Origin of the sequence: Pseudomonas sp. TREG-RG-20F-10-E-6-01 (assembly GCF_022662455.1) — a bacterium.
In the GTDB taxonomy this organism is placed as follows: Bacteria; Pseudomonadota; Gammaproteobacteria; order Pseudomonadales; family Pseudomonadaceae; genus Aquipseudomonas.
Genome location: NZ_JAKNQP010000002.1, coordinates 735,085 through 789,586, shown reverse-complemented (window position 1 = coordinate 789,586; position 54,502 = coordinate 735,085). Strand labels below are relative to the sequence as shown.

Annotated in this window: 59 protein-coding genes (2 of these 59 running past the window's edge); 22 read left to right on the top strand and 37 right to left on the bottom strand. The window is 60.8% G+C overall.

Translation table 11 applies throughout. The features are described from left to right. On the bottom strand, positions 1-600 hold the 5' portion of the coding sequence (gene gstA, locus L8K08_RS10125) for a glutathione transferase GstA (protein ID WP_242196303.1). Its footprint begins 3 nt before the window's first position; only the first 600 of its 603 coding nucleotides appear in the window; its start codon is at positions 598-600; its stop codon lies beyond the left edge, outside the window. A 96-nt stretch (positions 601-696) separates the two neighbouring features. Between gstA and L8K08_RS10120 the strand changes: the two genes are divergently transcribed. Next, positions 697-1,566 carry a LysR family transcriptional regulator gene (locus tag L8K08_RS10120; protein WP_242196301.1) on the top strand — a complete coding sequence of 290 codons (870 nt, stop codon included), beginning with the start codon at positions 697-699 and terminating at the stop codon, positions 1,564-1,566. A gap of 168 nt (positions 1,567-1,734) precedes the next feature. Then, positions 1,735-3,054 (top strand): PAS domain-containing methyl-accepting chemotaxis protein, encoded by a 1,320-nt coding sequence (locus tag L8K08_RS10115; protein ID WP_242196298.1) that lies wholly within the window; start codon positions 1,735-1,737, stop codon positions 3,052-3,054. Positions 3,055-3,170: 116 nt separating this feature from the next. On the opposite strand, the gene L8K08_RS10110 is transcribed toward L8K08_RS10115, so the two are convergent. The 5 genes from L8K08_RS10110 to L8K08_RS10090 all read right to left on the bottom strand — a co-directional run bounded on the left by L8K08_RS10110 (position 3,171) and on the right by L8K08_RS10090 (position 7,275). Continuing rightward, the gene (locus L8K08_RS10110) at positions 3,171-3,707 is read right to left on the bottom strand and encodes a hypothetical protein (RefSeq protein WP_242196296.1); all 537 of its coding nucleotides are present in this window, start codon (positions 3,705-3,707) and stop codon (positions 3,171-3,173) included. A 133-nt stretch (positions 3,708-3,840) separates the two neighbouring features. After that, positions 3,841-5,256: an MFS transporter gene (locus L8K08_RS10105; RefSeq protein ID WP_119741516.1), complete on the bottom strand. Its 1,416-nt coding sequence runs from the start codon at positions 5,254-5,256 to the stop codon at positions 3,841-3,843. A 139-nt stretch (positions 5,257-5,395) separates the two neighbouring features. Further along, the gene (locus L8K08_RS10100) at positions 5,396-6,133 is read right to left on the bottom strand and encodes an NAD(P)-dependent oxidoreductase (RefSeq protein WP_242196295.1); all 738 of its coding nucleotides are present in this window, start codon (positions 6,131-6,133) and stop codon (positions 5,396-5,398) included. Between the two features lie 15 nt (positions 6,134-6,148). After that, positions 6,149-6,781 carry a glutathione S-transferase gene (locus tag L8K08_RS10095; RefSeq protein WP_242196292.1) on the bottom strand — a complete coding sequence of 211 codons (633 nt, stop codon included), beginning with the start codon at positions 6,779-6,781 and terminating at the stop codon, positions 6,149-6,151. A gap of 59 nt (positions 6,782-6,840) precedes the next feature. Continuing rightward, positions 6,841-7,275, bottom strand: a complete 435-nt coding sequence (locus tag L8K08_RS10090; RefSeq protein WP_242196289.1) for a PACE efflux transporter — start codon at positions 7,273-7,275, stop codon at positions 6,841-6,843. A 109-nt stretch (positions 7,276-7,384) separates the two neighbouring features. Here L8K08_RS10090 and L8K08_RS10085 point away from each other — a divergent pair, with 109 nt between their 5' ends. Further along, positions 7,385-8,260: a LysR family transcriptional regulator gene (locus L8K08_RS10085; RefSeq protein ID WP_242196286.1), complete on the top strand. Its 876-nt coding sequence runs from the start codon at positions 7,385-7,387 to the stop codon at positions 8,258-8,260. A 135-nt stretch (positions 8,261-8,395) separates the two neighbouring features. On the opposite strand, the gene L8K08_RS10080 is transcribed toward L8K08_RS10085, so the two are convergent. Both L8K08_RS10080 and L8K08_RS10075 read right to left on the bottom strand, forming a co-directional pair. Continuing rightward, positions 8,396-8,629 (bottom strand): DUF6124 family protein, encoded by a 234-nt coding sequence (locus tag L8K08_RS10080; RefSeq protein WP_242196283.1) that lies wholly within the window; start codon positions 8,627-8,629, stop codon positions 8,396-8,398. Between the two features lie 456 nt (positions 8,630-9,085). Further along, positions 9,086-10,117 carry a LacI family DNA-binding transcriptional regulator gene (locus tag L8K08_RS10075; RefSeq protein ID WP_242196409.1) on the bottom strand — a complete coding sequence of 344 codons (1,032 nt, stop codon included), beginning with the start codon at positions 10,115-10,117 and terminating at the stop codon, positions 9,086-9,088. Positions 10,118-10,329: 212 nt separating this feature from the next. Here L8K08_RS10075 and L8K08_RS10070 point away from each other — a divergent pair, with 212 nt between their 5' ends. Then, complete coding sequence (locus tag L8K08_RS10070) at positions 10,330-10,863, top strand: gluconokinase (protein WP_017139216.1); 534 nt, start codon at positions 10,330-10,332, stop codon at positions 10,861-10,863. 84 nt (positions 10,864-10,947) lie between these two features. Continuing rightward, positions 10,948-12,300, top strand: coding sequence for a GntP family permease (locus L8K08_RS10065; RefSeq protein WP_106578477.1), 1,353 nt, complete (start codon positions 10,948-10,950; stop codon positions 12,298-12,300). Between the two features lie 122 nt (positions 12,301-12,422). Here the strand turns inward: L8K08_RS10065 and alaC are convergent, their stop codons facing one another. Beyond that, positions 12,423-13,640, bottom strand: coding sequence for an alanine transaminase (gene alaC, locus L8K08_RS10060; protein WP_242196280.1), 1,218 nt, complete (start codon positions 13,638-13,640; stop codon positions 12,423-12,425). 197 nt (positions 13,641-13,837) lie between these two features. Here alaC and L8K08_RS10055 point away from each other — a divergent pair, with 197 nt between their 5' ends. Beyond that, positions 13,838-14,320 (top strand): GyrI-like domain-containing protein, encoded by a 483-nt coding sequence (locus L8K08_RS10055; protein ID WP_242196277.1) that lies wholly within the window; start codon positions 13,838-13,840, stop codon positions 14,318-14,320. Between the two features lie 38 nt (positions 14,321-14,358). On the opposite strand, the gene L8K08_RS10050 is transcribed toward L8K08_RS10055, so the two are convergent. Continuing rightward, positions 14,359-14,964 carry a pyridoxamine 5'-phosphate oxidase family protein gene (locus L8K08_RS10050; protein WP_242196275.1) on the bottom strand — a complete coding sequence of 202 codons (606 nt, stop codon included), beginning with the start codon at positions 14,962-14,964 and terminating at the stop codon, positions 14,359-14,361. 21 nt (positions 14,965-14,985) lie between these two features. After that, positions 14,986-15,474: a GNAT family N-acetyltransferase gene (locus L8K08_RS10045; protein WP_242196272.1), complete on the bottom strand. Its 489-nt coding sequence runs from the start codon at positions 15,472-15,474 to the stop codon at positions 14,986-14,988. 147 nt (positions 15,475-15,621) lie between these two features. On the opposite strand from L8K08_RS10045, the gene L8K08_RS10040 reads away from it, so the two are divergent. The 4 genes from L8K08_RS10040 to L8K08_RS10025 are packed head-to-tail and all read left to right on the top strand — an operon-like array spanning position 15,622 to position 18,152. Next, positions 15,622-16,041, top strand: a complete 420-nt coding sequence (locus tag L8K08_RS10040) for a nuclear transport factor 2 family protein (protein ID WP_242196269.1) — start codon at positions 15,622-15,624, stop codon at positions 16,039-16,041. Between the two features lie 42 nt (positions 16,042-16,083). Continuing rightward, positions 16,084-16,428: a YciI family protein gene (locus tag L8K08_RS10035; protein WP_242196266.1), complete on the top strand. Its 345-nt coding sequence runs from the start codon at positions 16,084-16,086 to the stop codon at positions 16,426-16,428. Positions 16,429-16,455: 27 nt separating this feature from the next. Beyond that, positions 16,456-16,932: an SRPBCC family protein gene (locus tag L8K08_RS10030; protein ID WP_145159452.1), complete on the top strand. Its 477-nt coding sequence runs from the start codon at positions 16,456-16,458 to the stop codon at positions 16,930-16,932. Beyond that, on the top strand, positions 16,929-18,152 hold the full coding sequence (locus L8K08_RS10025) for an RNA polymerase sigma factor (protein WP_242196263.1): 1,224 nt from the start codon (positions 16,929-16,931) through the stop codon (positions 18,150-18,152). The genes L8K08_RS10030 and L8K08_RS10025 overlap by 4 nt, the downstream gene beginning before the upstream one ends. A gap of 62 nt (positions 18,153-18,214) precedes the next feature. Here L8K08_RS10025 and L8K08_RS10020 read toward each other — a convergent pair whose 3' ends face one another. Further along, entirely contained in the window at positions 18,215-19,069 is an 855-nt protein-coding gene (locus L8K08_RS10020; RefSeq protein ID WP_145159448.1) for a LysR family transcriptional regulator, read from the bottom strand. An 88-nt stretch (positions 19,070-19,157) separates the two neighbouring features. Here L8K08_RS10020 and L8K08_RS10015 point away from each other — a divergent pair, with 88 nt between their 5' ends. Continuing rightward, complete coding sequence (locus L8K08_RS10015) at positions 19,158-19,598, top strand: multidrug/biocide efflux PACE transporter (RefSeq protein WP_242196260.1); 441 nt, start codon at positions 19,158-19,160, stop codon at positions 19,596-19,598. Here L8K08_RS10015 and L8K08_RS10010 read toward each other — a convergent pair. Both L8K08_RS10010 and L8K08_RS10005 read right to left on the bottom strand, forming a co-directional pair. Beyond that, complete coding sequence (locus tag L8K08_RS10010; RefSeq protein WP_242196257.1) at positions 19,585-20,490, bottom strand: LysR family transcriptional regulator; 906 nt, start codon at positions 20,488-20,490, stop codon at positions 19,585-19,587. The two genes, L8K08_RS10015 and L8K08_RS10010, sit on opposite strands and share 14 nt — an antisense overlap. A gap of 50 nt (positions 20,491-20,540) precedes the next feature. Further along, the gene (locus L8K08_RS10005) at positions 20,541-21,299 is read right to left on the bottom strand and encodes an SDR family oxidoreductase (RefSeq protein ID WP_242196254.1); all 759 of its coding nucleotides are present in this window, start codon (positions 21,297-21,299) and stop codon (positions 20,541-20,543) included. A 106-nt stretch (positions 21,300-21,405) separates the two neighbouring features. Between L8K08_RS10005 and L8K08_RS10000 the strand changes: the two genes are divergently transcribed. Beyond that, positions 21,406-22,302: a LysR family transcriptional regulator gene (locus tag L8K08_RS10000; RefSeq protein WP_145159441.1), complete on the top strand. Its 897-nt coding sequence runs from the start codon at positions 21,406-21,408 to the stop codon at positions 22,300-22,302. On the opposite strand, the gene L8K08_RS09995 is transcribed toward L8K08_RS10000, so the two are convergent. Continuing rightward, positions 22,299-23,216: a LysR family transcriptional regulator gene (locus L8K08_RS09995; protein WP_145159439.1), complete on the bottom strand. Its 918-nt coding sequence runs from the start codon at positions 23,214-23,216 to the stop codon at positions 22,299-22,301. The genes L8K08_RS10000 and L8K08_RS09995 overlap by 4 nt on opposite strands. 104 nt (positions 23,217-23,320) lie before the next feature. Here L8K08_RS09995 and L8K08_RS09990 point away from each other — a divergent pair, with 104 nt between their 5' ends. The 3 genes from L8K08_RS09990 to L8K08_RS09980 all read left to right on the top strand — a co-directional run bounded on the left by L8K08_RS09990 (position 23,321) and on the right by L8K08_RS09980 (position 26,304). Further along, entirely contained in the window at positions 23,321-24,124 is an 804-nt protein-coding gene (locus L8K08_RS09990) for a 5-oxoprolinase subunit PxpA (protein ID WP_242196252.1), read from the top strand. A gap of 330 nt (positions 24,125-24,454) precedes the next feature. Then, positions 24,455-25,333, top strand: coding sequence for an allophanate hydrolase subunit 1 (locus tag L8K08_RS09985; protein WP_242196249.1), 879 nt, complete (start codon positions 24,455-24,457; stop codon positions 25,331-25,333). After that, complete coding sequence (locus tag L8K08_RS09980) at positions 25,330-26,304, top strand: biotin-dependent carboxyltransferase family protein (RefSeq protein WP_242196247.1); 975 nt, start codon at positions 25,330-25,332, stop codon at positions 26,302-26,304. The genes L8K08_RS09985 and L8K08_RS09980 overlap by 4 nt, the downstream gene beginning before the upstream one ends. Before the next feature lie 61 nt (positions 26,305-26,365). Here L8K08_RS09980 and L8K08_RS09975 read toward each other — a convergent pair whose 3' ends face one another. The 5 genes from L8K08_RS09975 to L8K08_RS09955 form a co-directional block, all read right to left on the bottom strand. Continuing rightward, entirely contained in the window at positions 26,366-27,982 is a 1,617-nt protein-coding gene (locus tag L8K08_RS09975; RefSeq protein ID WP_242196245.1) for an inorganic phosphate transporter, read from the bottom strand. 247 nt (positions 27,983-28,229) lie between these two features. Then, positions 28,230-29,252 (bottom strand): transporter, encoded by a 1,023-nt coding sequence (locus L8K08_RS09970; RefSeq protein WP_145159429.1) that lies wholly within the window; start codon positions 29,250-29,252, stop codon positions 28,230-28,232. Between the two features lie 100 nt (positions 29,253-29,352). Next, positions 29,353-30,525: a GAF domain-containing sensor histidine kinase gene (locus L8K08_RS09965; RefSeq protein ID WP_242196243.1), complete on the bottom strand. Its 1,173-nt coding sequence runs from the start codon at positions 30,523-30,525 to the stop codon at positions 29,353-29,355. A gap of 185 nt (positions 30,526-30,710) precedes the next feature. Then, positions 30,711-31,016, bottom strand: a complete 306-nt coding sequence (locus L8K08_RS09960; RefSeq protein ID WP_145159425.1) for a PepSY domain-containing protein — start codon at positions 31,014-31,016, stop codon at positions 30,711-30,713. A gap of 99 nt (positions 31,017-31,115) precedes the next feature. Then, positions 31,116-32,243 (bottom strand): glycerophosphodiester phosphodiesterase, encoded by a 1,128-nt coding sequence (locus L8K08_RS09955; RefSeq protein ID WP_106576086.1) that lies wholly within the window; start codon positions 32,241-32,243, stop codon positions 31,116-31,118. Positions 32,244-32,475: 232 nt separating this feature from the next. Here L8K08_RS09955 and L8K08_RS09950 point away from each other — a divergent pair, with 232 nt between their 5' ends. Then, positions 32,476-32,799 (top strand): DUF2025 family protein, encoded by a 324-nt coding sequence (locus L8K08_RS09950; RefSeq protein ID WP_242196241.1) that lies wholly within the window; start codon positions 32,476-32,478, stop codon positions 32,797-32,799. A 132-nt stretch (positions 32,800-32,931) separates the two neighbouring features. Here L8K08_RS09950 and L8K08_RS09945 read toward each other — a convergent pair whose 3' ends face one another. Both L8K08_RS09945 and L8K08_RS09940 read right to left on the bottom strand, forming a co-directional pair. Next, positions 32,932-33,252, bottom strand: coding sequence for an antibiotic biosynthesis monooxygenase (locus L8K08_RS09945; RefSeq protein WP_242196239.1), 321 nt, complete (start codon positions 33,250-33,252; stop codon positions 32,932-32,934). Beyond that, positions 33,249-33,956: a CTP synthase gene (locus L8K08_RS09940; RefSeq protein WP_242196238.1), complete on the bottom strand. Its 708-nt coding sequence runs from the start codon at positions 33,954-33,956 to the stop codon at positions 33,249-33,251. The genes L8K08_RS09945 and L8K08_RS09940 overlap by 4 nt, the downstream gene beginning before the upstream one ends. 80 nt (positions 33,957-34,036) lie before the next feature. Here L8K08_RS09940 and L8K08_RS09935 point away from each other — a divergent pair, with 80 nt between their 5' ends. Beyond that, positions 34,037-34,915: a LysR family transcriptional regulator gene (locus L8K08_RS09935; RefSeq protein ID WP_145159415.1), complete on the top strand. Its 879-nt coding sequence runs from the start codon at positions 34,037-34,039 to the stop codon at positions 34,913-34,915. A 239-nt stretch (positions 34,916-35,154) separates the two neighbouring features. Here the strand turns inward: L8K08_RS09935 and L8K08_RS09930 are convergent, their stop codons facing one another. From L8K08_RS09930 to L8K08_RS09915, 4 genes are all read right to left on the bottom strand, one after another. Beyond that, positions 35,155-35,673, bottom strand: coding sequence for a DUF1003 domain-containing protein (locus L8K08_RS09930; protein WP_119741558.1), 519 nt, complete (start codon positions 35,671-35,673; stop codon positions 35,155-35,157). 76 nt (positions 35,674-35,749) lie between these two features. After that, positions 35,750-37,069, bottom strand: coding sequence for a PAS domain-containing methyl-accepting chemotaxis protein (locus L8K08_RS09925; protein ID WP_145159594.1), 1,320 nt, complete (start codon positions 37,067-37,069; stop codon positions 35,750-35,752). A gap of 264 nt (positions 37,070-37,333) precedes the next feature. Further along, the gene (locus tag L8K08_RS09920; RefSeq protein WP_145159413.1) at positions 37,334-38,392 is read right to left on the bottom strand and encodes a diguanylate cyclase; all 1,059 of its coding nucleotides are present in this window, start codon (positions 38,390-38,392) and stop codon (positions 37,334-37,336) included. A gap of 190 nt (positions 38,393-38,582) precedes the next feature. After that, positions 38,583-39,209, bottom strand: a complete 627-nt coding sequence (locus L8K08_RS09915) for a TetR/AcrR family transcriptional regulator (protein WP_242196235.1) — start codon at positions 39,207-39,209, stop codon at positions 38,583-38,585. A gap of 122 nt (positions 39,210-39,331) precedes the next feature. On the opposite strand from L8K08_RS09915, the gene L8K08_RS09910 reads away from it, so the two are divergent. Further along, entirely contained in the window at positions 39,332-40,390 is a 1,059-nt protein-coding gene (locus tag L8K08_RS09910; RefSeq protein WP_242196234.1) for an MBL fold metallo-hydrolase, read from the top strand. A 106-nt stretch (positions 40,391-40,496) separates the two neighbouring features. After that, positions 40,497-41,231, top strand: a complete 735-nt coding sequence (locus L8K08_RS09905) for a hypothetical protein (protein ID WP_242196232.1) — start codon at positions 40,497-40,499, stop codon at positions 41,229-41,231. Between the two features lie 24 nt (positions 41,232-41,255). On the opposite strand, the gene L8K08_RS09900 is transcribed toward L8K08_RS09905, so the two are convergent. After that, positions 41,256-42,047 (bottom strand): SDR family oxidoreductase, encoded by a 792-nt coding sequence (locus L8K08_RS09900; RefSeq protein WP_242196230.1) that lies wholly within the window; start codon positions 42,045-42,047, stop codon positions 41,256-41,258. A gap of 114 nt (positions 42,048-42,161) precedes the next feature. Between L8K08_RS09900 and L8K08_RS09895 the strand changes: the two genes are divergently transcribed. Next, a complete protein-coding gene (locus L8K08_RS09895; RefSeq protein WP_242196228.1) occupies positions 42,162-43,094 on the top strand; it encodes a GlxA family transcriptional regulator in 933 nt (310 codons plus the stop codon). Between the two features lie 38 nt (positions 43,095-43,132). Next, on the top strand, positions 43,133-43,690 hold the full coding sequence (locus L8K08_RS09890) for an AAA family ATPase (protein WP_242196225.1): 558 nt from the start codon (positions 43,133-43,135) through the stop codon (positions 43,688-43,690). On the opposite strand, the gene L8K08_RS09885 is transcribed toward L8K08_RS09890, so the two are convergent. The 7 genes from L8K08_RS09885 to argH all read right to left on the bottom strand — a co-directional run bounded on the left by L8K08_RS09885 (position 43,620) and on the right by argH (position 50,602). Beyond that, positions 43,620-44,000 carry a helix-turn-helix transcriptional regulator gene (locus tag L8K08_RS09885; RefSeq protein WP_106576099.1) on the bottom strand — a complete coding sequence of 127 codons (381 nt, stop codon included), beginning with the start codon at positions 43,998-44,000 and terminating at the stop codon, positions 43,620-43,622. The genes L8K08_RS09890 and L8K08_RS09885 overlap by 71 nt on opposite strands. Positions 44,001-44,107: 107 nt before the next feature. Next, positions 44,108-45,055 (bottom strand): hypothetical protein, encoded by a 948-nt coding sequence (locus tag L8K08_RS09880; protein WP_242196222.1) that lies wholly within the window; start codon positions 45,053-45,055, stop codon positions 44,108-44,110. A 174-nt stretch (positions 45,056-45,229) separates the two neighbouring features. Beyond that, on the bottom strand, positions 45,230-46,405 hold the full coding sequence (locus L8K08_RS09875) for an MFS transporter (protein WP_119741577.1): 1,176 nt from the start codon (positions 46,403-46,405) through the stop codon (positions 45,230-45,232). A 148-nt stretch (positions 46,406-46,553) separates the two neighbouring features. Then, the gene (locus L8K08_RS09870) at positions 46,554-47,375 is read right to left on the bottom strand and encodes an ABC transporter substrate-binding protein (RefSeq protein WP_106576101.1); all 822 of its coding nucleotides are present in this window, start codon (positions 47,373-47,375) and stop codon (positions 46,554-46,556) included. 25 nt (positions 47,376-47,400) lie between these two features. Continuing rightward, positions 47,401-48,165, bottom strand: coding sequence for an amino acid ABC transporter ATP-binding protein (locus L8K08_RS09865; protein WP_119741579.1), 765 nt, complete (start codon positions 48,163-48,165; stop codon positions 47,401-47,403). A gap of 24 nt (positions 48,166-48,189) precedes the next feature. Further along, positions 48,190-49,068 (bottom strand): amino acid ABC transporter permease, encoded by an 879-nt coding sequence (locus L8K08_RS09860; protein WP_017134649.1) that lies wholly within the window; start codon positions 49,066-49,068, stop codon positions 48,190-48,192. Between the two features lie 106 nt (positions 49,069-49,174). After that, complete coding sequence (argH, locus tag L8K08_RS09855; protein ID WP_242196219.1) at positions 49,175-50,602, bottom strand: argininosuccinate lyase; 1,428 nt, start codon at positions 50,600-50,602, stop codon at positions 49,175-49,177. A 228-nt stretch (positions 50,603-50,830) separates the two neighbouring features. On the opposite strand from argH, the gene L8K08_RS09850 reads away from it, so the two are divergent. Then, positions 50,831-51,790: a LysR family transcriptional regulator gene (locus L8K08_RS09850; RefSeq protein WP_242196216.1), complete on the top strand. Its 960-nt coding sequence runs from the start codon at positions 50,831-50,833 to the stop codon at positions 51,788-51,790. Positions 51,791-52,028: 238 nt separating this feature from the next. On the opposite strand, the gene L8K08_RS09845 is transcribed toward L8K08_RS09850, so the two are convergent. The 3 genes from L8K08_RS09845 to L8K08_RS09835 form a co-directional block, all read right to left on the bottom strand. Beyond that, a complete protein-coding gene (locus tag L8K08_RS09845; RefSeq protein WP_242196213.1) occupies positions 52,029-52,673 on the bottom strand; it encodes an HAD-IB family hydrolase in 645 nt (214 codons plus the stop codon). Positions 52,674-52,745: 72 nt separating this feature from the next. Beyond that, the gene (locus tag L8K08_RS09840; protein WP_242196210.1) at positions 52,746-53,459 is read right to left on the bottom strand and encodes an HNH endonuclease; all 714 of its coding nucleotides are present in this window, start codon (positions 53,457-53,459) and stop codon (positions 52,746-52,748) included. Positions 53,460-53,633: 174 nt separating this feature from the next. Further along, positions 53,634-54,502, bottom strand: the 3' portion of a protein-coding gene (locus L8K08_RS09835; protein ID WP_032879817.1) for a ribonucleotide-diphosphate reductase subunit beta. Its footprint extends 382 nt past the window's final position; 869 of the gene's 1,251 nt are visible here — the last part of the coding sequence; its start codon lies beyond the right edge, outside the window; its stop codon occupies positions 53,634-53,636.

Below are 54,502 nucleotides of genomic sequence, written 5' to 3'. Positions count from 1 at the left end.
TGGATTTTCGGCAGCCAAGGCCTCGATCACAGCCTGGCGCTCACCCACTCTGTGTTGAAACGCCGCCAACGTCGGCCACTGTTGCAAATCAATAGCGTGGACACTCGCCCAACGCAGCACCACAAACAAATATGCGTCCGCCACCGAATACTGCTCGCCCAGCAGGTAGTCCTGACGCTCCAGTGTCTGCACCAGAATTGCAAAGCGCTTGAACAGCGTGGCCACAAACATCGCCCGCACTTCGCCTTGAATGGCCGGGTTGAAGAAAATCGCCAACCCGCCATGAATCTCGCTGGCGATAAAGTTCAGCCATTCCTGCAACCGTACGCGTTGCCAACTGCCATTGGCCGGGGCGAGCAGGGCGGCGGGTTTGAGGTCGGCCAGGTATTGCAGGATGGCACTGGCTTCGGTCAGCACATCGCCGTTGTCCAGTTGCAGCGCCGCCACGTAGCCCTTGGGGTTGATCTGCAGGAAGTCTTCGCCGTCGCCGAAGGTTTTAGCCTGGTTGTTCACCTGCACCAGCTCGAACGGCAGCGCCAATTCGCGCAGCACGATATGCGGGGCGAGCGAACAGGCGTTGGGGAAAAAATACAGTTTCATCAAGGGCGACTCCGTTGGGTTTGCGCCAGTCTCGCGGGCGTGGCACCGTGCGTAAAATTAAACCTGCAAACCCCATCCATAAGGACAGCTACTGCCATGATGAACCTGATGCACTGGCGCCTGCTGGTGGCCGTCGCCGACCACGGCAGCATCACGGCGGCTGCCGAACAGGTGGGCATGACGCAGTCCGCCGCCAGCCAGGCCATGGCGTCCATGGAGGCGACGCTGGGCGCGCAACTGTTTACCCGTGAACCGCGCAAGACGTTGCCCACAGCGCTTGGGCTCAATGTGATCGCGCAGGCGCGGGTGATGATGGGCGCGCTGCAGGCCATTCGCACCACGGTGGATGAAGCGCGCCCGCTGCTGCGTGGGAACATTCGCATCGCCAGTTTTCCGAAGGTGCTGGCGACTTTTCTCGCGCCGTTGCTGCAGCGTTTCCGTCAGTTGAACCCGGGTATCGAGGTCACCACCCTGGAAGTGACCGACAGCGAAGTGCACACCTTGCTCGACGCGGGCCTGATCGATTTGGGCGTGGTGCTCAACCCCAAGCCCGAGCGCAACGCCACGGTATTGGGTCGCGACCTGTGGATGGCAGTGCTGCCATCCCATCATGCACTGGCGCAGCGCGCGGAGGATGCCAGCGTGGCGCTCGAAGCCTTGCTCGAACAACCCTTCGTACTGGCCACCGGCGGCTGTACCGCGAATGCCCGCAGCCTGGCGGCCGACGCCGGCCTGCGCCTGCGCGATATCCGCGTGGAAGTACGTGAATGGAGCAGCGCCTACAGCCTGGTGCGCGAGGGCGTCGGTGTCACGCTGGTGCCGGAAATGGCTTTGCCGGCACAGCGCACTGGCCTGCGCGTGATGCCGCTGACGGTGCCGTTGTACCGTGAGTTTGCCTTGGTCGGTTCACCGACCCTTCCACCCTCGGCGGCGGTCGGTGCATTGTTAAAAATGCTGGCTGACTAGTGGCCTTGCATAGCGCCATGCCCTGTCTATGCTCACCCACAACCGTTGATGACGCTTGGCATGTAAAGCGATTCGGATGGTTTTTTCCCCATGACGGTGTGCCAGCAATAGCCAACTGAAGAATGGAATGCGCCGTCTCAGGCGCCGGGAATCTAGGGTGATCTGACCATGTTCAACCGCCATCACAAATCCGACCTGCAAGAAATCGAACGTTTTTCCTGTGCCCTCACCGAAGCCAACACCAAGCTGGCTGCCATCAGCCGTTCCATGGCGATGATCGAGTTCGACCGCAACGGCGTGATCCTCGACGCCAATCTCAACTTCTGCAAAACCATGGGCTACAGCGTGGAGGAGATTCGCGGCAAACATCACCGCATCTTTTGCGAAGAGGCGTACACCCACACCGAGACCTACGCCAAGCTGTGGCGCGACCTGGCGCGGGGTGAAGCGCTCAGCGGCACGTTCATGCGCTTGAACAAGCGCGGTGAGCAAGTGTGGCTCGAAGCCAGCTACATGCCAGTGCTGGACAGCAGCAATCAGGTGCTGAGCGTGATCAAAGTGGCGTCGGACATTTCTGCGCGGGTTCACCATGAACACGAGAACCAGAGCCTGATCGACGCGATCAGCCGGTCCATGGCCGTGATCGAGTTCACCCCACAAGGCCAGATCATCAACGCCAACGACAACTTTTTGCGCACCGTGCAGTATTCCCGCGAAGAAATCATTGGCCAGCACCACAGCATGTTTTGCCATCGCGGCGAAGTGGAAGCCCCGGCGTACAAGGCCTTTTGGGCCTCGCTCAACCGCGGCGAATACCATTCCCACCGCTTTGAACGCAAAAACAAGTACGGCAAAACCCTGTTTCTGGAGGCCTCCTACAACCCGATCTTCGATACCAATGGGCGCCTGTACAAAGTGGTGAAGTTCGCCAGTGACATCACCGATCAGGTCACCACCCTGCGTACCGCCGCCGACTCGGCCCATGCCACCTCAGTACAAAACGATGCCTGCGCACGCAAGGGCTCGGAGGTGGTGCAGCAAACCGTGCAGATCATCGAAGAGATTTCCCACGACCTGAACCAGGCGGCCCAGAGCATCGATGCGGTGAGCAAGCAGTCGGACATCATCGGCTCCATCGTGCAGACCATTCGCAGCATCGCCGAGCAGACCAATATGCTCGCGCTCAACGCGGCCATTGAAGCTGCGCGGGCCGGCGAGCATGGGCGCGGGTTTGCGGTGGTGGCTGATGAAGTGCGCAGCCTTGCGGCGCGTACCAGCCAGGCGACGGTGGAGATTGTGGAGGTGGTGCGCAAGAACCACGACCTGTCGCTGAGCGCGGTTTCGAGCATGCAGTCGAGCCTGAGCCGCACCGGGCTTGGGGTGGAGCTGGCGAATGAAGCGGGGCAGGTGATCCTGGAAATTCAGGAAGGGTCACGGCATGTGGTGGATGCGATCAGTCAGTTCAACTCGACCCTGCAGCTGCAGTAAGCGCGATCCCTGTGGGCGCTGGCTTGCCTGCGATGCAGATACCCCGGTGTATCAAGTACACCCAGGTGAGGCTATCGCATGCAAACCAGCTCCCACAGTTTGATTGGCCGTGTCGGTTAAATCGCAGCCAGGGTCTCTTTCACCGACTGCGCCGGGTCCGTGGCTTTCGCCGCTACTTGCTGTTCTTGCTGCTGCTTCACACGATCAGCCACTTGTTTGGCAATCGCGTCCTGTTTTTCCTGCGGCATGGCTTGCACCTGCTCTTCGGTCAAACCCTGCTCCTTGAGCAGCTGTTCGCGAATGCGTTCGGCCGGGGATTTGTTCATGTAGTCGGTGAAGTCGGCGCGCGCGCTGCTGGTGGTCGAGCCGGCGGCAGGCACATCGGTGCTTGTTGCCGTCGTGGTGGATGCCGTCGTGGCGGTCGTTGCCGCCGTGCTGGCTTGCAACTGCACACGGGTCTTGGCAAAGGCTTCGTCGATACGGTCGTTGGCCTTGTCCAGGTCCTTCTGCGCGGCCGGTGCGGTCACGCTTTGCTGCGCCGCTTGCAGGGCGCCGCTGTACAGCGTGCCGGCGGCGGCATTGGCGGGGTCCATGTCGGGTCGCTTGAGCTGTTGGACGGTCGACACCGCTTGGGCGTTGTTGTTAACCAGCATGATCGGTCACCTGAGGATGTGTTCGGTCTTTCAGGCGGAGCAAATAGCATGCCGAGGGCGATGTGCCCGTTTTTATTGGGGATGACACCGCCGCCGCGGCAATCTTTGTCCCGTCGGCGGCCAAGGCTTGCCGTCAGTGCGCAATATTTTCCAGCGCCAGGTTACGCGTGCGCGGCCCGAACCAGCTGATGGTGATCATCACGATCAACATGCTGCTGGCGATAAACGCCAGCACGCCCGGCGTGCCCAGGTGTTCGAGGATAAAACCGATCAACAAGCTGCTGAACACCGTGGACAAACGGCTGAACGAATAGCAGAAGCCCACCGCCCGCGCGCGGATATTGGTGGGGAACAGTTCGCTTTGGTACGAGTGATAACTGAAGCTCAGCCAGGCGTTGCAAAAGGTGATCATCACCCCGCAGATCACCAGCCCCACCGCCGTGGTTTGCAGGGCGAACAGGCTGCCGAAGATCATCGCGCCCATGGCCGAGCCGACGATCTGCCATTTGTTTTCGAAGCGGTTGGCCACCTTCACAAACAGCAACGGGCCCAGCGGGTAGGCGAGGGTGATGATAAAGGCGTACAGCAAGCTGTGGGTCACGCTCACGCCCTGGCCCGAGAGCAACGCCGGCAACCAATTGCCGAAGCCGAAAAAGCCGATGGCCTGGAACACGTGAAACACGATCAGCATCAACGCGCGGCGGCGGTAAGGCGGTTGCCAGATATCGGCAAAGCGGCCGTTGCCCTGCACGCTGACGGCTTCGGGTTCGGGTTCATCCAGCGCTTTACCGTGGTCTTTCTGGCAGCGTGCTTCCAGGCTGTCCATGATCTGCCCGGCTTGGTCAAAACGGCCTTTCTGCGCCAGCCAGCGCGGTGACTCCGGCAGACGCTTGCGCAGTTGCCAGATAAACAGCGCAAACACTGCACTGCTGAGCACCACCCAGCGCCAGCCGGACACCCCGAACGGCGCCTGGGGCACCAGCCACCATGACATCAACGCCACCGCCGGCACTGACAAAAACTGGATGAAAAACGCAAAGGCAAAGGCCGAGCTGCGCATGCGCTTGGGCACCAGTTCCGAAAGGTAGGCGTCGATGGTCACCAGTTCGATGCCCAGGCCAATGCCCACCAGAAAGCGCATGCAGATGATGCCCAGGGCGGAGGTCTGGATGCCCATCAACACCGTCGCGACGGTGTACCAGATCAACGCGAAGGTGAAGATCGCCCGCCGCCCGAAGCGGTCGGCAATGGGGCTGAGCAGGCTGGCGCCGAGGAACAGGCCGAGGAAGGTTGCCGAGGCGAAAGCGGCCTGGTCGGAGAACCCGAACACGCCCTCGCTGCCGGTGTGGAAAATCCCGTCGCTGATCAGGCCGGGGCTGATATAGGCGGTCTGGAACAAGTCATACAGCTCGAAAAAACCGCCGATCGACAGCAACGCCACCAGGCGCCAGAGCGTGGCGACGGCGGGCAAGCGGTCAATGCGCGCGCTGATGTGGGCGGCACGGATCGGGTCAATGCCGTCCGTGGCTGAGGCGGTGAGTGTCGACATGGGCGGATTCCAGGGGCAGTGACCTGGAATCTTAGCGGGCTAACGTAAACCGGCGCTTGTGAAATTGCGTGCGCCACGGCACGCAATTGCCGATTTATTGCGCCAAGCCTTCAGGTTTGAAGGTTTTATGGCGCAAGGGTCAGTAGGTGATGGGCATCTCGAAGGTCTGGAATGCATCGTCCACCGGCTGATAGCCCAGCACCCGTGTGGTTTCGCTCAGGTCCAGGCGCTTGAAGCGGTTATTGGAAATGCCGTGGGCGATCAGGTGTTTGACCCCTTCGACTTCAACCGAGCGTTGCAGCAATTGCACGGCGTCACGCGGGCTGAGCCAGGCGCTGAGGTCGCGGGCGTTGTTCAGGTCGGGGGTTTGGCGCGATTCGAAGGCGCCGATGCGCAGGGCAATGGTCGACAGCGCGGTTTTTGCCGCGTAGTAGCTGCACAGCGCCTCGCCGTAGCATTTGCTCACGCCGTAGAGGTTGGCGGGCATGACCTGCATGCCGGGCGTGATCTGCCGGTCAACCGGGTAGCCCTCGATGGCTTGCGCGCTGCTGGCGTACACCAGGCGTGTTACGCCCGCGGCCACGGCGGCTTCGAACAGGTAGGTGGTGGCGAGGATGTTGTTGGGCAGCAGCTCCTCGAACGCGGCGCTGGCGTCGGGGATGCCGGACAGGTGCACGATCACGTCGATGCCATTGAGCAGGCCGGCCAGGCTGGCTTTGTCGCTGAGGTCGGCGTTGATGTAACGGTGCTCGCCCAGGTCAAAGTCCGGTGCGGCGCGGTCAGTAAGGGTGAAGCGGTAGCGGTCTTTCGAGGCTTCGAAAAATACCCTGCCGATTCTGCCGCAGGCGCCGGTGAGCAATACGTTGAGTCCTTTCACGGGGGTGTCCTTGTTTCAGTTATGACCGGCGAGGGCGAAGGTCTGAAAGCCCGGGCGTTGGCTGAGGCGCTGGTAGTAGGCGGCCACTGCGGGGTAGGGCGGGCGCTCCATCGGGGCGTTCTGCCAGCGATGCACCGAGAGGCCGATGAGGATATCGGCGAGGGTGAATTCGTCGCCAGCCACGTAGGCGCCGGTCTTGGCCAGCTGTTGCTCCAGCAGGCCCATCTTGTCATTCCATACCTGCACGGCGGCGGCAATCTGCGCCGGGTCGAGACCGTCCGGGTTGTTGCGCACCAGGGCGGTGAACGCATTGCCCCAGGCGCGGTTGAGTTCGGTGGCTTGCCAGTCCATCCACTGCTCGACCCGAGCGCGTGGCGCCGGCTCGGCGGGCAACAGGTCGTGGCGTTGGTAAAGGCCTATCAGGTAGCGGCAGATGGTGTTGGATTCCCACAGCACGCCGTGGTCGTCGATCAGCACCGGCACCTGGGCGTTGGGATTCAGGGCGAGGAACTCGGCCGACTGGGTGGGTTTGAAACCGATGCCCCAGTCTTCGCGCACGTAGTCGATGCCCAGTTCCTGGCAGGTCCAGAGCACTTTGCGCACGTTGATGGAGGACGTGCGGCCCAGGATTTTCAGTGAGTGTCCCATGGTACTTCCCTGACGATGGAGATGACCCATGGGAATCTATCAGGGGTAAACCTTCGACGCTACGCGGTTGTGGCCGGCAGCGCCGACGCGGGCAAACCGAAGGTGCGGTCGAACAGCCAGTTGAAGGCAAACGTGTAGCAGGGAATGAACAGGATCAACGCCAGGTCCAGCATAAACGCCTGCACCAGGCTGACCTTCATCCACCAGGCGATCAGCGGAATCAGGAAGACGATCAGCGTCAGTTGAAACCCGACCGCGTGGGCAATCCGCCGTTTGACGGTGCGCGTGCGGTCGGCCTGGCGGCTTTCCCAGCGCTCGAACACTGAGGTGTAAATGAAGTTCCAGCTGACCGCGATGGTCGTGATGACGACCGCCAGCGGCCCCGTGCTGGAGGGGTGAGTGCCCGACAGCAGCGCCAGCCCGAGCGCCGAGAAGGTCATGCCGATCAGCTCATAGAGCGACACATACACCAGTTTGCGTTTCACGCCTTGCATACCACTTCCTCTTTTCTACGTGACAGGAACCTCAGAGGGCGCAGAAGATAGCGTCAGCTTGGCTGATACTAAAAGTCAGAAGGTTTCAGTTTTATTGATAGGTGACGCGATGAGTTTTACCAGCGACAGTGTCCAATTGTTCTTGGCGGTGGTGGAGCGTGGCTCGTTTTCGGCGGCGGCGCGGGCATTGGGCAAGGTGCCTTCAGCGGTGAGCATGGGCATTGCCAACCTTGAAGCCGAGCTGGGTTACCCGTTGTTCGATCGCAGCCACCGCGAGCCGGTGCCCACCGACTTGGCGCTGGCGTTGATTCCCCATGCACGGCTGATGGCCGAGCAACTCAAACAGTTGCAGGTGCATGCGTTGCAACTGTCTCAGGGTCTGGAGAGCAAGCTGTCGATTGGCGTGGGCGCCGACATCAATACGCGCCGCCTGCTGGCCGCCATTGGCGAACTCAGTGAGCAATTCCCGTTGCTCGACATCGAAGTGCTGACCGCCCCGCAAGATGACGTTTTGCAGCTGCTGCACAGCGGCCGGGTGCAGCTGTGCCTGGCCTATGCGGGGTTGAGCGTGAATGTGCTGGAGCGGTTTCAGTTTGTCGGCAGCGAGCAACTGATGGCCTGTATCAGCCCGCGACACCCCCAGGCGGGCGGCGAACCGTTTTTGGAAGATTTGGTGCGGGTGCGACAGATTCTGGTGGCCGGTCGGGACTTGCCCCTCAGCGATCGTCGGCCACTGGTGGGGCAATCCTATTGGCGGACCGACACCCTGGGCATGGCGCTGGAGATGGTGGAAGCCGGGCTGGGCTGGGGCAACTTCCCGCAGTCGGTGGTGGCGCCGTTGCTGGCGGCGGGGCGCTTGCGGCGCTTGAACTTCAAGAACATCGAGAACGGGCTGGCGATGGTGGTGAATGCGGTGTGGTTGAAAAATCAGCCGTTGCACAGAGGAGCGTCGGCATTGGTAAAAATGCTGGCTTCAGCGGATTAACCCTGCCCTCAAGTGGGCACGGTAAAGGTGGGAGCGGGCTTGCCCGCGAAGGCGCTGGGTCAGTCAGCCCATGTGTAGCTGACCCGCCGCCATCGCAGCCAAGCCAGCTCCCACATTTTTAAACCGAGCGGGGCGTCAGGTTCGCGGTGTTTGCTGGTCCATGGCTTTGCCTACCATGAGCACTGATAGCTCGCTCAATTGATGAATGGCGAGGGCTACGTCGCGGTGCTTGCCAGTGAGGTCATCGGAGAGGTCGAGCAACAAGGCGCTGACGGAACATACGGTTTCGTAGCTGTTGATCAGCAGGGATTCGATGGGTGTATCGGGGATGATGGTGAAGAGCGTATTCGGGGAATTGACGCTTTGCATGGTTGAAGTACCTGGCTTGTGCCAACACCCGCATCGCTACTAAACAAGTTGGGTGGCAACTGTACGCAGGTTAGTAGACCGGTAATCCCACACAAACCCGGCGCGCCCGAAGGCGCCCTACGCACAGCCGCCATAATGGGCTTGTGCATATTGTGTTGGGAGGTTCGGGCTACTAAACCCGGTCACCGAGAAATTCAGCGACCGGTAAACCCTAAAGACCACCACCCAAGCGCACAAGCCGGCGGATTCTGACGTAAGCGTAGGCAGCCGGGCAAGGCGCTCACCGCAATGTCAGCCGCGTCCTACAGGCGTCCTACATCTCAAGCGGGCACGGTAAAAAAGGTAGGAGCTGGCTTGCCTGCGATGGTGGTGAGTCAGTCAACACATCATTGCCTGACACTGCGCCATCGCAGGCAAGCCAGCTCCCACACTGTGGTTGTGTTTGGCCTTCAAAAATCAGGTGCTCTCGCGCACTTGCAACTCAAAGCCCATGTCCACCACCGGCTTGGCGATCTTGTTGCCGGCCATGATCGTCAACAGGTGCTCTGCCGAACGCCGGCCAATCGCTTCACGCGGTGTGCTGATGCTGCTCAAGCGCGGCACCATGAAAGAAGAGGCGGGCAAGTCGTTGAAACCCAACACCGCCACGCGCTCCGGCACGTTGATGCCGTGACGCAGGGCTTCGAGCAGTGCGCCCTGGGCCAGGTCGTCGTTGCCGAAGAAAATCGCATCCACGTCCGGATGCGCCGCCAGCAACTGCAGAAACAGCTCGCCACCCAAACCCACGGAGGAGGGGCGCGGCGTCAGCAATTCCAGCGCCGGGTCATACATACCGGCGTGTTGCAGCGCGCGGCGGAAACCTTCACCGCGCAGCAACGTACGCTGGTCCAACTGCGCGCCGATGTACGCCAGGCGCTTGCGCCCACGCGAGATCAAGTGCGCCGCCGCCGTTTCACCCGCACTCAGTTGCGAAAACCCCACACAGTTCACGCCGGCATTCGGGTCCAGGTCCATCATGTACACACACGGCACATTGCTGGCCTCGACCATCCGGCGCGCGCTTTCGGTGCGGTCAAAGCCGGTCAGCAGCAACCCGCGTGGCTGGTAGGCCATGTAGTTGCGCAACAGGTTTTCTTCTTCGTCGCGTGAATAGTGGGAGTTGCCGATCAGCACTTCAAAGCCCTTGGGCCGCAGCACTTGGTGGATGGCTTCCAGGGTTTCGATAAACAGCAGGTTGGACAGCGACGGCACGATGACCACCACCGAGTGGCTTTGCGCCGAGGCCAGGGCGCGGGCGGCGGGGTTGACCACGTAGTTGAGTTCGGCGGCGGCCCATTGCACTTTTTCCACCAGCTCGGTGGCCACGGTGCTGATGCCACGCAGGGCGCGCGAGGCGGTGATCGGGCTGACGCCGGCCAGGCGGGCGACTTCGTTGAGGGTCGGGCGACCGGTGGTGCGGGTATTTTTATCGTTCTTGGAGGTCATCAGGCGGTTGCCAAACAAAAATCGAGGCACTAAGGTAGCGCTGTCTCCAAAAGGCTGCAAATGCTTGAACTCAGGGTTGCCTGATCCGGTTCAACGGTTTCGGAGAGGATGCACGCGTCACTCCATAAAAATGACAAGTCGGCGCGGGAAAAGCCTGTTTTTGCACTAGCCTTACAGCGTGCGAAGGTAGCGCTATCTGCGTCCTGAGGTGTTTCATGAGTCAACCTGTTACCGCCCTGGTCATCATGGGTGTTTCTGGCTGCGGCAAGTCCAGTGTCAGCGAAGCCCTGTGTCGCCTGAACGGCGCCACCGCCATCGAAGGCGACAGCTTTCACCCCGCCGCGAACATCGAAAAGATGAGCGCCGGCCATCCCCTCAACGACGACGACCGCGCCGGCTGGCTCGACATCCTGTGCGATGAACTGCGTCGCTCGCTCAAAGCCGGCGAGCATCCGGTGCTGACCTGTTCGGCGCTGAAGAAAAAATACCGCGACCACCTGCGCGAAGCCGCGCCGGGCCTGGGCTTTGTGTTCCTGGAGCTGACCCGTGCCGTGGCCGCCGACCGCGTGTCCCATCGCCCCGGCCATTTCATGCCGGCCAGCCTGATCGACAGCCAGTTCGCCACCCTTGAATCGCCCGTGGGCGAGCCGCTGACCCTGGCGCTCAACGCCAGCGAAGACAGCGTCGAGGACCTGGCCGAGCAAACCAATGCCTGGTGGCTGCAACACGGCTTTGAACCAACCCATTAATTTTTTGCCGGAAAAGATAGCGCTATCCCCGGCAGGAAATTCAACACCCGCTTTAATAACAACAACAAACAGGAGAGACCCCCCATGTTTGGCATGTCCCACGAGTCTTACCTGCTGCTAGATGCAGTGGTCACTATCATCGGGCTGATCTTTTTGATCACCAAGTTCAAGGTGCACCCGTTCATTGCACTGATCATCGCGGCCGGCTTCCTCGGCCTGACTTCGGGCATGCCCGTGGACAAGATCATCAAGGCGTTCCAGGACGGCTTTGGCGGCGTGCTCGGCTTTGTCGGCATCATCCTCGCGCTGGGCACGATGCTTGGCAAAATGATGGCCGAATCCGGCGGCGCCGATCAGATCGCGCAGACCTTGATCCGCGCCTTCGGCAAAGAGAAAGTCCAGTGGGCGATGATGTTCGCCGCGTTTCTGGTGGGCATCCCGCTGTTCTTCGAGATCGGTTTTGTGTTGCTGATCCCGCTGGTGTTTATCGTTGCGCGCCGCACCGGCGTGTCGCTGATCAAAATCGGCATCCCGCTGCTCGCCGGGCTTTCGGCGGTGCACGGCCTGGTGCCACCGCACCCGGGCCCGCTGCTGGCCATCGGCGTGTTTGGCGCGGACATCGGCAAGACCATCCTGTACGGCCTGATCGTTGCTCTGCCAACCGCCATTATTGCCGGGCCAATTTTCGGTACGTTTATCGCCAAGTACATTCCGGGCAACCCGTCCCAGGAACTGGTCGATCAACTGGCCCGCGAGCCGGAGTCCAAAGACCTGCCGAGCTTCAGCATTACCCTGATCACCGTGCTGCTGCCGGTGTTCCTGATGCTGCTCAAAACCTTCGCTGACGTCGCGCTGCCGGACGGCCACGCCATTCGTAACTGGATGGACATGATCGGTCACCCGATCACCGCGTTGCTGCTGGCGTTGCTGCTGTCGCTGTACACCTTTGGCCATCGCCAGGGCATTCATTCCAAGCAAATTCTCAAGCTGCTCGACGCCAGCCTGGCGCCGACCGCGGCGATCATTTTGATCATCGGCGCCGGCGGCGGTTTCAAGCAGATGCTGGTGACCAGCGGCGTGGGTGACGTGATCGGCCACATGGCGGTGAACGCGCAGATCAACCCGATTTTGCTGGCGTGGCTGGTGGCGGCAGTGATTCGCGTGGCGACTGGTTCCGCGACCGTGGCGACCATTACCGGCGCAGGCATTGTGGTGCCGGTGGTGGGCATGATCCCAGGCGTGAACCGTGAGTTGCTGGTGTTGGCGACGGGCGCAGGCTCACTGGTGTTGTCTCACGTCAACGATGCGGGTTTCTGGCTGGTGAAGCAGTACTTCAACATGACCGTGGTCGAGACGTTCAAGACCTGGACAGCGATGGAGACCATCCTGTCGGTGGTGGCGCTGATCTTTATCATGTTGCTGTCGATGGTGGTGTAACAGGTTCACCACAAAACAAATGTGGGAGGGGGCTTGCCCCCGATGGCAGTGGACCAGTCACCCGATGCAGTGACTGACACTCTGCTATCGGGGGCAAGCCCCCTCCCACATTGTTGACCGAGTTATGCCCCGGTTTTGGGTACCAACCCATCCGCGCGGAACATCCCGCGAATCCCGCGCACTGCCTGGCGAATGCGGTCCTGGTTTTCGATCAGCGCAAAGCGCACATGATCGTCCCCATACTCACCAAAGCCGATGCCCGGCGACACGCACACCTTGGCTTCCAGCAGCAGTTTCTTGGCAAATTCCAGCGAGCCCATGGCGGCATACGCGTCGGGAATCTTGGCCCAGACGTACATCGACGCCTTCGGGTTCTCCACCATCCAGCCCAGTTCATGCAGGCCCTTGACCAGCACATTGCGGCGCTGGCGGTACTGCTCGGCGATGTCTTTGACGCACTGCTGATCGCCTTCGAGCGCCGCAATCGCCGCCACCTGCAGCGGGGTGAAGGTGCCGTAGTCGTGGTAGCTCTTGATGCGCGCGAGCGCGTTGACCAGTTCCGGGTTGCCGACCATGAAGCCGATGCGCCAGCCGGCCATGTTGTAGCTCTTGGACAGGGTGAAAAACTCCACCGCAATGTCCTTGGCGCCCGGCACTTGCATGATCGACGGGGCTTTCCAGCCGTCGTAGACGATGTCGGCGTAGGCCAGGTCGTGCACCACCAGTACGTCGTACTGTTTGGCCAGGGCGATCACCCGTTCGAAGAAGTCCAGCTCCACGCACTGCGCGGTGGGGTTGGACGGGAAGCCGAGGATCATCATCTTCGGCTTGGGGATCGAACCACGAATGGCGCGTTCCAGTTCAGCGAAAAAATCCACCCCCGGAATCAGCGGCACCGAGCGCACTTGGGCGCCGGCAATCACGGCACCGTAGATGTGAATCGGGTAGCTGGGGTTGGGCACCAGCACGGTGTCGCCCTGGTCGAGGGTGGCGAGCATCAAGTGCGCCAGGCCTTCTTTGGAGCCGATGGTGACGATGGCTTCCGTTTCCGGGTCGATGTCCACTTCATAGCGGTCCTTGTACCAGCGCGAGATCGCCCGGCGCAGACGCGGAATGCCTTTGGAGGTGGAGTAGCCGTGGGTGTCTTCACGCTGGGCGACGGTGACCATTTTTTCCACAATGTGTGGAGGCGTGGCGCCGTCAGGGTTACCCATGCTCAAGTCGATGATGTCTTCGCCGCGCCGACGCGCAGCCATCTTCAGCTCGGCCGTGATATTGAAAACGTAAGGGGGGAGTCGATCTATGCGCGCAAAGCGGCGCGGCGAACCTTGGTCTGCCATTGTTGCCTCAAGAGTACGTAAGCGCCCGGAACCGTCCGAGCGACGTCGGCCACTGCGGTGGCCTGCGGGGCAGACAATACGGTCGATGATGGCCAGTTGTCCAGATGGCGCAGGAAAAATTTCTGATTGGGGTGAGGCGTCAATATGCCCCTTTACTCGATGCGGGTTTGTGCCCTCACAAGAAGGAGACTGTTCAGATGGATCAGCAGACAAAACTACCGTTGCAGCCACGCCTGGAAGAGGGCAAAGCCCTGGTGATTGCCGGGCTCAAGGGCCATTACGACAAAGCCACCGTGGGGGATATTCCCAAGTTGTGGGAAGTGCTCGACGGCAACATCAAAGACATCAGCAAGCGCGTTGACCGCCAGATGTATGGCGTGTGCTACAACGCCAAGCAAGGCGAGTTCGACTATCTGGCCGGCGTTGAAGTGCCGGCCAAAAGCGATGTACCCAGCAATTTCCAGTCAGTTGAATTGCCTGCCCGCCATTACGCGGTATTTGCGCACCACGGCCCGGTGCAAGCGCTTGAGCAGACCTACGAGCGCATCATGTTCGAGTGGTTGCCACACTCGGGCTACAAGGTGGCCGGGGCGGATTTCGAGCGCTACAGCGCGGATTTTGATGCACGCAAAGGCACGGGTTCCGTTGAGATCTGGATGCCGGTCGAAAAGAAAGCCTGATGACTCACAGGGGCCGGCGCTCCGGCCCCACAGGTCCTTCAATACAGCGTGGCCTTGAGCCGCTCCGGCATTTCCCGGTCGTACGCTTCGGCGTCAAACTGCCCGTCATTGAGCCGCTTGTGAAACGCCCCGGCCGACGGCAATGCCGAACGGTCCAGGTGCTGCTCGGGGTTCCAGCAGTCCGAGCGCACAAACGCTTTCGAGCAGTGGAAATACGCGGCTTGCACCTGCACCAGAATCACCGAGCGCGCAGGCTTGCCATTCACCGCAAAACTCTCCAGCAGCTCGGGCTCGATGCAAATCTGCGCCAGGCCATTCACGCGTAAGGTCTCGCCAATGCCCGGGATGATGAACAGCAATGCGATGCGTGGGTCCTGCACCAGGTTGCGCAGGGTATCGAGGCGGTTATTGCCCGGCCGATCCGGGATCGCCAGGGTGCGCTCATCCACAATTCGCACAAACCCCGGTACATCGCCGCGCGGCGAGCCATCGATGCCCTCCGGCCCGGATGAACTGACCACCACCAGCGGCGACGCCCGCACCATGGCCTGGTAATCCTCGTTGAGAAACGGGATCTCCTTGCGCACCGCCCGCTCGTGGGGGAGGCCGTAGAGGGTTTCGAGTTGTTCCAGGGTTGTCAGCATGTTCACCACCTCCTTATCGTTTCAAAACACTAACGCCAGCCGGCGCTCATGGCCAATCCGGCCCTTATACGCCTCGCCGCTGTCGACCCAGCCCGCCGCCAGATACAGGCCCATCGCCGCCACATTCTGCGCGTCCACCGACAACTCCAACGCTTTGATCTGCGGCCACGCGCGCAGGGCCGCCGCCGGCAGCGCCTGCAAACAGGCTTTGCCAAACCCACGGCCCTGCTGATGCCGATCAACCTGCAACGCATGCAGCGTGGCGCTGTGTTCATCGGCCCAATGAGGCAGGCAGGGCGGGCGTTTAAGCAGCAGGAACGCGACGGGCACGTCATCGGCGAGCAGGGCGAAGCCCTTTATGGCGTTGGGACTGGGATTGACCAGCAGGCTGTTCAGCGCGCAGTAGATATCGCCTGAATACGCCAGTTGCTCGGGATGCACTTGCAGGGTGTCGAGTTGCTGTTTTTGCACAAGGTTCAGCGTCTCATAGGGCACGAGGCGGGTTTCCATCCAGGGCGCATCCCAAATCCTACAAAGAGGCGTGGATTCTAGCGGGTTTGCGCGTGGCGAAATTATTTTTCAGCGCGCTGTCGATTTACCCAAAGCGCGTTCGACTAAGGGTGTCCCACGTGATTTTCCACCCTCAGGAGTATCGCCATGAGCACTGCAATCACCCGTCTGATCGATGAATGGCAGCAGGCTGTGCTGGCCCGTGATGTCGACAAAATTGTCAGCTTTTACGCCGACGATATCGTCTCGTTCGACGCCGTCACCGCGTTGCAATTCAAGGGCAAGGCGGCCTACCGCACGCATTGGGAAGACTGCATGAAACACTGCCCCGGCCCCGGCATTTTTGAGTTCCATGAACTGCATATCGTCGAGGCACCCGAGAGTGCGTTTGCCCATTGGCTGGCGCATTGCGGCGGTGCCGGGCCGGATGGCGTGGTGAAGGCCTGCTGGATGCGGGTGACCGCCGGTTACCAGCGCATCGAGGGCCAATGGCGCGTGGTGCATGAGCATTGGTCGGCGCCCTTCGACATGAACAGCGGCAGCGCATTGTTCGACCTGAAACCCTGACCGCCACGAACTATAGTCAGTAGTCCGAAAACGGAGACGCCCATGAAATACCTCTGCCTGATCTACAGCGACGAGCAGGTGTTGCACACCTCGCCGGACAGCCCTGCGGACCCCGAGTGTTTTGCCTATGCCGAGGCCATCCAGGCCAGCGGGCGCATGCTCGCCGCCGAGCCACTGGAGTCGGTGAGCACCGCCACCACCGTGCGCATGCGCAATGGCAAGTTGTCGATCACCGACGGGCCGTTTGCCGAGACCAAGGAGCAGCTCGCCGGGTTTTACCTGATCGAGGCCAAGGACTTGAACGAAGCGATCCAGGTGGCCGGTGGCATACCGGCGGCCAGGGTCGGCAGTGTGGAAGTACGCCCCGTGCGTGAATTGAATCTCTGAAAACAACAACCACAAGAGGTTTATCCCATGACAACGCCAATTGCCGAATTTGAACTGTCCATCAGCCGCTTGATCGACGCCCCGCGCAACCGTGTGTTTCGCGCCTGGACCGAACCTGCCTTGTTGCAACAATGGTGGGGACCCCACGGCATGACCACGCCCGAGTGCGAAATGAACCTGTGGGTCGGTGGCCTGTTTCGTACCCTGATGCGCGCACCGGATGGCGCCGAGTACCCGACCCAGGGCGTGTTCCTGGAGATCCAGGCGCCGAGTCGGCTGGTGTTTACCGATGCTTACTCGCCAGGCTGGGTGCCGTCGGGCAAGCCGTTCATGACCGCTGAAGTGACCTTCGAAGAGGTCGAAGGCAAGACGCTGTACACCGCTCGCGCCATGCACTGGAGCGAAGCCGATAAACAGGCGCACGAAGCCATGGGGTTTCATGACGGCTGGGGCCAGAGCCTCGACCGCCTGGTGACGCTGGTGACCCAGGGCATGCCCGATTGACGCCTGAACTGGAGGCGATCTACCGCAGCGAGTCAAGCCGCGTGCTCGCCACGCTGATCCGTTTGCTCGGTGATTTCGACCTCGCCGAAGAAGCCCTGCACGAGGCATTCTTCGTCGCGGTCGAGCGCTGGCAGCACGACGGTGTGCCGAGCAATCCACGCGCCTGGCTGGTCTCGACCGGCCGTTTCAAAGCCATCGACCGCCTGCGCCGCCAGGCCCGTTTTACCCCCTTGTTGCAGGAGCAGGCCGACGCGCTGGAAGCGGCCGAGTGGAGTGAGGACGACGTGGAAGACGACCGCCTGCGCCTGATGTTCACCTGCTGCCACCCGGCGCTGGCGCCTGACGCCCAGGCGGCGCTGACCTTGCGTGAGGTCTGCGCCCTCACCACCGAAGAAATCGCCCGCGCCTTTCTCGCCACGCCCACCACCATCGCCCAACGCATCGTGCGCGCCAAGGCCAAGATTCGCGAAGCAAGGATTCCCTATCAGGTGCCGTCCCGCGACGAATTGCCCGAGCGCCTGGACAGCGTGTTACGCGTGGTTTACCTGGTGTTCAACGAGGGCTATTCGGCGTCGATGGGCGCGAACCTTACTCGGGAGGACCTGACCCGCGAAGCCATTCGGCTGGGGCGCTTGCTGGTGGAGCTGCTGCCAGAGCCGGAAGTCATCGGCCTGCTGGCGCTGATGCTGTTGCACGAATCACGCCGAGCGGCGCGCACCTCGGCCGACGGCGAGTTGGTGTTGCTGGATGAACAGGACCGTGGGTTGTGGGACGCGTCCTTGATTGCTGAAGGCTGCGCGCTGGTGGAGCAGGCGTTGAGCACACGGCGTTTTGGCCCCTATTGCCTGCAAGCCGCCATTGCGGCGGTGCACGCCGAAGCGTCGAGCGCGGGGGAGACGGACTGGCCGCAGATTGTCGGGCTCTACGACGTGTTGCTCAGGGCGGTGCCGTCGCCGGTGATCGAGTTGAACCGCGCGGTGGCGCTGGCGATGCGCGATGGGCCGTTGGCAGGCCTGCAGGCAGTGGAGGCGATTTTTGCGCGAGGCGAGTTGCTGGATTACCACTGGGCACATTCGGCGCGTGGGGAGTTTTGTCGGCAGTTGGGGCGTAGTGAAGAAGCCCGTGCTTCGTACGAAAAAGCCCTGTCACTGACTCAGCAAACCCCAGAAAAGCGCTTTTTAGAGCGGCGCCTGGCTGAACTCAAATCCCCCAGACAATAAGGATCAACCCTCTGGGAGCTGGCAAGCCAGCTCCCACATGCAAACGCGTTGTCTGGGGGCAATCACTCCAACATCTTGCCGAGCAACCAACTCCCCGCCGGCCCCGGCGGGTGGTGCCTTGACCACAGCGCGTCCACTGCCACCGAGCGTGGCCAACCACGGGCCTTGAGCTCCACCAGGTGGTCGCCGCCAAAACGCTCCACCAGCCAGCGCGGTATCGGCGCCCAGCCGAACCCCAGCTGCGCCATTTCCATCAACATCAGGTAACTGGGGGCCGACCACACGCGCCCAGTGGCACGGATTTCATTCGGGTTGATGATGCTGGCCAGGCGCAGCTCGCGATGCTGCTGCAAAGTGTTCACGCAGATGTTTTTCAAGTGGGCCAACGGGTGTGAAGGCGCAACGAACAGCGCAATTTCGGTGCGCTCTTCCACGGGAGCGCCCGTCAGGTCGGGCGGGTAGGTGTCCTGTTGCTCGATAAACGCAATCTGCGCTCGGCCGCTCTGCACCAGGGCGACCAAGTCTTCGCACTCGGCGATCAGGCATTCCAGCTCAAGGTCCGGGTAGCGCTGTTCAAACGCTTTGAGGGCGATTTCAAAGCGGTCGGACTGGTAAGTATCGGACATGGCGATGGTCAGCTTAGGCTCCAGGCCCTGTGACAACTGGCTCGCCGCCAGCGCCAGGCGGCTGCTGGCCTCCAGCACCTGCTCGGCGCGTTGCAACAACACGTGGCCGGCCGGGGTGAGCGTTGGCTTGCGGCTGCTGCGATCAAACAGCGTCACATCCAGGTCAATCTCCAGACTCGCGACCGCCGCGCTGACCGTGGACTGGCTCTTGCCCAACTTGCGCGCCGCGGCGGAAAAAGAGCCCTGGGTGGCCGCCTGGACAAACGCCTGCAGCACTTCATGAGAGGCCATGACTATCGCCTTGATCGATGGTTATTAGTTATGAAGTATCGATTCAAAGGGTAATCATGGCAACCGTCGTCACTCACGGAGCCGGGCCATGAACCCTACCAAGTCGATTACTGAACGTGTTTGCCAAGCCATTGGTTTTGAGGGTTTGGCGTTGTTGATCTGCACCCCGTTGCTGGCGTGGATCATGGACAAGCCCGCCCTGGAGATGGGCATGGTCACCCTGGCGATCAGCCTGATGGCGCTGACCTGGAACGTGATCTTCAACGGCCTGTTCGACCGCCTGAAGGCACGCTGGAAACTCGCCAATAACGCCTGGACGCGTGTGCTGCACGCGTTGATGTTCGAGGGCGGCCTGATTCTGATGTGTGTGCCGTTGATCGCAGCGTGGCTGAACATCAGCCTGATGCAGGCATTTATTCTCGACATCGGCGTGCTGCTGTTCTTCCTGCCGTACACCTATGTGTATCACTGGGGCTATGACGTGCTGCGGGAAAAATTGGTACAGCGCCGGCTGGTCAGCCAAGCTTGAGCGAGGCGACAAACTCCAGAAACGCCCGCACCTTGGCGGCGGGCAAATGCCGCGACGGGTAGTAGGCGTACAACGGAAAACGCTCGTCCGGCCAGTCGGGAAACAACTCCACCAGGCTGCCGGCATTGAGCGCCGGCGTCAGGCCCAGGTCGAGCATTTGCGCCACCGCGTGCCCGTGTTCACACACGCTGTACAAGGTGCTGGCGTCGTTGACCACCAAGCGCCCGTCGGTGCGCACGATCACCTGCTCGCCCTTGCGGTGGAACTCCCAGGCAAACGGGCGCCCGGTCTGCGAGTCGCGAAAGTCCAGGCACATATGCCCGGTTTCCAAGTCTTGTGGCGTGGCCGGTCGGCCGTATTGCTCAAGGTAAGCGGGGGAGGCCACGGTGAGCACGCGCACTTGCATCAATTTGCGCGCGATCAGCGAGGAGGATTGCGGGATGCCGAAGCGAATCGCCACGTCAAAACCGTCGGCGACCAGATCGCCGAGTTGGTCGCGGGTGTGCAAGTCCAACTGCAATTGCGGGTAGCGGCGCATGAAGTCGCCCAGCACCGGGCCCAATACCAGGCGCGAAAAGTACGGATCGATATTCACCCGCAAGCGCCCGCGTACGGTCAATGCACTGTCGGCGGCGGAGCTGGCGGCCTCTTCGAGACCGGCCAGCAACGGCGCGATTTGCTGATAAAAACGTCGGCCTTCATCGGTCAGTTGCACCGAGCGCGTGGTGCGGTCGAACAGGCGAATCCCCAGGCGCTTTTCCAGCCGCGAAATCGCCCGGCTGACCCCCGAAGGCGTCATGTCCAGGCTGTCGGCGGCGCGGGCAAAAATGCCGCTGTCGACCACGGCTGCCAATACGCCCATGCCGCCGGCCAAACCTGGATCGAAACTCATCGGTGATTGCCTGTCTGTGACTTGAAGGCATTGATGCTAGCGCACAATGCCTACAGAAACATGCCGCCCGAGGCTTCGATGCGTTGCCCGGTGATCCAGTGGCTGCCATCGGCCAGCAAGGTCGAGATCGCGCCGCCGATGTCGTCTGGCAAACCGGCACGGCCCAGCGCGGTGTTGTTGGCGACCATTGCGTTGAGGTCCTGGTTGTCGCGCACCGCGCCGCCGCCGAAGTCGGTGGCGATGGCGCCCGGGGCCAGGGTGTTGACGGTAATGCCGCGCGGGCCCAACTCTTTGGCCTGGTAGCGCGACAGCACTTCAACCGCGCCCTTCATCGAGGCATACGCCGAATACCCTGGCAGGCTGAACCGCGCCAGGCCGCTGGAGATATTGATGATGCGCCCGCCATCGCTGATCAGCGGGAGCAATTTTTGCGTGAGGAAAAATGGCGCCTTGAGGTGGATGGCCACCAGGCGGTCAAACTGTTCTTCGGTGGTTTCGGCGAAGCTGGCGTGAGCGCCGATGCCGGCGTTATTGATCAGAAAATTAAAGTGATCCTGTGCGAAAACATCCTTGAGTACTGTGCTGATCTCGCCGACGAAGTCATTGAAAGTGCCGCTTTGGCTGACATCCAGTTGCAACATGGCCGCACGGCCACCCAGCGCTTGAATCTGTTCCACCACCGCTTGGGCGTCGGCTGCGGCGCTGTGGTAGGTGCCGATGATGTCGACGCCCTGTGCCGCCAGGTGCAGCGCTGCGCTTTTGCCCAGGCCGCGGCTGGCGCCAGTGATGAGTGCGATTTTACGGGTCATGGTGCAGTCCTCGTGTGTGATCAGTGGGACTGAGTGTATTTGTCCGTTCGTAACGTGATAAACAGGGCGTTGTCGGAATCACTGGCCGGATAAGGCGAACAATCCCATGAACAAGCTTGAGCTGTTGCGCACCTTCGTGCGGGTCACCGAACTGTCGAGTTTCACCCAGGCCGGCGAGAGCCTGGGCCTGCCGCGCTCCACGGTGTCCGAGCACGTTCAGGCACTTGAAGAATTGCTCGGTGCGCGCCTGTTGCAGCGCACCACGCGCAAGGTGCAGGCCACTCAGGACGGGCGCGTGCTGTATGAGCGCAGCAAGGATTTGCTGTCGCACATGGAAGAACTTGAAGGCCTGTTTCGTCAGGATGAAGCGCAACTGAGCGGGCGCATTCGCGTGGACATGCCCAATGTCATGGCGCGGGACCTGATCCTGCCGCGCCTGCCCGAATTCATGCACGCCCACCCGTTGATCGAGCTAGAAATCAGCACCACCGACCGCCAGGTAGACTTGCTCGCCGAAGGTTTCGACTGCGTGTTGCGCGTTGGCGCGCAGCCCGATCAGTCGGTGGTCGCGCGCTTGCTGTACAGCATGCCGATGATCAACTGCGTCAGCGCCGAGTATGTTCAGCGCCATGGCAAGCCTGAGACCCTGGCCGACCTGGCGCATCACCAATTGGTGCATTACGTGCGGCCATTGGGTTCGCGTTCGCCGGGGTTCGAATACCAGCAGGGCAACAAAGTGCACCGCGTGCCGATGGCCGGGCGCGTCACGGTCAACAGCACCGATGCGTACAAGTCGGCGTGCCTGGGCGGTTTTGGCATCACTCAGGTGCCGGTCCTGGGGATTCGCGATTTACTCGAGCGCGGTGAACTGGTGGCCGTGCTGCCTGACTACCCCGCGCCGGCGTTGGACGTGTCGCTGCTCTATGCCGGGCAACGGCATTTGCCACAGCGCGTGCGGGTGTTCATGGATTGGCTGGCCGCCACCTTGCAAGCCCGGATTTAACGCCGCGCCGACAACTGCTGCGGTGCCAGGAAGGCGTCGTGGAAGTAATCCCGAAACGCCTGCATCGCCGGCGTGAACGCGCGCTCGCGGTGCCAGGCCAGGCCGACGCTCATGGGCGTCACCGGGTCGGTCACCGTCAGCGTTTCGATGCGCTTGCCTTCCAGGGACCAGGGCCGGTGCACCAGGTCCGACAGGATCGCCACGCCGCTGCCATTGGCAACCATGCTGCGCACCGCTTCCACTGAACTGGTGCGCAGCCGCACCTTGGGCGTTTGCCCGGCCTGTTCCCAGTAGCGCATGGCGCTGTGTTCGGCCTCGTCGACGGTGAGCAGGATGTAGGGTTGCTGCGCCACATCGGCCAGGCTCACGGCGCCGCGTTCGCACAACGGGTGGTGGCTGGGCAGCCACAGGCGGCGTTCGGAATTGAACAGGATCTCCGAGACGATATCCGGGTGAGTCAGGTTGGCGGTGAGCACCACGGCCATGTCGAATTGACCGTCGAGCAGGCCGTGTTCGATGGCCTGGCGCTCTTGCTCGAACACCTCGATGGTCACGTCCGGGTGCCAGTGTTCCATGCGCTGCAAGTGATGCGGCAGGAAGTAGCCGAGCACCGTGTAACTGGCCGCCACGCGCAGCACGCCGCTCGCGCGGTAATCCGGCAGCGGGCTGTTCAGCGCGTCGTCCACGCTGCGCACAATCACGTAGGCTCGGTTGAGAAAGTGCCGCCCGGCATCGGTCAGGTTCATGCCTTGGGCCGAACGCACAAACAGCTGCACGCCGAGCATGGCTTCCAGTTCCTTGATCGCCGTGGTCACCGCCGACTGGGAGATGTTCAAGTGGATGGCCGCCTGGGAAATCTGGCCGATCTCGGCAGTGGCGACGAAGTAGCGAACTTGGCGCAAAGTCAGGGACATGGCTTTATCTGATTTTCAGAAGATGGGCCATCTGATAATAGATCTTCCCAAGGGGTCAAGCGCCAGCCTACTTTCCTGGCATCACCTTTGGCGGAGCGACACCGATGCAGGCAGTGGATTTCAATTCAGACATGGGCGAAGGCTTCGGCCCCTGGACCATCGGCGATGGCGTGGATGCTGAACTGATGGCTTACATCAGCTCAGCCAACATCGCCACCGGCTTCCACGCCGGCGACCCCGGTACCATGCGCCGCACCGTCGCGCGCGCCAAGCAACTGGGCGTGGCCATCGGCGCGCATCCAGGCTTTCGCGACCTGGTGGGTTTCGGCCGTCGGCACATCAACGCACCGGCGCAGGAACTGGTGGACGACATGCTCTACCAGCTCGGCGCCCTGCGCGAAATCGCCCGCGCCCAAGGCGTGCCCCTGCAACACATCAAGCCCCACGGCGCGCTCTACATGCACCTGGCCCGCGACGAAGAGGCCGCGCGCTTGCTGGTGCAAAACCTGCAACTCATTGAGCCGACACTGTTGCTGTACTGCATGCCCAACTCGGTGATCTGGCGCGTTGCCAAGGAACTCGGGCAGCCTGTGGTGCGCGAGTTTTATGCCGACCGTGAATACGACCTGACCGGCTCCATCGTGTTTACCCGCAATGTGCGCGCGCTTGACCCTGCAACGGTCGCGGCGCGGGTCTTGCGTGCTTGTCAGACGGGGTTGGTGCGAACGGTTGAGGGCGAAGACCTGCCTATCGAATTCGACTCCATCTGCCTGCACAGCGACACGCCCGGCGCGCTGGAATTGGTCGAGGCCACCCGCGAAGCCTTGGACCGGGCGGGCATCGTAGTCACTGCGGCGAGTGGACGTGTTGGGGTGAGAGGACTCTCTGAGGGCGAGCGGGCTTGCTGAGACGCGGGCTTGCTGAAGCAACCGGAATTGCTGTGGCCTGTGGCGAGCGGGCTTGCCCCGCGTTGGGCGGCGAAGCCGCCCCAATAAACGCCGCGTAGTGTCAGATAGCACCCGGTCGCCTGATTTAAGGGCTGCTTCGCAGCCCAACGCGGGGCAAGCCCGCTCGCCACAGTAGGTCCACTGACCACAGTAGGCCCGCTGGCAGCAGTAAGCCCACTGACCACAGTAAGACCGCTTGCCACAACGACATGCGCTCACCACAACAAAAAGCGTGCGCCCCCCACATTATTTTTTGCCTGCCTTTCTACAATGATTCCAAGAGGAACAGACATGGCTGAAACGTCCCCCATCCGCTATAGCTTCGGCGGTGATGAACACCTGTTTGCCGAGGTCAGCGACAGCATGTCCCTGCAGGCCTTTTTCAAAGGCATGGCCGTGACCCGCGCCGTGGAGCGCCTGGCGCTGGAAGGCGTGCTGGATGTGTGCCTGGCCAATGCGTCGTTTCAAATTCGCTTCGACCCCGACCGCATCGCGCCACATGTGCTGCTCGACGCCGTGCAAAGCGCCGAAGCCCAGGCCGTGGCCGAGCGCACGTTGCACACGCGCATCATTGAAATCCCGGTGCTCTACAACGACCCGTGGACCCACGAAACGCTGATGCGTTTTCGCGACCGTCACCAAGACCCCACGGGTACGGACCTGGAATACGCCGCGCGCATCAACGGCCTGGCCGACGTGGACGCGTTTATCGCCGCCCACAGTGGCGCGCCGTGGTTTGTGTCGATGGTGGGCTTTGTCGCGGGCCTGCCGTTCATGTTCCAGATGGTTGAGCGCGAACGGCAATTGCAGGTGCCCAAGTACCTGCGCCCGCGCACCGACACGCCCAAATTGACCCTCGGGCATGGCGGCTGCTTTGGCTGTATCTACTCGGTACGCGGCGCCGGTGGTTACCAGATGTTCGGCGTAACCCCGGCGCCGATCTACGACCCGGAGCAGCAATTGGCGTACCTCAAGGAGCACATGGTGTTCTTCCGCCCCGGTGACATCGTGCAGTTCAAACCGCTGGACCGCGACGCCTACGACCTGGCGGTCGCCGAGGTGGACGCGGGGCGTTTCGACCTGCGCATCCGCCCGGTGGAATTTTCCCTCGACGCCTTTCTTGCCGACCCCGTTGGCTATCCGAAAACCCTGCAGGAGGCGCTGGCATGATCAAAGTCATCAAACCCGGCCTCGCCACCTCTGTGCAGGACCTTGGTCGTGAAGGTTATTACCACTTGGGCATTCCGCCCTCGGGTGCGCTCGACCAATACGCGCTGAGCGCGGCCAACCACCTGGTGGGCAACCCGGTGGGTGCGGCGGGCCTGGAATGCACGTTGATTGGCCCGGAGTTGCAGTTCCAACAGGACGCATTGGTGGCGCTCAGCGGTGCGCTGATGGCGCCGCGCCTGGACGGTGACGTGGTGCACCAGGACACCGCGTTCCAGGTGCGCGCCGGGCAGGTGTTGCGCTTTGAATTTCCCAAGGCGGGCGCGCGCACCTACCTGGCGGTGGCGGGCGGCATTGATGTGCCATTGGTGCTCGGCAGCCGCTCGACGTACACACTCGGCGCGCTCGGTGGGTTTCAGGGACGGCGCTTGCAGGCGGGCGATGAACTGCCGATCGGCGATGCCAGTGGGCAGGGGCGTGCGGGCAACAGTTTGCCGATGGCACTGCGTCGCTCAGTCGGCGGCGATGTGACCTTGCGTGTGGTGCCGGGGCTGTATTACGACCGGCTGACTGACGGCGCGAAAAGCAGCTTTTTTGCCGAACCGTGGACGGTGGGCTCCGAGGCTGATCGCATCGGCTATCGCTTCAAGGGCGGTAGCGCGCTGAGTTTTCAGCCGCGTGAGCAGCCATTTGGCGCGGGCTCTGATCCGTCGAATATCGTCGACAGTTGCTACCCCATTGGCTCGATCCAGGTGCCGGCCGGCTTGGAGCCGATTGTGCTGCACAGGGATGCGGTCTCGGGCGGTGGCTACGCGATGATTGGCACGGTGATCAGTGCGGATCTGGATTTGATCGGGCAGATGCAGCCGAACCAGCGGGCGGGGTTTGTGGCGGTGACGCTGGAGGAGGCCTTGGAGGCGCGGCGGGTGTACAAGAAGCGGTTGAAGGCGATGGCTGGCCTCTTTATTTCCTGACACACCCTAAAACCCCTGTGGGAGCAGGCAAGCCAGCTCCCACCTTTCCAATTGCGTTGGGTCAGAACAGTTTGGTGAACAGCCAGTACAAACTGCCCGACAACAGAATCGCTGCCGGCAAGGTCAGCACCCAGGCCATCAGCAAATTGCGGATGGTCTTCATCTGCAACCCTCCGCCATTGGCCACCATGGTCCCGGCCACACCGGACGACAGCACATGGGTGGTCGACACCGGTAACCCGAACATATCCGCTGCGCCAATCGTCAGCATCGCCACGGTCTCGGCCGAGGCGCCCTGGGCATAGGTCAGGTGGGTTTTGCCGATCTTCTCGCCCACCGTCACCACGATGCGCTTCCAGCCAACCATGGTGCCCAGGCCGAGCGCGATGGCCACGGCGATCTTCACCCACAGCGGAATAAAGCGCGTGGAACTGTCGACCTGTTCTTTGAACAGCTTCAGCTTGCCTTGGGTGTCGGCGTCGAAGCTGCCGACCTTGTCCTTGTCCATCAGGCGAATGGTTTCGCTGGTCAAGTACATGTCGTTACGCACGTTGCCTACCGCTTCGGCGGGGACTTTGGCCAGGGAGCCGTAGCCTTTGACTTCATCACCTATCTGGCCTGCCAGGGCGGCGAGGGCGGGTATCAGTTCCGCGGTGGCTTCCTTGGTGCGTACGTAGGTCGACAGGATCGGCCGTGGGTCGCCCGGCAGTGCTTGCGGTGCGCTTTTCATCAAGGCGACCTGGGTCACCTCGGCCACTGCCGCAAACTGCAAGGACTGCTCGGCCGGCATGGTGCGGTTCAGCGCGTAGGCCATTGGCAGGGTGCCGACCAGGATCAGCATGATCAGGCCCATGCCTTTCTGGCCGTCATTTGAACCGTGGGCGAAGGACACGCCGGTGCAGGTGGCGATCAGCATGCCGCGAATCCACCACGGCGGCGGCGTGTCGCCCTTGGGCGCTTTGTACAGCGAGCGGTTTTTCACAAAGGCGCGCAGGGCCAGCAACAGCAAGGCGGCAAACGCGAAGCCGATCAGCGGTGACAGCAGCAGCGCATAACCAATCTTGATCGCCTGGCTCCAATCGACGCCGCTGGTGCCGTCACGCCCGTGCATCAAGGCGTTCGCCACGCCGACGCCGATGATCGAGCCGATCAGGGTGTGCGAAGACGACGCCGGCAGGCCCAGCCACCAGGTGCCGAGGTTCCACAGGATCGCGGCGATCAGCAAGGCGAAGATCATCGCGAAACCGGCCGAGGAGCCCACCTGCAAAATCAGCTCGACCGGCAGCAGGGCAATGATGCCGAACGCCACGGCGCCGCTGGACAGCAGCACGCCGAGGAAGTTGAAAAAGCCCGACCACACCACCGCAAAGTGTGGCGGCAGCGAGTTGGTGTAGATCACCGTTGCCACCGCGTTGGCGGTGTCGTGGAAGCCGTTGACGAACTCGAAGCCCAGGGCGATCAACAGCGCCACGCCGAGCAGCAGGAACGGCGTCCAGGTGGTCACCACCGTGCCCAGTTCGTGCATGTCGTGCATCAGGCTGTAGGCGGTAAACAGCAGGCCCATGGCGAGCACGGCGAAGAAGATGATCACCGTTACCAGGCCGGGTTTCTTGTCCAGGCGGGGTTTGGGGTCTGCGTGTGAGGCGGTGGTGGAGGCAGTCAGGGAAGGGGTGGCCATGCCGGAGCATCCAGTGTGGGGAGGATGTCGTAGATGATCATTGCAGAATGTTACAGAGATGCTGCGGTAAGTCAGTGTTTAGGGAATTGGGCGTGCCACTGGTCTACAAACCGCCACAAAAGTAATGTCAGAGTGCAATCAATGTGGGAGCTGGCTTGCCTGCGATGCAGGCACCTCGGTCCTTCAGAGACACCCGGGTGATGCTATCGCAGGCAAGCCAGCTCCCACATTTTGACTGTATTGCAGGTCAGTAATCTTTGCGTTTGCGGAATGCCCAGCGGCCGGCAATCAAGGTGAACGTGGCCACCAATGCCACCAGAATCCAGAAGCCTTCCGGGTCGGTAGAGAGCGGCACGCCTCCCACGTTCATGCCGAAAAAGCCGGCAATGATGTTGATCGGCAACGCCAGCACGGTCACCACCGTAAGGGTGAACAGCGTGCGGTTGCTTTGTTCATTGAGGTTGGCGGCGATCTCTTCCTGCAACAATTTGATCCGCTCGCCCAGGGCCATCAGGTCGTTGATGATCAGCGCAAACTCCTCGGTGGATTTGCGCAATTCCTTCACGTCCTCCTTTTGCAGCCACTGCGGCGGGCGATTGAGCAGGCGCAGCAACGAGCCCGGTTCCAGCGCCAGCAGGCGTTGCAGGCGCACCAGCACCCGGCGCGCAGCACCCAATTCGGCGCGGTTGGTAGACAGGCGCGAGGACAGCAACTGGTCTTCGATCTGGTCGACGCTGAGGCTGGTCTTGCGCACGATCTGGGTCAGCACCTCGCCCTGGTCGCGCAACAAATGCACCAGCAGCTCCAGCGGCGAGCGAAAGCGTTCACCGGCTTTGACCGACGAGCGCAATTTGTCCACCGAATGCAACGGTTGCAGGCGCGCACTCACCAGCAAGTGGCTGCGGGCGCACACCCACAGCGTGGAAATATCCGAGGAGACCATGCTGCTGAAGTTGAACACCACGTCGTTGACCACCGCCAGCAAGGCCGAGTCAACGTGTTCGATGCGCGTAGAGCGCGAACCTTCGTGCAAGGCTTCGAAAAACTCTTCCGGCAGCGCCAGATGCGTCTGCATCCAGCGCTCGCACGCGGCGTGCGCCAGGTTCAGGTGCAGCCAGAGAAATTCTTCCGGGTTGTGCGGCGCCTGCAAGGCTGCGAGCGCCGTGGCCGAATCAATCTGTTCGCCTTTTTCGCCGGGTCGAAAACGAAACCCGTAAAGCAGGCCAAACAGATCGGGATCCTGATGGCCGTGGTCGATGCTGTGGTTCATGGAGGCTCGCAGAGAAAGCGCCTGTAGGACGTTTCACAGGTTCGCGTGGGCGAATCATTGCAAGGCTGGATGACGATTTTGTGACGGTTTGAAAACCAGTTCAGCGGGTTTTCAGTGTGAAGGTGAAGCGCGTGCCATTTTCTGCGCAGGACGACACCTCAAGCTGCCCGCCGTGGGCATCGGCAATCTGCTTGACGATATACAAACCCAGGCCCAGGCCGGCTTGCGGGGTGTCCTTGACCGGCCGCGAGTAGGGCTGAAAGAGCCGAGGCAAAGCCAGTTCGTCGATCTGGCCAGGGTTTTTCACGGTCAGCGTGAAGTGGCCCTGTTCAACCCGCGCGGTGACCTCCACCGGGCCGTCGTGGCTGCCATGATGGATGGCGTTGGCCACCAGGTTGGAGAGCAATTGCGCCAGCCGATCGCGGTCGCCGTAGACGCCACGCAGGTCGCCGATATCGGCCTTGATCAAGCGTTGCGGGTTTACGCTTTGCACTTCGAAGACCACATGGCGAAAAGCGTCCTGCAGATCCAGGCAATCATTGAGGTGCAGCGGTATGCCGCTGCCCATGCGCCCGCGAGCGAAATCCAGTACATCTTCGACCAGTTGCGACGCGCGCCGGCCGCTGGCGAGGATGTGCCGTACGAGCGGGTCGGTCGCCGCGTTGGGGTGTTTGCGCAGCAGCCGCTCGGCACCGAAGTTGATGGCGAACAGCGGGTTGCGCAGGTCATGGCCGAGCACGGCGATGAATTGCTCACGCAGCTCGGCGGTGCCGCGTTCTTCCTGCAATTGCGCCTGGGTATTCTGCAAGGCCTCCTCGGCTTCGATCTGCAAGGACAGCACCCGGGCGAACGACTCCATGGTCGATTGGATCGTGCTGCTGCGCAGCTGCGCCGGGTTGGGGTCCAACGCGCAAATGGTGCCGAAAAAGCGCCCGTCAGTGCGGAACACCGGCACCGAGATGTAGCTTTCAAACTGGTACATGCGCGGGGTGTGGTGGTCGTGGTAGCGCGGGTCTTCGCTGGCCTTGTCGATCACCACGGAGGCGTGGGAACCCCGGATTTCGTGACAGATCGTCGTGGACAGGTCCAGCTCGCCACCCACGCCGAGGCCGAACTCCAATTGATCGAGCACAGCGCAGGCGGTCCAGGTGTCCTCGGTCACGCGCGCCACGGCGGCAAAACGCAGGCCGGTCATGTCGCTGATGACTTTGAGCATCGCAGGTACGGCACTGATACGGCCAATAGTGGCGATGTCGGCGGCTTTCTGCCCCATGCAGCGGTCTCGATATGGAGGAGGGTGGGCGTTGTGCCCAGGTTAATGAGTGGGATTCTAGCGACCTTGCGCGCTGTAGGTGTAATTTCATTATCCAGGTGGGTACTTTTCCTGCCTCTGGCTTTTCAGCGCGCATAAAAAAACCGCGCCACTTAAAAAGTGGCGCGGTTTTTTTGGCGGTTGACTCAAGTGTCTTGCTTGTTTTCCAGCACCGCGCCGGTCTTGGCGTCGAGCTTGACTTCAAAGCGCTTGCCGGCGGTGTCGGTCACGTCAACTTCGTACACCAGCACACCGTTTTTGTGGTCCAGCTCGGTGTCGGTGATGCTGGCGCCGGGGTGAGTGGCCACGGCGGCGGCGTTGAGTTTCTCGAACGGCATGACTGCGCCGGATTTGAGCAGGCCTTCAATGTGATCCGGGCGAACATCCGCCTGGGCCAGGCCGGCAGTCAGGGTCATGGCGGTAGCGGCAAACAGGGCGGTCAGGGTTTTCATGGTGTGTCCTTCTGGGTGAGCTGTTTAAGTGGCGCCAGATTAACCAGCGCAACTTAATTCATCCTTAATGGCCAACCGACACCTATTGCGGCCTGACGCTTAGTACCCGTTGTCCTTGAGCAGGTCCTGCACACTCGACGACGGCCAGCGCTTGTAGAACTTCAGCAGTTCGGCGGCGCGGTTGGTGAAGATGCCATCGACGCCGGCGGCCATCACTTTCTCGAAGTCCACGGGCTCATCGACGGTATAGACGTGCACCAGCAAGCCTTTGTCGTGGGTCAGCTTGTTCATTTGCGGCTTCACCAGGTCGGTGTAGCTCTGGTCGCCATGGTTGGTCAGCTCGGCCGATGGGCCGGTGCCGATGGCGCCGAGGCTTTTGGCTTCGTCGACCCATTTTTCAAATTCGGCAGCGTCTTTGGGCTCTTGCTTGGCGTAGTAGGCCGCTTTGGTGGTCTCGCCGGATTCGGCAAATGTTTGCGCGGATTTTGGCTCGATGCTGCCAGGGCCGACCCACAACAGCAGGATTTTCGGGGTGTTGGGCATTTCTTTCTGCAGCTCTTTCAAGCTGTCTTTTTCAAACGTTTGCAGCACGACGCGGCCCTTGCCCTGGCCGACGCCCGTGTTGCTCTTGCCCAGCTTGGAGCCGGCGGAGCTCAACCAGCCCTTGTCCAGCAGCTTGTTTTTCAGGTCGGCTTCGATGCCCGGAAATTGCTTGGGCTCTTTGGTTTCGATGTACAGGCCGGGTTTGTGCTGCGGGTTGCCTTCGGCGATCTTGATGATTTCGTCCAGGCTCTGGATTTTCAGGCCGACGAACGCAGGGCGCGCGCGATCCGGGTAGGCGGCGTTGAACCAGCTGCCAGCGTCCAGGGTGCGCAGTTCGGCCCAGGTGAACTCGTTGGCCGGGGCGTCTTTGCGCTCGGGGAACTTGGTGGCCACGTCGGTGGTGCGCTGCAGGTTATTGTCGTGCAGGGCGAACAGCACGCCATCTTTACTGCGCTGCAGGTCCATTTCCAGGTAGTCGGCGCCCAGGTCGCGCGCGAGCTTGTAGGACGCCGCGGTAGATTCGGGAGCGTCGTAGGAAGCGCCACGGTGCGCAATGACGGCCGGGTACGGAATGCCTTCGTTTGTTGCCAATTCAGCCGGGCTGATCGGGTCGGCAGCCTGTGCCTGGCCAAGGCCGAGCATCAGAGCGAGCAGCAAGGCGCTCTTGGTAAACGTGACAGGCATATGCGAAGTCCTTTCGTGGAGGTAACTTTGAGAAGGCGTCCTTTTTAACAATTGATTGCGAAAGGCGCTATCACCAAACCGACATTAAGGTGCTCAGGCGCCATTTTTCTGGGTTTTTTTGTGCTGTCTTGCAGTATTCTTGGCCGCAGCTGCCCCGTCAGAGGGCCGTAATTTCTGCCACGCGTGTAAACCATCTTTCCAGTCCCAGTGGGACTTTTCAGTGAGGTTTACCATGCGCATCACTTCAGAACTCATCTGCCAGGCCGCCGACCAACTCCACGGTTTTGTCGGCCTGAACCGCAAAACCGGCCAGTACATCGTGCGTTTCAGCGAAGATGCCTTCGGCATGGACGTGGCCGATGACGGCATCATTCCCACTGCTGAATTTGTCTGGCTGCCAGTGGCCGACCACGCCATGACCCTGTCGCGCGAACGCCTGCAGTTGCTGCTGGACCAGAACATCGACGACCGCATCAACATCACCGAGCCGTTGCGCGTGTACATGCGCCGGGTAGAAATCCCGCAGATCAGTGCGTTGCGCAGTTTGGTCAGCTAAGCACCTGTTGTTTTGCCGGCAATGAAGATCAGAGGTGGGAGCTGGCTTGCCTGCGATGCAGACGACGCGGTCTCTGAGTAAAACCGAGCGGGTGCCATCGCAGGCAAGCCAGCTCCCACAGGGGAACGCATTTCACTTCTGGAAGGTGTAGGCCCGCTCCACCTTGCACACGCGTGTGTGAAACGCCGAGTACCAGGTGGCGCGCCCCTGCTCGCGCACTTCACGATGCTCGGCCTGCTGCTTCCAGGCCAGGATCGCCGCCTCGCTCTCCCAGTAGGACACGGTGATGCCCAAGCCGTCCTCGCGCGCCGACTCCACCCCCAGAAACCCCGGTTGTTCACGCGCCAGTTCCAGCATGCGGGCGGCGGCCTGGCCGTAGCCTTGATCGCCCTCGGTGCGCAATGAGCTGAAAATCACTGCGTAGTAGGGCGTGGCGGGTGTGTTGGCGATCATCGTGACCACTCCAGACAGGCCTTGAGCAGGGCGATCGCCAAGGGTGGCGTGACGTCCTTGAGCGCGGCACGTTCCGGTTGGAACAGCGTGGCGACAAAAAATGGATGGTCGAGCAATTCGATGGCGCGCAGATCGCCGGCCGAGTCGTGGCCGCTGGGAATCAGGTCGCTTTCCAACAGTGCGTTGGCGAACTCGGGGTTGATGCCGTACCGGCAGCGATAACCCTCGTGGATATCCAGCGTGCCGTAGGCCTCGGCGATGCGGGTGTAGGGCGCCAGGCGCACGGTGTCCGTGGCCTCTACCAGCGCGCAACTGAGCGGTGTGATCACCGCACGCTTGGCGTGCGGGGCCAGCTCGCCATGTTCGGCATCCGCCCAACCCAGCACGTTGCGGGCATATTCGAGCACCGCATGTTGAAAACCGCCGCACGTGCCGAGGAAAGGACGCTTGTGTTCGCGGGCAAACCGGATCGCCCGCAGTGCGCCGTCGGTGTCGCGGTAGGGGCTGGCGGGCACACACCAGAAGCCGTCGAACGCATGCAATTGAGTGGTGGGCGTGATCGAGTCCGTGTCGAGCCATTGCACGTGAACGTTCAGGTTCAAGGCGTCGGCCGCCTGTTGCAGCGCCACGGGGATGGCCTGGTGCGCGGTGACGTCGGGGTTGTAGTCGCCGATCAGGGCAAGGTGCAAGGTGCTGGCTTTCATCGTGTACGTCCCATGGCTTGTTGTGTCCTGGTGCCCACTATAGATTGGCGCTCACGCAATCAAAATTGGCGTTCGCCCACATGCTCAATGCAGCCACGCACTATCAAATCGACTATCCCGACCTCTCGCTGATCCTCGCCCTGGTACGCGGCGGCACCCTGGCGCGGGCGGCGGCGCTCTTACGGGTGGATGTGTCCACGGTGTTCCGTGCGGTGCGTCGGCTGGAGGCCGCCTTGGGCCAGACCCTGTTTGAAAAAAGCCGTGCCGGTTACCTGCCCACCAGTTTGGCCAGCAACCTGGCGCAGCAGGCCGAGCACGCAGAACAAGCGTTGGAGGCGGCACGCATTGGCGTGGAGCAGGGCGGCGAAGTGATCAGCGGCACCGTGCGCCTGACCTGTACCGACTCAGTGCTGCAAGGTTTGCTGCTGCCGGCGCTGGCGCGGTTCATGCCCGAATACCCGGCGCTGACTCTGGAGTTGAGCACATCGAATGATTTCGCCAACCTCAGCCGCCGCGATGCGGACATTGCCCTGCGCCTGACCAAGACGCCGCCGGAGCACCTTGTCGGTCGATGCCTGGGCACAGTCGCCTATCAAGTGTGTGCCAGTGCCGGTTTTGCGCGCCAGCACGCAGGCCGCGAGTTGGCTGAGCTGCCGTGGATCGCCCCGGACGACTTCCTGCCCGATCACCCCACCGTCGCCTGGCGCCGCGAGCATTTGCCGGGCGTGCGTCCCAGCTATCGCTGCAACGGCATGTTGTCGGTCACCGAGTTGGTGCGCGCAGGTTTGGGCGTGGCGGCGCTGCCGGATTTTCTCTTGGGCGATGGTTTGCAACCACTGGGGCCGGCGTTGGCCGGGCGGAACACCGCATTGTGGCTGCTGACACGTCCGGATTGCCGGGCGTTGCGTTCGGTGGTCACGTTGTTTGATGAATTGGGGCGGCATGTGCGGTTGCCATGAGCGGCGCCTTTTGTGACTGGCGGGGTAGGTGTGGCGAGCAGTGCTTGTTGTGGCGAGCGGGTTTCTGTGGCGAGCGGGCTTGCCCCGCGTTGGGCTGCGAAGCGGCCCCAGATAGGCCCACGCGATTCTTCAGGTAAACCGCAGTGTCAGGTTTTGGGGCTGCTGCGCAGCCCAACGCGGGGCAAGCCCGCTCACCACAACAAGCCGCGCTCGCCATAACTAAGCCAACGGCTTCGCCCTCAGGGTTTGCGCATGAACTGCTCATGCATCTCGCAGGTCAGGGTCTCGATACGCTCGGTCAGTTGCTTGGTCATTTCCGTCAGGCGGGTGTTCTGCTCCAGCAGTTCCAGCAACTGCTTGGTGGTTTGTTCGGCTTGGGCCTGGCGCTCGGTGTTGGCAATGGCCAGCGCTTCGCGGTGCTGGGCATCGGCGTCGGACTGGGCTTTGTCGCGGGCAGCCTGGCGTGTCTGGGCCAGCAGGATCAGCGGCGCGGCATAGGCCGATTGCAGGCTGAAGGCCAGGTTGAGCAGGATGAACGGGTACACGTCAAAGTGGGTGATGCCGGTCATGTTCAGCACCACCCACAAGATCACGATCGCGGTTTGCGCGCCGAGAAAGGTGGGCGTACCAAAGAAGCGCGCGAACGCTTCGGCCTTGAGCGCAAAGGTGTCGTTGCCGAAGGTCGGCGCCAGGTGGGCGTGGCCTCGGTGGAAGCGCAGGTGATCGACGGGGGCAGCTTCTGGCTTGTCTGGGGTCATGGCGGGCTCGAATCCTTGGCGTAAAGACTAGTCAGCACTATAGACCCAGCCCCCGGCCAGACACATGAAGATCAGGTCAGTTGTTGCCCCGCTCATTGGCAAACGCGCTCACCGCCTGCACGGCCTCGCCCGTGCCTTCGCGAATCTGCAGGATCACCGTGCCGGCCTGGTTGGCCAACTCCACACCTTGAGCGGCGCGGTCGCGAGTCCCTTCCATGCTGTCGATGGCTTGGCGGGTTTCCTCCTGGATCATCGCAATCATGCTGGAAATTTCCGCCGTCGAGCCGCTGGTGCGTGCCGCCAGTTGCCGCACTTCATCGGCCACCACGGCAAAACCACGGCCTTGTTCGCCAGCGCGCGCCGCTTCGATGGCGGCGTTGAGGGCCAGCAGGTTGGTCTGGTCGGCGATGCCGCGGATGGTGTTGACGATGGCGGTGATCTGCTGCGAACGCTCGCCCAGCTTGGCGATCAGTTGCGAGGAGCCATCGATGTCGGCAGCAATTTCGCGCATGCCGCTGGCGGTTTGCTGGATCACATCAGCGCCCTTTTCGGCGATATCCCGAGTGCTCAGCGAGATGTGATAAGCCTGGGCAGCGCTGGCAGCGTCGGCGGCATGCTGTTGCACTCTGGCGGTGATGTCGGAGGCGAATTTCACCACTTTGCACAGGCGCCCGCTGGCGTCGTACACCGGGTTGTAGTTGGCCTCCAGCCACACCGTCTGGCCGTTTTTGTCGATGCGTTCAAACTGGCCGTTGAACAGTTCGCCCTGGTTCAAGCGCTTCCAGAACTCACTGTACGTCGAGCTGTTGGCCAGGTCCGGCTTGCAGAACAGGCGGTGATGCTTGCCCTGGATCTGCGCCAGGCTGTAGCCCATGCGCTGCAGGAAATTTGCATTGGCGGTAATGATGGTGCCGTCGAGGTTGAATTCGATCACCGCCATGGCCCGGTCGATGGCCCCCAACTTGGCGTTGGCTTCGCTTTCGGCCTGCAGGCGCGGGGTGACGTCCATGGCGTATTTCACCACTTTGATGACCTGGCCCGTGTGATCGCGCACCGGGTTGTAGCTGGCTTCCAGCCATACCGATTGGCCGTCGCCGCCGACGCGCTCAAAGGTGCCCGACTGAAATTGGCCATTACGCAGTTGCGTCCACAACTGGTTGTACTCGGCACTGCGCGTGAACGCGGGGGTGCAGAACATCCGGTGGGGCTGGCCCGCGATCTGTTCGGCGCGGTAGCTCATGGTCTTGAGGAAATTCTCATTGGCCCGCAGGACGGTGCCTTGCAGATCGAATTCGATCACCGCCATGGAGCGCTCGATGGCATCCAGCAAGCTGGCTTGTTGGGCGTTGGTGTGTTGCAGGGTGTTGATGGTTTTTTTGTGGGCGTTGAATAGCATGTTCGAGAGCTCGGGGAAGCACGCGTCAGAGGTATCCATGAATATGCGCCTGCCCCCGTAGGGCACCAGGCCTTACGGTTGACTTGCTCATTGTCAGCTTCCTTGTGCCGACAGAGGGGGGTTGAACAACGGGTTCAGAGTGATCGGCCGGCCAAGAAGTTCGCCTTCAGGGCGGGAACGTCATTGAGTAGGCGACCAATGGTGGCATTATGCTTCTGCGGCAGTGTGTCTGAAGAGAATTCAGACGAGGTGTCGTAGGACGACTTAAGCGGAGTGGGCGACGACGTAGTGGCTGACATTCACCCGGTTGCGACCGGAGTCCTTGGCGACATAGAGCGCGCGATCCGCGGCGTTGAGCCACATTGCCGCATCGCTGAAGACGGGTTGGAAGTCTGCCAGACCAATGCTCAGGCTCACGCGCAACTCCGGGATCTGCGAATTGCGATAGTTACTAAAAGTTTCTCGCATGTGTTCCATGACCAGCGCAGCTTCTTCCAGTGACATTTGCGGAAGAATCACACAGAACTCATCGCCGCCGTAACGGCCGGCCAAGTCATTTTCCCTCAGGTGTTGACGCAACTCTTGACTCAACTGGCGCAACACCTGATCACCGACGATATGGCCATAGGTGTCGTTGATCTGTTTGAAATGGTCGATATCGATCAAGGCAATGGTGGCGTGGCCCTGTTGCTGCTGGCATTTGTGGAACTTGAGATTGAGCAGGTCTTTCCATGAGCCATGATTGAGCAGGCCGGTGAGGCTGTCGACGCGGCTGAGGGCGCTGAGGGCGCGTTTGTGTTCCGAGAGTTTGATTGCCAACTGATAGCAGACCATGCCGATCGCCATCGGATAAAGCGTCAGCATCGGCAGGCAGGTATACACCTGGGCAAGGCTGACGTTGGGATTGAACTTGATCCCCAACAGCGCCCACGCCACGCCGATACCGCCCGCCTGTGCCACCAGCCCGCGCAGAAACAGGCGCTTGCCCCCGGCCGCGACGTTGTTCATGGTCATCATCGACAGGATGGTCACGGTCGTCAGCGGTGTGAATTGCGTGGCCGCCGCCCAGAAACCGCCGAGCAGCGAGTCATAGAGCAAGTTGCGTTGTTCGGCCTGGTAGGGAAATTGCGAGCGCGTGGAGAGCTGGTACGCCACATGGGCCCAGGCATAACCGTTGAATATCAGCAAGGCCCATACCCAGCCCGGCATCGCCAACGGGTAAAGGGCGCCGATGACGCTGATACAGCCGATACCCAGGCCGATGATCCTTGGCTTGTAGATACGCCTGGCAAATGACAGCCCTTTGCCTCGTCTGTTTTCCATAGTGTTCCGGGTCAGCTCTTTTTTGCAGATGCGACAGCGTGCGTCAGCGGCGGGAACCGTTGATCGGATAATAGGTGTGAATATTGTCAGTTATTCGCGTGGGAATAATCAGTGTCCTTCCAAGCCATTTGCGTAGCACACCGGGTGAATGCGCTAAAAACGACTTGGAATGTCGCTCATGCAACAGGCTTTATTGCGAAGGGGCAGGGCTGACTTCGTAGCCGGCCAGGAACAGGTCGATGGCCGATTCGATAACGCTGGCCTGGCTGGCAGCGTCCAGAGTAGGTTGGCCCAGGGTAATTTGCGGCCAGAAGGCGAACGCCTTGAGCAGGCTCTGGATCTGATGGGCCGCAAAGGCCGGGTCGGTGCAGGCCAGGCGGCCATCTTCCTGGGCCGCGCGTACCCACTGGGTGAAGCCTTCCTCGCGCTTGCTCAAGCGGTTGACCATGTCTTGCGCGCGTTCGGGCGAATGAATGGTGGCGGCGATCGCGACGCGGGCCAGGTCGAGGAAGTTGGCGTCCGACATCATCTGCATCTTCGCCTGCAGCAAACCGCGCAATTGCTCGCGCAGGGGGCGGTCACTGGCGTAGCTGGCGTCCAGCTGGGCGACGCTGCTGGCCCACAACTGGTGCAGGATTTCTGCAAACAATTCTTCCTTGCTGGGAAAGTGGTTGTACACCGTGCGCTTGGAGACACCGGCGGTGGCGGCGATTTTGTCCATGCTGGTGACCTCGAACCCGTTAGCCCGAAACTCGGTGATGGCCGCTGCCACGATGGCTTCGCGTTTGCGGTCGGTGAGGCGTTGGGGAGCAGTCATGGAATGCGTTCGGCTCTTGGATGAAATTACACTCGGTAGTTTACTTGCTCCGGGTTTTGTTGCAATCTAGAAACTACACTGTGCAGTGTAATTTATGAGCGGACCCCAGGAGTCACTCTGTAATGGCCACGATTTCAAGCCGTCTCGACCCTTCGCCTGAAGCACTCAAGCCTGCCGAGCAGGAGCAAGGGCATTTCACCAACGATGCCCCAGTGCAGCACGGTGGCTTTGGCAAGACGTTGCGGATTTTCTGGAACATGCTTTTCAACAAGCCGCGCAGCACGCGCCCTGTGGGCGAGATCCCGGTGCAACCGCTGACACGCGAGCAACTGTTGGCCGCTGCCGATCACAGCGTGTTCCGTTTGGGGCATTCCACCGTGTTGCTGAAAATGCACGGTAAGTTCTGGCTAACCGACCCGGTGTTTGCCGAGCGTGCCTCACCGTTCAGTTGGGCCGGGCCCAAGCGCTTCCATCAGCCGCCCATCAGCCTTGAAGACTTGCCGCCGCTGGAAGCGGTGATTCTTTCGCACAATCACTATGACCACCTGGACCATAAGGCCGTGGTCCAGCTGGCCGACAAAACCCGCTACTTTCTCGCCCCGCTGGGTGTGGGCGACACCCTGGTGAAATGGGGTGTGGACGCCAGCAAAGTCAGGCAACTGGATTGGTGGCAAGGCACCGAGGTCGATGGCATTCGCTTTATCGCCACGCCGGCCCAGCACTTTTCCGGGCGCGGCCTGTTTGACGGCAACCAGACCCTGTGGTGTTCCTGGGTGATGATCGACGGTGCGCGGCGGGTCTTTTTCAGTGGCGACACCGGTTATTTCGACGGTTTCAAACGCATCGGCGAACAATACGGCCCGTTTGATCTCACGCTGATGGAAACAGGTGCTTACAACGTCGACTGGCCCCATGTGCACATGCAGCCGGAGCAAACCCTGCAGGCGCATATCGACCTTAAAGGCCGTTGGTTGCTGCCGATTCACAACGGCACGTTCGACCTGGCGTTCCATGCCTGGCACGAGCCGTTCGACCGCATCATGGCCTTGGCCTGGGAGCGAAACGTTTCGATTACCACGCCGGCGATGGGGCAGGCGTTCAATCTGAACCAGCCTGAGCGTGGGCATGCGTGGTGGCTGGACGTGGAAACTCAAGGTGCGAAAGAGCACGCGGCGGGCTGAAGTTTGGGGCCGCAGGAAATGAGTTTTCAGGGTATTTCAGCCCTGCGACAACCATCCGATGAGAGTGCGATGATCCCGCACGGTCATTGTCGGGGTGCAGGTTCTGATGGAAAAAAACTGTAGGGAGCATTGGCGGTTGGGCTTGCCTTGTCGACTTGGGCCTTCCTTGCCGGAAGTGGGTGAAGCGGGCGGCGCGAACGCTGCGCCGGCCCAGGCCCACACCGATAAAGCCAACCTGGGCGGTATCGTCTTCGGCGCTGACCCTCCAAAGGGCTTCGCACTCATTCCCGGTTACAACGCCGTGGCCCCGCTGCTAAAACCCGAGCGGGACCCTGCGCTGTCACTCGTCGCCTTGAGTGGTATCGAGCCCACAGGGCCTGTGATGGTTGAAGTGCCTCTGGTACGCAATAACAGCACCTTTACCGCTGCCAAAGTGCTCGCAGGGTGGCGCATCGGGTTCGCTGACCGGTATGTGCACGGGGCCCATTACGAAGCCGTTGAACACAGTGCAGCCTTGCGTCGAGCGTTCGACGTCCTGCAACAGGCCGGTGCGCAATTGGTACCGGTAGATGCACGACGTGCAGACCACAGCCTTCAATTCTCTTTGCAGACGCGTGAAATCGACGATCTGGTGACCAGGCATCGTCTTGATGCCTTGGTGTCTGACGATCAATGTGCGGCGTTTCATAGTGCGTGCATAAGCGGGTATCCCGCCGTTTGCGAGCCGTTGGCAGAGGACACGAAGCTTTGGTTTTATGGCGCTCGAGGGTCTCGCGATGCATTGCACGCGTTGCTGCGCGCCTATCGGCAGATCAGCGCCGGCGGCCCAGGCGGCCACTGACCTGAGCCTCAGTCCATTCGCTGACTACACGCCGTAACGTGAGGCCGGGCTGCGGTGTGACAGGTTTGGCCCCAAGGCCAGGCGCGCGGTTTCGTAAGCGTCCCAATCCAGGCTGTCAGGCAGTGACGGGATGGTGACCTTCTCACCTTGTGCGAGCCCTGCCAATGCGGCGTCCACCAGGTTTTGCGTGGTCATGACCATTGTCTCGGGCAGGTTGCTCACCGGCAGGCCGGCAACGTCCCAAAACTCGGTGGCGGTGGCACCGGGCAGCACCACTTGAACCCGTACACCCTTGTCGCTCAGCTCATGCTCGAGTGATTCGGTAAACGCCTGCACAAACGCTTTGGTGCCCCCGTAAACACCATTCAGCAACTTGGGTGCGACCGCCAAGATCGAGCCGATGTTGATCAGGGTGCCGCGCCCCTGGGCGACAAAGTTGGTTGCTGCGGCTTTGGCCAGGCGGGTCAGGGCCAGCACATTGAGCAGGATCATCGCCTCCATCTTGTCCGCATCGCTGTCCAGCAAGGGCGCGGTGGCGCCGATGCCAGCGTTGTTCACCAACAGGCTGATGCGGCTGTCGTCGCGCAGAATCTGTTCGATACGGGCCAGATCGGCCGGCAGGTTCAGGTCGGCCACCACCACTTGGATATCCCGTTGGGTGTCGGCGTTGAGCTGAGTCGCCAGCCGCTCCAGCCGGTGCTGGTTACGCGCCACCAATATCAGATCGTAACCCTGGCGAGCCAGGCGATCGGCGTAGGTGGCGCCAATGCCCGAAGAAGCGCCGGTGATCAGCGCATAACCTTTGGATTGAGTCATTGCAGTTGCTCCAGGAGGGCCGAGGAAGGAAGGCCTTGTTGCAACCAAGATTATGGGTGTAATGTCGTGGCTGCAATGTCGTATATCCCTCCTTTAGAGACATGAGGTTTGGCCATGGTGTCTGTCGGTATTTTGCTGTTTCCGGGTTTCCAGATGCTCAGCCTGAGCACCAGTACGGTGTTTGAATTCGCCAATCTGGAAGTGGAACAGCCGTTCTATCGGGTAGACCTGGTATCCGAGGAGGGCGGGCCGGTCAAAAGCTCCATGGGTTTTGCCATTGATACCGTGCCTTTTGGTCCGTACGACACGGTGTTGGTAGTGGGTGATAACGAAGTGCTCGACGCCACGCCTGGCCTGCTCAGCTACTTGCAGCATGCAGCGGTGACGTCGCGTCGTGTGACCTCTGCCTGCACCGGCTCTTTCCACCTGGCCGCGGCCGGGCTGCTGGAAGGCCGCAAGGCGACCACTCACTGGTACCACGCCCGGGCCTTTCGTCAGGCTTATCCCACTGTGAGGCTTGAAGAAGACCGCATCTTCACTGTCGACGGCCCACTCTGGACTTCTGCCGGCATGACCGCCTGCCTCGACCTGGCCCTGGCACTTGTCGAAAACGACCTGGGTGCAGAGGTCGCTCGCGAGGTTGCGCGCAAGTTGGTGATCTACCATCGCCGTGCGGGCGGCCAGTCGCAATTTTCCGCGCTGCTGGACATCGACCCCAAGTCCGACCGCGTGCAAACCGCCGTGGTCTACGCCCGCCAGCATTTGCAGGAAGAGCTCTCGGTTGAACGGCTGGCCGACGTCGCGCACCTTAGTCCGCGCCAGTTCAGCCGTCTGTTTCGCAGCGAAACCGGTCACACCCCGGCCAAGGCGATCGAACGCCTGCGCATTGAAGCGGCGCGGCTGATGCTTGAGTCCGGCGACCATCCCATCGACACCATTGCCCGCGACACCGGCTTCGGTGACCCGGAGCGCATGCGTCGCGCCTTCCTGCGAGCCTTCGGCCAGCCACCACAAATGATGCGCCGTGCGCTGCAATTGCAGGCCTGATGCCCCAACGGCTTACACTCAAGTTAAGGGGGCAAGTCATGCGCCATAAAATTCACATCCTTGGCGCCGCTGGCGCAGGCACTACGACCTTGGGCAAAGCCTTGGCCGAACGCTTGAACGTGGTTTATTTCGACTCCGACGACTTTTTCTGGCAGCAAACTCCGGAACCGTTCACCGTCGCTCGGCTACGGGATGAACGCACGCGTCTGTTACAGGAACAAAGTGCCGGCCTCGAAGGCTGGGTGCTGTCCGGCTCAGTGTGCGGATGGGGCGATGCCATGATCCCGCAGTTCACTCAGGTGGTGTTCCTGCGCGTAGACCCGCAAGTTCGCCTGCACCGCCTGCGGCTGCGCGAAGAGCAGCGCTATGGTGACCGGATTCTGGAGGGCGGCAGCCGCCATGAAAACAGCGTCGCGTTTCTCGCCTGGGCTGCTCGTTACGATGATGGTAACCACAGCCTACGCAGCCTGCGTCGGCATGAAAGCTGGCTGAAGCCACTGACCTGCCCGGTGATCCGGCTGGACGCTACGCACCATTCGGTTGAGGCGTTGGTGAATCAATTGATGCCGCTGTTGAGCCCATCAACCGTGAAATGATGCCTTGTGCAGCGGGCTCGGCCGGGGCCTTGTCGAACTTGCGCGCACTCATGCCCCAACCCGGCGCAAACCCCGGGAAAAACACCAGCCCCTCAGCTTCCAGCCGAAAGGCCAATACCAGGCGGGTTTCATCATCTACATCGCCCTGGCTTTCAAAGCGTTGCACCGTTTCGACTGCCAGCCCGGCTTGGCGGGCGAGTTCTTCTCGGCTCCAACCAAGCATCGCGCGGGCCTGCACACTGTGCTTGGCGGTGAATTGGTGCAGGACGATCTGCTGTTCTACGAAAGAGCTCATTGCCAGAGAGGACATGGGGGTTTCTCCAGGTTCGACGGGGGAAGGCAAACTATACTGTGTTTTTGTACAGTTGTTTTGACCGCTCATCAACTGGATTTTTTTAATGGCGTTTCAGCCGCGTGTTATTCCACGCCCGGCGCTTCTCGAATGATCAGGTGATCCAGATTCTCGATATTCGCGCTGAAGACGCCGAATGTCTGCTCGGGGTTTTTCTTGCTCGGCACCTGTTTCAATTGCGGCGTGACCCCATAAAAGAAGCAATACAGCGCCTTTTTACTGTCTGCCGCCGCCTTGATCTGTTCCAGGAACGCCGTGCGCTTGCGGTAGGTGTCGATGAGTTTTTTGCTCAGGTAGACGTTGACCGAGTAGGGCTTCTTGTCGAGCCACACTTTCTTTTCGAAATCGATGCGAAAGCTGGCGGTGTAGTCCTTGATCTCCTTGATTTTGCCCCAGTAGATCAGGCCGTTGTTATCTTGCAGGTACTCGATCTTCTTGAAAAACGCCCAGTAGCTTCCCGTGTGATCGCCGATCTTCAGCGGCATGCTCTTGAGCTTGTCTTTGTCGTCGATATTCGACACATAGCATTCCACCGGGTGGGCGAACACGCTGGTTTTGTCTGGGGTAGCGTCGCTGGCGCTGTGGGACGAACCGGCACGAGTAGACGCAACCTTCGTCGGATCGTGTGGGATGCCGGCTTCGGTGCCGGTCACGGCCGGCTTGCGCTCGTACTGGCGTCGCGTCAGTACCCATTCCGATGGGAAATTATCCTCGCGCTCGTCATCGGTTTCGCCGGTCGCAGTCTTGTGCGTGCTGGCGTAGCGGCAGCCGTCGATGTGCTGGGTACTGGCCTTGTTCTTGAAGTGTGGCGTGCGCTGATAGTTGACGTTTTTTGCGTTGAAGGTGCTGAGCGCATTGCCCGCATCGAACGCCGCGCGGCATTCATCGTTGGGGCACAGGAAGCTGTCCTTGTCGGAGTCGAAAGGGCTGGTTTCGTCGAAATTCAGGTCTCGTACGTCGTAGATCGACAGCTTGTCATCGAGACTCAGGCTGTAGGCCGTGTCGAATTTCATGGGGCTCGGGTCCGTGAGATGAATGGCTGGATACTACGCAAAATTTCGCCGTTACGGAGATCAAAAAATGTGGGTGCGGGCTTGTGTGGGAGCGGGCTTGCTCGCGAAGGCGGTGGATCAATCAATGCACTCGGTGACTGACACACCGCCTTCGCGAGCAAGCCCGCTCCCACATTAGATAGGCGGTGTTCCGGCCACACGCCGCCCACTCAGGAAGCACAAGGTGCCGCCTACCGCGGTCAACGCGCCGAGTGCATAGAACATGCTCACCGGCGCCGCATTGATCAGCAGGTACCCGCAAATGACCGGGCTCATCGCCCCGCCAAACGCCGCCAGGTTTTGCGCACCGTAATAACTGCCGCGCAGCGCATCCGGGGCGATGGTGTCGATGAACAGGAATTCCGAGGGGTAAATGATCATCTCGCCCAAGGTGAACACGAACATCGCCAGGCACCAGGTCACCAGGCTGTCCGCCAGACTGAAACCGATCAGCCCGACAATGAACAGCAACGTGCCCAGCACAATCCAGTAGCGCAATTGCTCGCGTTTCAGAAATCGGCCGATCTGGTACTGCATCAAAATCACGGTGATGGCGTTGCAGGCCAGCACCGCCGACAGAATCTTCAGCGCCTCGGCGGGCTTGTAGGCCACCAGCAGAAACTGTGACAGATAAAGCGTATAGCGCCCGTGGACAATGGTGCTCAACAGGCTGCCGCTGGTGAACAGGATCAGCGTGCGGTCGCTGCGTAGCGTGCGCAGGGTCGTGAGAAAACTCAGGGGTTTGTTGCTGTTGTCGCGTTGCGTCGGCGCAATGCCGATCATCAGGAACACACTGCCCAGGGCGATGGCGCTGGCGATCAGGAACGGCGCCCAGGGGATCTGCCCGGCGATCACCACACCCACCATCGGGCCGGTGGCATAGCCGACGTTGGTCAGGGTGTAGCGCAGGGAAAACACTTTGGCGCGGTCGCCCACCGGCAGGTTTTCGCTGATGATGGCCTTGGAGCCAATCAGGAACAGTGCCGACGCGGCTTCAGTAATCACCAGGGTCAGGGTGGTGAGGTAGAGGTTGCTGGCAAAGGTCAGCAACAAAAATCCGATGGCGCTGGAAAGCATGGCCAGGATCAGCAGCTTGCGCTTTTCCAGGCGGTCAATGACGTAGCCGCCATAGAGGCCGAGCAGCGTGGCGATGAACACGGCGATGCCCATCAGCAAGCCGATGTCCTGCTGGTTGAGGCCCAGGCGCGTGCTCAGCCAAAGGGCCAGCAGCGGACTGGTCATCGCGCGGCTGACGACGATGGTCACCGAGCAGATCATCAGGCGGCGGATTACCAGGGAGTAGGTGGCCACGGTGGGGGCGGATCTCCTTATTATTTTTCCAATACCACACAATTCAAATGTGGGAGCGGGCTTGCTCGCGAATGCGATGTGTCAGTGAAAAATTTACCGACTGATCCACCGCATTCGCGAGCAAGCCCGCTCCCACATTCAGATCAAGTTACTGCCCGGCATTGATGCTGATTTTTTCAACCGCACCCTGTTCCAGATCCCACTTCTTCAGGATCTTGCCGTACGTGCCATCATCAATCATGCCCTGCAACGCCTCACTGATCGCCGTGACCAGCTCGGTGTTGCTCTTCTCAATCCCCAGCCCCGTGAACTGCTTGGAAATCGCCAGGCCCACCGGCTTGTATTTGCCCTTGTCCAACGACATCAAATAAGGAATCGTCTCGCTGCCCTGCATCGCCGCGTCCAAACGGTTCTGCTGCAATTGCGCGCGCGCGTCCGCCGAGCCTTCAGTGCCGATCACCACGATCGCTGGCTTACCCGCCGCTTCGCAGTTTTCCTTGCTCCACGCGGCAATTTCCGACGGCCAGGTGGTGCGGCGGCTGGTGCCGACTTTTTTACCGCACAGGTCAGTCAATTCCTTGAGGTCTTCACGCTTGGCCAGGGTGTACAGCTGCGGGCCGCTGGTGAAGTAGTCGATGAAGGTCACGGCCTTCTGGCGCTCGGCGGTGTCGCTCATGCCCGACAGCACGATGTCGACGCGCTTGGTGGTCAGGCCGCTGAGCATCTGCTCGAAGCCGGTTTCCTGCCACTTGATCTTCACGCCCAGGCGCTCGGCCAGGGCGTTGCCCAGGTCGAAGTCAAGGCCAGTGAGTTTATTGGTGGCGGTGTCCTTGAAATCCATCGGCGGGTAGTTCGGCACGATGGCCGCGCTGATCTCACCCTTGTCCTTGATTGCCGCCGGCAATGCCGCGAATACACACGAGGAGGCCATCAGGCCTGCGAGCAACGTTGGGATAAACAATTTTTTCATGGGGGCGTTCTCGTTAGTTTTTTAGTTAAGTGCGAACGGCAGAAATAAAGCTTTGGGTACGCGGGTTTTGTGGGCTTATTAGAATTTCTTCAGGGCTGCCGGCTTCCACAATCTGGCCGGCGTCCATAAACACCATGCGGTTGGAGACTTCGCGGGCGAAGCCCAACTCATGGGTGACCACGATCATGGTCATGCCGGTGGTGGCCAAATCGCGCATCACCGACAGCACTTCGCCTACAAGCTCCGGGTCGAGGGCTGACGTGGGTTCGTCAAACAACATCAACTTGGGGCGCATCGCCAACGCGCGGGCAATGGCCACACGCTGTTGCTGGCCGCCGGACAATTCCACCGGGTAGGCATTGCGCTTGTCCGCCAGGCCGACGCGGGCCAGCAACTCCAGCGCGTCTTCGATGGCTTCCTTGGGCGAGCGCTTGAGCACCTGCACCGGGCCTTCAATGATGTTTTGCAACACGGTCATGTGCGGGAACAAATTGAAGCGCTGAAACACCATGCCGGTCGCCAGGCGCTGGCGGGCAATCTGCGATTCATTCATCTCATGCAGCTTGTTGCCAACCACGCGGTAACCCACCAGCTCGCCGTCGACCCACAGGCCGCCCTTGTCGATTTTCTCCAGCTGGTTGACGCAGCGCAGCAGCGTGCTTTTACCCGAGCCGGACGGGCCGATGATGCACATGACTTCGCCTTGCTCGACCTCGATATTGATGTCGCGCAGCGCGTGATACTCGTCGTAATACTTGTTCAGGTTGACGGCCTTGACGATGCTTCTCATGGGGCAAATCTCCTCAACCCAGACTTACGAACGCTTGCCGGCGCCGCGGGCAAAACGACGCTCGAGGCGGCTTTGACCAAATGAAAGAACAGTCACCACCGCCAGGTACCAGATACCGGCCACAATCAGTAGCTCCATGACGCGGGCGTTGGCGTAGTAGATGTTTTGCGCGTTGTGCAGCAGCTCCGAGTACTGGATCACGCTGGCCAGGCTGGTCATTTTCACCATGCTGATGAACTCGTTGCCTACCGGCGGAATGATCACTCGCATCGCCTGCGGCAGAATCACCCTACGCAGCGCTTGCAGGCTTGGCATGCCGATGGACTTGGCGGCTTCGTACTGGCCGGTGTCCACCGACAGTAAACCCGCGCGCACCACTTCGGCGGTATAGGCGCCCTGGTTGATGCTGAGGCCGAGCAGCGCGGCCACGAACGGCGTCATCAGGTCGACGGTGTCGATGCTGAACAGGCCGGGGATCGCGATCACCGGGAAAATCAGCGCCAGGTTGAACCACAGCAACAGCTGCAGAATCAGCGGCGTACCGCGGAACAGCCAGGTGTAGGTGATGGCCACGTAACGCAGGATCGGGTTGGCCGACATGCGCATGATCGCCGTGATCACCCCGATGACCACGCCCAGCGCCATTGCCAGAATCGACATGACGATGGTGTTGACCAGGCCCCACAGAATGGCCTCAGACGTCAGGAACTGGCCGATGTAGGACCATTCGATCTGGCCATTGGCAAAGGCGCGCAACAACGCGGCCAGGGCGATCACGATCAACGTGGCAAAAAACATCCGCCCGTAATAACGACGCGGCACATGCTCGTACTGCGTGATATCGAACTGGTTCTCGGACAACTTGCGCTCAGCTTCCAGGCGCTCCGCCGGGGTTTGGTTCATGGTGCTACTCCACTGCTGTACTCGATCCAACTGTTAAAACACGGTCCAAATGTGGGCGCTGGCTTGCCTGCGAAAGCGCCAGCACACTCACCACAACGGCCAAGGTTTAAATCCGAAACCCCTGATAATTCTCAGCCCACCTCTGCTGCTCAGCCAAGGCAGTCTTCAACCGCCCAATCTGCTCCCGAACCCGCTCCGGCGCCGTCCCACCCCAACCACTGCGTGCCGCAATCGCTGCTTCCAGGGTCAAGCAGTCCCGCACCTCCGGCAGCAGCCGAGCATCCACCTGCACCAACATCGCCGGCGAGGCTTCCCACAACTCAATCTCGTGTTTCTCGCAGGCTTGCACCAAGGCGCCGGTAATCTCATGCGCCTCTTTGAACGGCACGCCGCGCGTGGCCAACCAATCCGCCACCTCAGTCGCCAAGGTGAAGCCCATCGGCGCCTGACGCCGCAGCTCTTCAACTTGCACCTTCATCGTCGCAACCATCCCGGCCATCGCTGGCAGCACCAGCAACAAGGTGTCCACACTGTCCAACACGCTGTGCTTGTCTTCACTCAAATCGCGGTTGTATGACAGCGGCAACGACTTGAGCGTCGACATCAACCCGGTCAGGTTGCCAATCAAGCGCCCGGCCTTGCCCCGCGCCAGTTCGGCAATGTCCGGGTTCTTTTTCTGCGGCATGATCGAGCTGCCGGTGGCGTAGGCATCGTCCAGCACCACCCAGCGAAACTGGCGCGACGACCACAGGCAAAACTCCTCCGACAGCCGCGAAATATTCACCCCGAGCATGCCCGCCACAAACAGGAACTCCGCCACATGGTCACGGCTGGCGATGGCGTCGATCGAGTTTTCGCACGGCCCGGTGTAGCCCATTTCCTTGGCCGAATGCTCTGGCTGGCGCGCAATCGCCGAGCCTGCCATGGCCGCAGCACCCAACGGTGACAACGCGGTGCGCGCATCCCAATCCACCAGGCGCTGCACATCGCGCAACATCGACTGCGCGTGCGCCAACAAGTGATGGGCAAACACAATCGGTTGCGCCTGCTGCAAGTGCGTGAAGCCCGGGCAGATGCTTTCGACATGCTGCTCAGCCTGCTCCACCAACGCCTGCTGCAAACCCAGCACCTCAGTGGTGATGATGCGCGCATGGTCGCGTAGGAAAAGGCGCAGATCATTGGCGGTCTGATCGTTACGCGAACGCCCGGCGCGCAACTTGCCACCCAAGGCGCCCAGGCGCTCGGTCAATACGCGTTCGATGAAGGTGTGCACGTCCTCGTCATTCAGGGTTGGATGCAGGCGTCCGGCGGCGAAGTCCTCACCAATGCGGTCCAGGGCTTCGAGGGTGCGCAGGGTCTCGGAGTCATCCAGCAAACCGGCGCGTTGCAACTCGCGGGCATGGGCACGGGAGCCGGCCAGGTCGTAGGGCGTCAGGCGAAAATAGCGCTCAGGGCAACGCGACAACGCGGCCAATGCAGCAGACGGGCCGGTCTTGAAACGAGCGCCCCAAAGGCGGTCGGTGGGCTGGGACATCGGTATTCCTCACGCTTGTTTTTAGAAAAGTCGGAGGCAGTAAAAAACTAAAAAGACCTGATCGTAGTGTCAGGTTTTTACGGGTGTTAAATCAGCCTCTGTGTGCTGTTCAACCCGCTATATTCAAGGTTGCCAAGGGCGGATGTTTACGGCCATTATCGCCGCCTGGCTATGTTCAAGGATTGGGTTGAAGCCTGTTGAATATGGCACTTGAGGTCAACGCGTATTATGGAAACCCCACTTTCCACTTCTGGAAACATGCCGCCAAAACCCGGCACACGACCGCCCCTGCAACTGAGCGGGCTGGACTTCAAATTACTGCGCGTGTTCATGGCGGTGGTCGAAGCCGGCGGCTTCAGCGCCGCGCAAAACGAGCTGAACGTGGGCCTGGCGGCCATCAGCAAGCAGATCTCCGACCTTGAAATTCGCATCGGCATGCGCCTGTGTACAAGGGGCCGGGAAGGCTTTGGCCTGACCGAAGAAGGCAAGTTGGTGTATCAGGCTTCCATCGAGTTATTTACCTCGGTGGACAGTTTCAGAGACAAGCTTAGTTCGGCGCAAAATGAACTGATCGGCGACCTAAGTGTGGGCGTTATTGATAACACCGTCTCCGACGTTAATTCGCCGCTAATTACCGCGTTAGGGAAACTACACAGCGAATCGCCAAAAATTAGATTGCGCCTACATGCCTCGCAACTCGACGAAGTTGAGCGCGGCGTAGTGGAAGGGCGGCTGATCGTCGGCATCGTGCCGGTGTATCAACGCCGCGAAGAATTCGACTACTTCCCGTTGTACGAAGAAAAAGCCCACGCCTATTGCGCCGTAGGACACCCACTGTTCAACGCGAGCGACATCACGCCAGAAGTGCTGCGCCAATACGAAGTGGTCAACCACCGGTATGCAATCCATCGCGACAAAGCCAACTTCGTCACCTACGACAGCCAGTCCGCCTCGGCCTCACAGGTTGAAGCCGTCGCCATCCTGATCCTCACTGGCCGCTTCCTAGGCTTCCTGCCTGAACACTACGCCGCGCCACTGGTCAGGGAAGGGCGCCTGCGCGCACTGTGCCCGGAACAGGTTCACCTGAGCACCGCCTTCAACCTGATCCTGCGCCACAACGCGCCAAGAAGCCCAATGGTAAAAGCCTTCGCCACAGCCCTGGACGTAGACCTCAAAGCCGCAACATAACCCCCGCCGAGCAACGATCAACAGGCCAACAAAGCCCAAATGTGGGAGCTCTCGAACCCCAGCGAGGCAGCGAAGGGATCGACTCGGTCCGCTGCCGACCCCGCTATTTGTATCGACCCCCAGCACCCCATGCTAGTGCGCTGTCTGGCCTGCACCGATCAAAATGTGGGAGCTCTCGAGCCCCAGCGAGGCAGCGATGGGATCACCTCGGTCCACCCGCCGACCCCACCCACCCGCATCACCGCTGCAACTTGCCCGGCTTCTTCTTCGAATGAAAATGCCGAAAATGCGCATCCTGCGCCGCCGCCAGCAACTCCCGATCCCCACGGGTATCGCCCCAGGCCCTGAGCCGATAATCGCCCAAATCCCCATACACCGCCTCAAGCCGCAGCACCTTATTCTCACAGCGGCAATTATTCCCCGTGAGCTTGCCCGTCAACACCCCGTCGACCACCTCAAGCTCAGTGCCAATCAACTTGATCCCCAGCCGATTCGCAAACGGCTGTAGCACCAACGCCGGCGACGCCGAACACAACGTCACCTCCGCCCCGGACTTCACCTCATCCGCCACCGACTGCAACCCAGTCGGGCGCATCAGCTTGCTCCACGTGCGCTGGCAATACGCCTCAGCCTGCTGCTGAACCCACGCCTTCTCAACCCCTGTCATAAAGGTGCGGATCAACTGCGCCTTCAACTCATCCCGACTGATCTGCCGCAGCAAAAAACGCAGCCCCGGCACCGCCAGCTTGACCATCCGGCCGTAGAACTCACCGGTGCCAAAGGCAAACTTGAGGAAGGGCACGAAACTGTCGTGATGGGTCAGGGTGCCGTCGAAGTCAAAGACGGAAAGTACTTTGGCGTCTGCAGGGCCGGCTTCGAGCATGTCTGGGTTCACGGGTTGGCCTCGGTCCTATCTAGTGTTTATTAAGCGTGCATCAGGTGTGACAGCAGGAGTTTACTCCCGTGCCAATCTTCCGATCTTGGCGTAAAGCGACTCGGTGAAAGCCTCCCGGTCACTCGACCGGTGGCAACGCTGATGGCAATTGGGGCACAAGGCTACAGCATTGCTGGTGCGATCCGAACCCTTCTGGGCGAGGTGCTTGACGTGATGTACTTCAAGAAATGGCTGGCCGTCGACCTCGAAAGGTGCGTTAGAGCCGCAGCCTTCGCAAATGCCGTTGGCTTCTTTTAGTACCCAGGCGCGTACCTTTGGGTCGCGGACAAAGGCGGTGCTGACGGTCGACACCTTCTGTGGCTGGGCTATGCCGTCGGGTAGCTTATGGAAGGGTTGTTGCTGCAGTTTGGATGCGCGGCGGATCAGCGTTTGTTCGTCTGCCGTTTGGGCAGCATCTTCTGATTCGAACACGCCCTTTGCGGCCAGTGCATTGCGGATGCGTTGCTCTACGCCTGAGCCCACATTTTTGGCGGGCTTATAGCCCTCGATGCGGTCCCAGCCCATACGGACGAGCACGGTAGAGATATTTTGCATGCGAAACTCAATAGAACCCTTCGCACGGCCCGCTACCGGGCCTTCACGCAGAAGGCGGTTTTCGAGTGCTTTGTTGAAAGGTTGGCCGTTCTTTTCCCAGGCCAACATCTTCAAGTACGCCTCTACCGCCGCTGTCAGCTCAGCGTCGTTCCAGTCCGTTTTTTCTTTCGTAATATCCATACAGCCGCCGAGGGTAGAAAACCCTCGGACGATACTGAGTAGCCATTATTGCGTCTACGAAATTTCCTACAGTCTGGTGGGATTTGACCGTCTCTGAATTTGGAAATATTCAGATCACGGAGCATAAAAAAGCCCTGAACATGTCAGGGCTTCTTGATGTTGCCGACTTAGGAATTAATCCCAGCTCAGCGCGCCGCCGGTCTGGTACTCAATCACACGAGTCTCAAAGAAATTCTTCTCTTTCTTCAAGTCCATAATCTCGCTCATCCAAGGAAACGGATTCGTCGTCCCCGGATACTCTTCCTTCAACCCAATCTGCGACAACCGACGATTCGCGATGAACTTCAGATAGTCCTCCATCATCGCCGCATTCATCCCCAACACCCCACGCGGCATGGTATCGCGCGCATATTCAATCTCCAGCTGAGTCCCTTGCAGAATCATCTGGGTCGCTTCTTCCTTCATCTCGGCGTCCCACAAATGTGGGTTTTCGATTTTGATCTGGTTGATCACATCGATACCGAAGTTCAGGTGCATCGACTCGTCGCGCAGGATGTACTGGAACTGCTCGGCCACGCCGGTCATTTTGTTGCGACGGCCCATCGACAGGATCTGGGTGAAGCCGCAGTAGAAGAAGATGCCTTCCAGCACGCAGTAGTAGGCGACCAGGTTGCGCAGCAGTTCTTTGTCGGTTTCGACGGTGCCGGTTTCGAACTTCGGATCGGAGATCGAACGGGTGTACTTCAGGCCCCAGGCTGCCTTTTTAGCGACCGATGGAATCTCGTGGTACATGTTGAAGATCTCGCCTTCATCCATGGCCAGCGATTCGATGCAGTACTGGTAGGCGTGGGTGTGGATCGCTTCTTCGAAGGCCTGGCGCAGGATGTACTGGCGGCACTCCGGGTTGGTGATCAGGCGGTACACGGCCAGCACGAGGTTGTTGGCAACCAGGGAGTCGGCGGTGGAGAAGAAACCGAGGTTGCGCATGACGATGCGACGTTCGTCGTCGGTCAGGCCTTCGGGGTTTTTCCACAGGGCGATGT

Bases quoted from the DNA above. Each gene is read 5' to 3' on its own strand.
- L8K08_RS10120 (WP_242196301.1), top strand. From the start codon at position 697: ATGATGAACCTGATGCACTGGCGCCTGCTGGTGGCCGTCGCCGACCAC.
- L8K08_RS10115 (WP_242196298.1), top strand. From the start codon at position 1,735: ATGTTCAACCGCCATCACAAATCCGACCTGCAAGAAATCGAACGTTTT.
- L8K08_RS10110 (WP_242196296.1), bottom strand. From the start codon at position 3,707: ATGCTGGTTAACAACAACGCCCAAGCGGTGTCGACCGTCCAACAGCTC.
- L8K08_RS10105 (WP_119741516.1), bottom strand. From the start codon at position 5,256: ATGTCGACACTCACCGCCTCAGCCACGGACGGCATTGACCCGATCCGT.
- L8K08_RS10095 (WP_242196292.1), bottom strand. From the start codon at position 6,781: ATGGGACACTCACTGAAAATCCTGGGCCGCACGTCCTCCATCAACGTG.
- L8K08_RS10090 (WP_242196289.1), bottom strand. From the start codon at position 7,275: ATGCAAGGCGTGAAACGCAAACTGGTGTATGTGTCGCTCTATGAGCTG.
- L8K08_RS10085 (WP_242196286.1), top strand. From the start codon at position 7,385: ATGAGTTTTACCAGCGACAGTGTCCAATTGTTCTTGGCGGTGGTGGAG.
- L8K08_RS10080 (WP_242196283.1), bottom strand. From the start codon at position 8,629: ATGCAAAGCGTCAATTCCCCGAATACGCTCTTCACCATCATCCCCGAT.
- L8K08_RS10070 (WP_017139216.1), top strand. From the start codon at position 10,330: ATGAGTCAACCTGTTACCGCCCTGGTCATCATGGGTGTTTCTGGCTGC.
- L8K08_RS10065 (WP_106578477.1), top strand. From the start codon at position 10,948: ATGTTTGGCATGTCCCACGAGTCTTACCTGCTGCTAGATGCAGTGGTC.
- alaC (WP_242196280.1), bottom strand. From the start codon at position 13,640: ATGGCAGACCAAGGTTCGCCGCGCCGCTTTGCGCGCATAGATCGACTC.
- L8K08_RS10055 (WP_242196277.1), top strand. From the start codon at position 13,838: ATGGATCAGCAGACAAAACTACCGTTGCAGCCACGCCTGGAAGAGGGC.
- L8K08_RS10050 (WP_242196275.1), bottom strand. From the start codon at position 14,964: ATGCTGACAACCCTGGAACAACTCGAAACCCTCTACGGCCTCCCCCAC.
- L8K08_RS10045 (WP_242196272.1), bottom strand. From the start codon at position 15,474: ATGGAAACCCGCCTCGTGCCCTATGAGACGCTGAACCTTGTGCAAAAA.
- L8K08_RS10040 (WP_242196269.1), top strand. From the start codon at position 15,622: ATGAGCACTGCAATCACCCGTCTGATCGATGAATGGCAGCAGGCTGTG.
- L8K08_RS10035 (WP_242196266.1), top strand. From the start codon at position 16,084: ATGAAATACCTCTGCCTGATCTACAGCGACGAGCAGGTGTTGCACACC.
- L8K08_RS10030 (WP_145159452.1), top strand. From the start codon at position 16,456: ATGACAACGCCAATTGCCGAATTTGAACTGTCCATCAGCCGCTTGATC.
- L8K08_RS10020 (WP_145159448.1), bottom strand. From the start codon at position 19,069: ATGGCCTCTCATGAAGTGCTGCAGGCGTTTGTCCAGGCGGCCACCCAG.
- L8K08_RS10015 (WP_242196260.1), top strand. From the start codon at position 19,158: ATGAACCCTACCAAGTCGATTACTGAACGTGTTTGCCAAGCCATTGGT.
- L8K08_RS10010 (WP_242196257.1), bottom strand. From the start codon at position 20,490: ATGAGTTTCGATCCAGGTTTGGCCGGCGGCATGGGCGTATTGGCAGCC.
- L8K08_RS10005 (WP_242196254.1), bottom strand. From the start codon at position 21,299: ATGACCCGTAAAATCGCACTCATCACTGGCGCCAGCCGCGGCCTGGGC.
- L8K08_RS10000 (WP_145159441.1), top strand. From the start codon at position 21,406: ATGAACAAGCTTGAGCTGTTGCGCACCTTCGTGCGGGTCACCGAACTG.
- L8K08_RS09995 (WP_145159439.1), bottom strand. From the start codon at position 23,216: ATGTCCCTGACTTTGCGCCAAGTTCGCTACTTCGTCGCCACTGCCGAG.
- L8K08_RS09990 (WP_242196252.1), top strand. From the start codon at position 23,321: ATGCAGGCAGTGGATTTCAATTCAGACATGGGCGAAGGCTTCGGCCCC.
- L8K08_RS09985 (WP_242196249.1), top strand. From the start codon at position 24,455: ATGGCTGAAACGTCCCCCATCCGCTATAGCTTCGGCGGTGATGAACAC.
- L8K08_RS09980 (WP_242196247.1), top strand. From the start codon at position 25,330: ATGATCAAAGTCATCAAACCCGGCCTCGCCACCTCTGTGCAGGACCTT.
- L8K08_RS09975 (WP_242196245.1), bottom strand. From the start codon at position 27,982: ATGGCCACCCCTTCCCTGACTGCCTCCACCACCGCCTCACACGCAGAC.
- L8K08_RS09970 (WP_145159429.1), bottom strand. From the start codon at position 29,252: ATGAACCACAGCATCGACCACGGCCATCAGGATCCCGATCTGTTTGGC.
- L8K08_RS09965 (WP_242196243.1), bottom strand. From the start codon at position 30,525: ATGGGGCAGAAAGCCGCCGACATCGCCACTATTGGCCGTATCAGTGCC.
- L8K08_RS09960 (WP_145159425.1), bottom strand. From the start codon at position 31,016: ATGAAAACCCTGACCGCCCTGTTTGCCGCTACCGCCATGACCCTGACT.
- L8K08_RS09955 (WP_106576086.1), bottom strand. From the start codon at position 32,243: ATGCCTGTCACGTTTACCAAGAGCGCCTTGCTGCTCGCTCTGATGCTC.
- L8K08_RS09950 (WP_242196241.1), top strand. From the start codon at position 32,476: ATGCGCATCACTTCAGAACTCATCTGCCAGGCCGCCGACCAACTCCAC.
- L8K08_RS09945 (WP_242196239.1), bottom strand. From the start codon at position 33,252: ATGATCGCCAACACACCCGCCACGCCCTACTACGCAGTGATTTTCAGC.
- L8K08_RS09940 (WP_242196238.1), bottom strand. From the start codon at position 33,956: ATGAAAGCCAGCACCTTGCACCTTGCCCTGATCGGCGACTACAACCCC.
- L8K08_RS09935 (WP_145159415.1), top strand. From the start codon at position 34,037: ATGCTCAATGCAGCCACGCACTATCAAATCGACTATCCCGACCTCTCG.
- L8K08_RS09930 (WP_119741558.1), bottom strand. From the start codon at position 35,673: ATGACCCCAGACAAGCCAGAAGCTGCCCCCGTCGATCACCTGCGCTTC.
- L8K08_RS09925 (WP_145159594.1), bottom strand. From the start codon at position 37,069: ATGCTATTCAACGCCCACAAAAAAACCATCAACACCCTGCAACACACC.
- L8K08_RS09920 (WP_145159413.1), bottom strand. From the start codon at position 38,392: ATGGAAAACAGACGAGGCAAAGGGCTGTCATTTGCCAGGCGTATCTAC.
- L8K08_RS09915 (WP_242196235.1), bottom strand. From the start codon at position 39,209: ATGACTGCTCCCCAACGCCTCACCGACCGCAAACGCGAAGCCATCGTG.
- L8K08_RS09910 (WP_242196234.1), top strand. From the start codon at position 39,332: ATGGCCACGATTTCAAGCCGTCTCGACCCTTCGCCTGAAGCACTCAAG.
- L8K08_RS09905 (WP_242196232.1), top strand. From the start codon at position 40,497: ATGGAAAAAAACTGTAGGGAGCATTGGCGGTTGGGCTTGCCTTGTCGA.
- L8K08_RS09900 (WP_242196230.1), bottom strand. From the start codon at position 42,047: ATGACTCAATCCAAAGGTTATGCGCTGATCACCGGCGCTTCTTCGGGC.
- L8K08_RS09895 (WP_242196228.1), top strand. From the start codon at position 42,162: ATGGTGTCTGTCGGTATTTTGCTGTTTCCGGGTTTCCAGATGCTCAGC.
- L8K08_RS09890 (WP_242196225.1), top strand. From the start codon at position 43,133: ATGCGCCATAAAATTCACATCCTTGGCGCCGCTGGCGCAGGCACTACG.
- L8K08_RS09885 (WP_106576099.1), bottom strand. From the start codon at position 44,000: ATGTCCTCTCTGGCAATGAGCTCTTTCGTAGAACAGCAGATCGTCCTG.
- L8K08_RS09880 (WP_242196222.1), bottom strand. From the start codon at position 45,055: ATGAAATTCGACACGGCCTACAGCCTGAGTCTCGATGACAAGCTGTCG.
- L8K08_RS09870 (WP_106576101.1), bottom strand. From the start codon at position 47,375: ATGAAAAAATTGTTTATCCCAACGTTGCTCGCAGGCCTGATGGCCTCC.
- L8K08_RS09865 (WP_119741579.1), bottom strand. From the start codon at position 48,165: ATGAGAAGCATCGTCAAGGCCGTCAACCTGAACAAGTATTACGACGAG.
- L8K08_RS09860 (WP_017134649.1), bottom strand. From the start codon at position 49,068: ATGAACCAAACCCCGGCGGAGCGCCTGGAAGCTGAGCGCAAGTTGTCC.
- argH (WP_242196219.1), bottom strand. From the start codon at position 50,602: ATGTCCCAGCCCACCGACCGCCTTTGGGGCGCTCGTTTCAAGACCGGC.
- L8K08_RS09850 (WP_242196216.1), top strand. From the start codon at position 50,831: ATGGAAACCCCACTTTCCACTTCTGGAAACATGCCGCCAAAACCCGGC.
- L8K08_RS09845 (WP_242196213.1), bottom strand. From the start codon at position 52,673: ATGCTCGAAGCCGGCCCTGCAGACGCCAAAGTACTTTCCGTCTTTGAC.
- L8K08_RS09840 (WP_242196210.1), bottom strand. From the start codon at position 53,459: ATGGATATTACGAAAGAAAAAACGGACTGGAACGACGCTGAGCTGACA.